The sequence below is a fragment of the Streptomyces sp. NPDC001450 genome (assembly GCF_053597295.1).
Genome location: NZ_JBSFHY010000015.1, coordinates 1 through 54,760, shown reverse-complemented (window position 1 = coordinate 54,760; position 54,760 = coordinate 1). Strand labels below are relative to the sequence as shown.

The 54,760-nt window shown below is 71.7% G+C and carries 57 protein-coding genes (1 of these 57 cut by a window edge); 31 read left to right on the top strand and 26 right to left on the bottom strand.

The window, feature by feature from the left end:
• A protein-coding gene (locus ACWC5O_RS18450; RefSeq protein ID WP_450588357.1) for a nucleopolyhedrovirus P10 family protein crosses the window boundary here: on the bottom strand, positions 1-451 show its 5' portion. The gene continues 275 nt to the left of window position 1, outside the view; only the first 451 of its 726 coding nucleotides appear in the window; its start codon is at positions 449-451; the stop codon falls past the left edge of the window.
• An 87-nt stretch (positions 452-538) separates the two neighbouring features.
• Between ACWC5O_RS18450 and ACWC5O_RS18445 the strand changes: the two genes are divergently transcribed.
• Genes ACWC5O_RS18445 through amaP form a run of 5 tightly spaced genes read left to right on the top strand, consistent with a single transcriptional unit; the run spans position 539 to position 2,871 of the window.
• The gene (locus tag ACWC5O_RS18445) at positions 539-1,012 is read left to right on the top strand and encodes an Asp23/Gls24 family envelope stress response protein (protein ID WP_450588355.1); all 474 of its coding nucleotides are present in this window, start codon (positions 539-541) and stop codon (positions 1,010-1,012) included.
• Between the two features lie 41 nt (positions 1,013-1,053).
• On the top strand, positions 1,054-1,248 hold the full coding sequence (locus ACWC5O_RS18440; RefSeq protein ID WP_450588354.1) for a hypothetical protein: 195 nt from the start codon (positions 1,054-1,056) through the stop codon (positions 1,246-1,248).
• Positions 1,245-1,649, top strand: coding sequence for a hypothetical protein (locus tag ACWC5O_RS18435; RefSeq protein WP_450588352.1), 405 nt, complete (start codon positions 1,245-1,247; stop codon positions 1,647-1,649). The genes ACWC5O_RS18440 and ACWC5O_RS18435 overlap by 4 nt, the downstream gene beginning before the upstream one ends.
• Positions 1,646-2,284 carry a DUF6286 domain-containing protein gene (locus tag ACWC5O_RS18430; protein WP_450588351.1) on the top strand — a complete coding sequence of 213 codons (639 nt, stop codon included), beginning with the start codon at positions 1,646-1,648 and terminating at the stop codon, positions 2,282-2,284. Before ACWC5O_RS18435 ends, ACWC5O_RS18430 begins: the two co-directional genes overlap by 4 nt.
• A 5-nt stretch (positions 2,285-2,289) precedes the next feature.
• Positions 2,290-2,871: an alkaline shock response membrane anchor protein AmaP gene (gene amaP, locus ACWC5O_RS18425; protein WP_450588350.1), complete on the top strand. Its 582-nt coding sequence runs from the start codon at positions 2,290-2,292 to the stop codon at positions 2,869-2,871.
• 12 nt (positions 2,872-2,883) lie between these two features.
• Here amaP and ACWC5O_RS18420 read toward each other — a convergent pair whose 3' ends face one another.
• From ACWC5O_RS18420 to ACWC5O_RS18390, 7 genes are all read right to left on the bottom strand, one after another.
• On the bottom strand, positions 2,884-3,639 hold the full coding sequence (locus ACWC5O_RS18420) for an SDR family oxidoreductase (protein ID WP_450588348.1): 756 nt from the start codon (positions 3,637-3,639) through the stop codon (positions 2,884-2,886).
• Between the two features lie 5 nt (positions 3,640-3,644).
• Positions 3,645-5,450, bottom strand: coding sequence for a glycoside hydrolase family 15 protein (locus ACWC5O_RS18415; protein WP_450588347.1), 1,806 nt, complete (start codon positions 5,448-5,450; stop codon positions 3,645-3,647).
• Between the two features lie 79 nt (positions 5,451-5,529).
• A complete protein-coding gene (locus tag ACWC5O_RS18410) occupies positions 5,530-6,327 on the bottom strand; it encodes an SURF1 family cytochrome oxidase biogenesis protein (RefSeq protein ID WP_450588345.1) in 798 nt (265 codons plus the stop codon).
• 49 nt (positions 6,328-6,376) lie between these two features.
• On the bottom strand, positions 6,377-6,610 hold the full coding sequence (locus ACWC5O_RS18405) for a hypothetical protein (protein WP_066991839.1): 234 nt from the start codon (positions 6,608-6,610) through the stop codon (positions 6,377-6,379).
• Between the two features lie 92 nt (positions 6,611-6,702).
• Positions 6,703-7,689: a DEDDh family exonuclease gene (locus ACWC5O_RS18400; RefSeq protein ID WP_450588344.1), complete on the bottom strand. Its 987-nt coding sequence runs from the start codon at positions 7,687-7,689 to the stop codon at positions 6,703-6,705.
• 151 nt (positions 7,690-7,840) lie between these two features.
• A complete protein-coding gene (locus tag ACWC5O_RS18395) occupies positions 7,841-10,444 on the bottom strand; it encodes an MXAN_6230/SCO0854 family RING domain-containing protein (RefSeq protein ID WP_450588343.1) in 2,604 nt (867 codons plus the stop codon).
• Positions 10,445-10,613: 169 nt separating this feature from the next.
• On the bottom strand, positions 10,614-11,240 hold the full coding sequence (locus ACWC5O_RS18390) for a TetR/AcrR family transcriptional regulator (protein WP_450588341.1): 627 nt from the start codon (positions 11,238-11,240) through the stop codon (positions 10,614-10,616).
• Positions 11,241-11,342: 102 nt separating this feature from the next.
• Between ACWC5O_RS18390 and ACWC5O_RS18385 the strand changes: the two genes are divergently transcribed.
• From ACWC5O_RS18385 to ACWC5O_RS18360, 6 genes are all read left to right on the top strand, one after another.
• The gene (locus tag ACWC5O_RS18385; protein WP_450588339.1) at positions 11,343-12,140 is read left to right on the top strand and encodes an acetoacetate decarboxylase family protein; all 798 of its coding nucleotides are present in this window, start codon (positions 11,343-11,345) and stop codon (positions 12,138-12,140) included.
• On the top strand, positions 12,140-13,024 hold the full coding sequence (locus tag ACWC5O_RS18380) for an SDR family NAD(P)-dependent oxidoreductase (RefSeq protein WP_450588337.1): 885 nt from the start codon (positions 12,140-12,142) through the stop codon (positions 13,022-13,024). Before ACWC5O_RS18385 ends, ACWC5O_RS18380 begins: the two co-directional genes overlap by 1 nt.
• Before the next feature lie 13 nt (positions 13,025-13,037).
• Positions 13,038-14,321: an amidohydrolase family protein gene (locus ACWC5O_RS18375; protein WP_450588335.1), complete on the top strand. Its 1,284-nt coding sequence runs from the start codon at positions 13,038-13,040 to the stop codon at positions 14,319-14,321.
• Entirely contained in the window at positions 14,318-15,544 is a 1,227-nt protein-coding gene (locus tag ACWC5O_RS18370; protein WP_450588333.1) for an amidohydrolase family protein, read from the top strand. The genes ACWC5O_RS18375 and ACWC5O_RS18370 overlap by 4 nt, the downstream gene beginning before the upstream one ends.
• Before the next feature lie 86 nt (positions 15,545-15,630).
• On the top strand, positions 15,631-16,341 hold the full coding sequence (locus tag ACWC5O_RS18365) for a VIT1/CCC1 transporter family protein (RefSeq protein ID WP_450588331.1): 711 nt from the start codon (positions 15,631-15,633) through the stop codon (positions 16,339-16,341).
• A 107-nt stretch (positions 16,342-16,448) separates the two neighbouring features.
• On the top strand, positions 16,449-17,498 hold the full coding sequence (locus ACWC5O_RS18360) for a zinc-dependent alcohol dehydrogenase family protein (protein ID WP_450588329.1): 1,050 nt from the start codon (positions 16,449-16,451) through the stop codon (positions 17,496-17,498).
• A 4-nt stretch (positions 17,499-17,502) separates the two neighbouring features.
• Here ACWC5O_RS18360 and ACWC5O_RS18355 read toward each other — a convergent pair whose 3' ends face one another.
• From ACWC5O_RS18355 to ACWC5O_RS18345, 3 genes are all read right to left on the bottom strand, one after another.
• Positions 17,503-18,513 carry a CopD family protein gene (locus ACWC5O_RS18355; RefSeq protein WP_450588327.1) on the bottom strand — a complete coding sequence of 337 codons (1,011 nt, stop codon included), beginning with the start codon at positions 18,511-18,513 and terminating at the stop codon, positions 17,503-17,505.
• Between the two features lie 100 nt (positions 18,514-18,613).
• Positions 18,614-19,993: a CoA transferase gene (locus ACWC5O_RS18350; RefSeq protein WP_450588326.1), complete on the bottom strand. Its 1,380-nt coding sequence runs from the start codon at positions 19,991-19,993 to the stop codon at positions 18,614-18,616.
• Between the two features lie 110 nt (positions 19,994-20,103).
• The gene (locus ACWC5O_RS18345) at positions 20,104-21,630 is read right to left on the bottom strand and encodes a S8 family peptidase (protein WP_450588324.1); all 1,527 of its coding nucleotides are present in this window, start codon (positions 21,628-21,630) and stop codon (positions 20,104-20,106) included.
• Between the two features lie 285 nt (positions 21,631-21,915).
• On the opposite strand from ACWC5O_RS18345, the gene ACWC5O_RS18340 reads away from it, so the two are divergent.
• The 3 genes from ACWC5O_RS18340 to moaA all read left to right on the top strand — a co-directional run bounded on the left by ACWC5O_RS18340 (position 21,916) and on the right by moaA (position 25,039).
• Positions 21,916-22,272, top strand: a complete 357-nt coding sequence (locus ACWC5O_RS18340) for a DUF485 domain-containing protein (RefSeq protein ID WP_450588322.1) — start codon at positions 21,916-21,918, stop codon at positions 22,270-22,272.
• On the top strand, positions 22,269-23,894 hold the full coding sequence (locus ACWC5O_RS18335; protein ID WP_450588320.1) for a solute symporter family protein: 1,626 nt from the start codon (positions 22,269-22,271) through the stop codon (positions 23,892-23,894). Before ACWC5O_RS18340 ends, ACWC5O_RS18335 begins: the two co-directional genes overlap by 4 nt.
• A gap of 155 nt (positions 23,895-24,049) precedes the next feature.
• The gene (gene moaA, locus ACWC5O_RS18330) at positions 24,050-25,039 is read left to right on the top strand and encodes a GTP 3',8-cyclase MoaA (protein WP_450588318.1); all 990 of its coding nucleotides are present in this window, start codon (positions 24,050-24,052) and stop codon (positions 25,037-25,039) included.
• Here the strand turns inward: moaA and ACWC5O_RS18325 are convergent.
• Both ACWC5O_RS18325 and ACWC5O_RS18320 read right to left on the bottom strand, forming a co-directional pair.
• A complete protein-coding gene (locus tag ACWC5O_RS18325) occupies positions 25,036-25,254 on the bottom strand; it encodes a hypothetical protein (RefSeq protein WP_386573910.1) in 219 nt (72 codons plus the stop codon). The genes moaA and ACWC5O_RS18325 overlap by 4 nt on opposite strands.
• Positions 25,255-25,481: 227 nt before the next feature.
• On the bottom strand, positions 25,482-25,838 hold the full coding sequence (locus tag ACWC5O_RS18320) for a DUF3099 domain-containing protein (RefSeq protein WP_450588317.1): 357 nt from the start codon (positions 25,836-25,838) through the stop codon (positions 25,482-25,484).
• A gap of 242 nt (positions 25,839-26,080) precedes the next feature.
• Between ACWC5O_RS18320 and ACWC5O_RS18315 the strand changes: the two genes are divergently transcribed.
• Positions 26,081-26,359, top strand: coding sequence for a GlsB/YeaQ/YmgE family stress response membrane protein (locus ACWC5O_RS18315; protein ID WP_450588315.1), 279 nt, complete (start codon positions 26,081-26,083; stop codon positions 26,357-26,359).
• A gap of 52 nt (positions 26,360-26,411) precedes the next feature.
• Here ACWC5O_RS18315 and tyrS read toward each other — a convergent pair whose 3' ends face one another.
• Genes tyrS through ACWC5O_RS18300 form a run of 3 tightly spaced genes read right to left on the bottom strand, consistent with a single transcriptional unit; the run spans position 26,412 to position 30,651 of the window.
• Entirely contained in the window at positions 26,412-27,680 is a 1,269-nt protein-coding gene (gene tyrS, locus ACWC5O_RS18310) for a tyrosine--tRNA ligase (RefSeq protein WP_450588314.1), read from the bottom strand.
• A 56-nt stretch (positions 27,681-27,736) separates the two neighbouring features.
• Complete coding sequence (locus tag ACWC5O_RS18305) at positions 27,737-29,131, bottom strand: metallopeptidase TldD-related protein (protein WP_450588312.1); 1,395 nt, start codon at positions 29,129-29,131, stop codon at positions 27,737-27,739.
• Positions 29,128-30,651: a TldD/PmbA family protein gene (locus tag ACWC5O_RS18300; protein WP_450588310.1), complete on the bottom strand. Its 1,524-nt coding sequence runs from the start codon at positions 30,649-30,651 to the stop codon at positions 29,128-29,130. The genes ACWC5O_RS18305 and ACWC5O_RS18300 overlap by 4 nt, the downstream gene beginning before the upstream one ends.
• A gap of 248 nt (positions 30,652-30,899) precedes the next feature.
• Between ACWC5O_RS18300 and fabG the strand changes: the two genes are divergently transcribed.
• The 3 genes from fabG to ACWC5O_RS18285 all read left to right on the top strand — a co-directional run bounded on the left by fabG (position 30,900) and on the right by ACWC5O_RS18285 (position 32,886).
• Complete coding sequence (fabG, locus tag ACWC5O_RS18295; protein ID WP_450588308.1) at positions 30,900-31,604, top strand: 3-oxoacyl-[acyl-carrier-protein] reductase; 705 nt, start codon at positions 30,900-30,902, stop codon at positions 31,602-31,604.
• 5 nt (positions 31,605-31,609) lie between these two features.
• On the top strand, positions 31,610-32,377 hold the full coding sequence (fabI, locus tag ACWC5O_RS18290; protein WP_450588306.1) for an enoyl-ACP reductase FabI: 768 nt from the start codon (positions 31,610-31,612) through the stop codon (positions 32,375-32,377).
• A gap of 158 nt (positions 32,378-32,535) precedes the next feature.
• Positions 32,536-32,886 carry a hypothetical protein gene (locus tag ACWC5O_RS18285; RefSeq protein WP_450588305.1) on the top strand — a complete coding sequence of 117 codons (351 nt, stop codon included), beginning with the start codon at positions 32,536-32,538 and terminating at the stop codon, positions 32,884-32,886.
• Here the strand turns inward: ACWC5O_RS18285 and ACWC5O_RS18280 are convergent.
• The gene (locus tag ACWC5O_RS18280) at positions 32,864-33,556 is read right to left on the bottom strand and encodes a FadR/GntR family transcriptional regulator (RefSeq protein ID WP_450588304.1); all 693 of its coding nucleotides are present in this window, start codon (positions 33,554-33,556) and stop codon (positions 32,864-32,866) included. The genes ACWC5O_RS18285 and ACWC5O_RS18280 overlap by 23 nt on opposite strands.
• Positions 33,557-33,638: 82 nt before the next feature.
• On the opposite strand from ACWC5O_RS18280, the gene ACWC5O_RS18275 reads away from it, so the two are divergent.
• From ACWC5O_RS18275 to ACWC5O_RS18260, 4 genes are all read left to right on the top strand, one after another.
• Positions 33,639-34,967: a CynX/NimT family MFS transporter gene (locus ACWC5O_RS18275; RefSeq protein ID WP_450588303.1), complete on the top strand. Its 1,329-nt coding sequence runs from the start codon at positions 33,639-33,641 to the stop codon at positions 34,965-34,967.
• Between the two features lie 46 nt (positions 34,968-35,013).
• Positions 35,014-35,130: an SGM_5486 family transporter-associated protein gene (locus tag ACWC5O_RS18270; protein WP_450588301.1), complete on the top strand. Its 117-nt coding sequence runs from the start codon at positions 35,014-35,016 to the stop codon at positions 35,128-35,130.
• A 183-nt stretch (positions 35,131-35,313) separates the two neighbouring features.
• Positions 35,314-35,520 (top strand): hypothetical protein, encoded by a 207-nt coding sequence (locus ACWC5O_RS18265; RefSeq protein WP_450588300.1) that lies wholly within the window; start codon positions 35,314-35,316, stop codon positions 35,518-35,520.
• Positions 35,521-35,598: 78 nt separating this feature from the next.
• Entirely contained in the window at positions 35,599-36,117 is a 519-nt protein-coding gene (locus ACWC5O_RS18260; RefSeq protein ID WP_450588299.1) for a SixA phosphatase family protein, read from the top strand.
• A gap of 81 nt (positions 36,118-36,198) precedes the next feature.
• On the opposite strand, the gene serB is transcribed toward ACWC5O_RS18260, so the two are convergent.
• Together serB and ACWC5O_RS18250 are read right to left on the bottom strand one after the other, a co-directional pair.
• A complete protein-coding gene (gene serB, locus ACWC5O_RS18255) occupies positions 36,199-37,407 on the bottom strand; it encodes a phosphoserine phosphatase SerB (RefSeq protein WP_450588298.1) in 1,209 nt (402 codons plus the stop codon).
• 220 nt (positions 37,408-37,627) lie between these two features.
• A complete protein-coding gene (locus ACWC5O_RS18250) occupies positions 37,628-39,388 on the bottom strand; it encodes a streptophobe family protein (RefSeq protein ID WP_450588296.1) in 1,761 nt (586 codons plus the stop codon).
• 241 nt (positions 39,389-39,629) lie between these two features.
• Between ACWC5O_RS18250 and ACWC5O_RS18245 the strand changes: the two genes are divergently transcribed.
• Positions 39,630-42,161 carry an FHA domain-containing protein gene (locus ACWC5O_RS18245; protein ID WP_450588559.1) on the top strand — a complete coding sequence of 844 codons (2,532 nt, stop codon included), beginning with the start codon at positions 39,630-39,632 and terminating at the stop codon, positions 42,159-42,161.
• Between the two features lie 82 nt (positions 42,162-42,243).
• Here ACWC5O_RS18245 and ACWC5O_RS18240 read toward each other — a convergent pair whose 3' ends face one another.
• From ACWC5O_RS18240 to ACWC5O_RS18230, 3 genes are all read right to left on the bottom strand, one after another.
• Positions 42,244-42,987: a transglycosylase SLT domain-containing protein gene (locus ACWC5O_RS18240; protein WP_450588294.1), complete on the bottom strand. Its 744-nt coding sequence runs from the start codon at positions 42,985-42,987 to the stop codon at positions 42,244-42,246.
• A gap of 337 nt (positions 42,988-43,324) precedes the next feature.
• Positions 43,325-44,371 (bottom strand): S-adenosylmethionine:tRNA ribosyltransferase-isomerase, encoded by a 1,047-nt coding sequence (locus ACWC5O_RS18235; protein WP_450588292.1) that lies wholly within the window; start codon positions 44,369-44,371, stop codon positions 43,325-43,327.
• Positions 44,368-45,063 (bottom strand): SDR family NAD(P)-dependent oxidoreductase, encoded by a 696-nt coding sequence (locus tag ACWC5O_RS18230; RefSeq protein WP_450588291.1) that lies wholly within the window; start codon positions 45,061-45,063, stop codon positions 44,368-44,370. Before ACWC5O_RS18230 ends, ACWC5O_RS18235 begins: the two co-directional genes overlap by 4 nt.
• 228 nt (positions 45,064-45,291) lie before the next feature.
• Between ACWC5O_RS18230 and ACWC5O_RS18225 the strand changes: the two genes are divergently transcribed.
• The 4 genes from ACWC5O_RS18225 to ACWC5O_RS18210 all read left to right on the top strand — a co-directional run bounded on the left by ACWC5O_RS18225 (position 45,292) and on the right by ACWC5O_RS18210 (position 47,941).
• Positions 45,292-46,470 carry a GAF domain-containing sensor histidine kinase gene (locus ACWC5O_RS18225; protein ID WP_450588289.1) on the top strand — a complete coding sequence of 393 codons (1,179 nt, stop codon included), beginning with the start codon at positions 45,292-45,294 and terminating at the stop codon, positions 46,468-46,470.
• Complete coding sequence (locus tag ACWC5O_RS18220; RefSeq protein ID WP_450588288.1) at positions 46,463-47,104, top strand: response regulator; 642 nt, start codon at positions 46,463-46,465, stop codon at positions 47,102-47,104. The genes ACWC5O_RS18225 and ACWC5O_RS18220 overlap by 8 nt, the downstream gene beginning before the upstream one ends.
• A gap of 171 nt (positions 47,105-47,275) precedes the next feature.
• Positions 47,276-47,521 carry a chaplin gene (locus ACWC5O_RS18215; RefSeq protein WP_450588286.1) on the top strand — a complete coding sequence of 82 codons (246 nt, stop codon included), beginning with the start codon at positions 47,276-47,278 and terminating at the stop codon, positions 47,519-47,521.
• A gap of 180 nt (positions 47,522-47,701) precedes the next feature.
• Positions 47,702-47,941, top strand: a complete 240-nt coding sequence (locus tag ACWC5O_RS18210) for a chaplin (RefSeq protein ID WP_450588285.1) — start codon at positions 47,702-47,704, stop codon at positions 47,939-47,941.
• A gap of 57 nt (positions 47,942-47,998) precedes the next feature.
• On the opposite strand, the gene ACWC5O_RS18205 is transcribed toward ACWC5O_RS18210, so the two are convergent.
• Complete coding sequence (locus ACWC5O_RS18205; RefSeq protein WP_450588283.1) at positions 47,999-48,790, bottom strand: hypothetical protein; 792 nt, start codon at positions 48,788-48,790, stop codon at positions 47,999-48,001.
• A 151-nt stretch (positions 48,791-48,941) separates the two neighbouring features.
• Between ACWC5O_RS18205 and ACWC5O_RS18200 the strand changes: the two genes are divergently transcribed.
• The 3 genes from ACWC5O_RS18200 (at position 48,942) to ACWC5O_RS18190 (ending at position 51,299) form a co-directional block, all read left to right on the top strand.
• On the top strand, positions 48,942-49,733 hold the full coding sequence (locus ACWC5O_RS18200) for an ABC transporter ATP-binding protein (RefSeq protein WP_450588281.1): 792 nt from the start codon (positions 48,942-48,944) through the stop codon (positions 49,731-49,733).
• Positions 49,734-49,794: 61 nt separating this feature from the next.
• Positions 49,795-50,226, top strand: a complete 432-nt coding sequence (locus tag ACWC5O_RS18195) for an NfeD family protein (protein ID WP_450588280.1) — start codon at positions 49,795-49,797, stop codon at positions 50,224-50,226.
• Positions 50,227-50,336: 110 nt separating this feature from the next.
• Positions 50,337-51,299, top strand: coding sequence for an SPFH domain-containing protein (locus ACWC5O_RS18190; protein ID WP_450588279.1), 963 nt, complete (start codon positions 50,337-50,339; stop codon positions 51,297-51,299).
• Between the two features lie 54 nt (positions 51,300-51,353).
• Here the strand turns inward: ACWC5O_RS18190 and ACWC5O_RS18185 are convergent, their stop codons facing one another.
• The 3 genes from ACWC5O_RS18185 to ACWC5O_RS18175 form a co-directional block, all read right to left on the bottom strand.
• Entirely contained in the window at positions 51,354-51,860 is a 507-nt protein-coding gene (locus ACWC5O_RS18185) for an HNH endonuclease (RefSeq protein WP_450588277.1), read from the bottom strand.
• Positions 51,861-52,028: 168 nt separating this feature from the next.
• Positions 52,029-52,568: a YbhB/YbcL family Raf kinase inhibitor-like protein gene (locus tag ACWC5O_RS18180; RefSeq protein WP_450588275.1), complete on the bottom strand. Its 540-nt coding sequence runs from the start codon at positions 52,566-52,568 to the stop codon at positions 52,029-52,031.
• Positions 52,569-52,608: 40 nt separating this feature from the next.
• Positions 52,609-53,391: a sporulation protein gene (locus tag ACWC5O_RS18175; RefSeq protein ID WP_450588273.1), complete on the bottom strand. Its 783-nt coding sequence runs from the start codon at positions 53,389-53,391 to the stop codon at positions 52,609-52,611.
• Between the two features lie 138 nt (positions 53,392-53,529).
• Between ACWC5O_RS18175 and ACWC5O_RS18170 the strand changes: the two genes are divergently transcribed.
• A complete protein-coding gene (locus tag ACWC5O_RS18170; RefSeq protein WP_450588271.1) occupies positions 53,530-54,180 on the top strand; it encodes a DNA-3-methyladenine glycosylase in 651 nt (216 codons plus the stop codon).
• Positions 54,181-54,760: the final 580 nt, after the last annotated feature.

Genomic DNA, 54,760 nt, shown 5'->3' with positions numbered 1-54,760 from the left:
CGCGGGCAGAAGGCGGCTGCGGTGCGGTCACCGCGGCCGCCTGCCCGTCTGCTGCTTCGAGAAGGTCCGTCACCCGGAGGTCGACCTCCGTGACCGCGAGGCCCAGGCGGTCCGTCGCGGCCGTCGCCAGGGCCAGCCGCAGACGGGACGCCGTCGTCGGCAGGGGCTCCGTGGCCGTGGCCGCGAAGTCCGCCGTCACCCGCAGCGCGCCCGGGGGCAGGGCGCTCGGCGGAGACGGTACGACGGGCTCGTGGACGTCCTGCGGATCGGCGAGCGCGATCCGCAGGGTGCCGAGGCGCACGTCCGGCACCTCCGTCGCCGCCGCGCGCGCCAGCACCGCTGCGGCCGCCCCTTCGGCGATCCACGCCCCGTCGTGCGGGCCGCCGAGCGGCAGCAGCCTGCCCAGCGCCAGCTGATGCCTGACTTCCTGCGCCCACCGGTCCGCCGTCATTCCTCCAGCCTGCCGTATCCCTGGCGCGCAACCGAGCATCCTTGCTTACGGTGGTCGCAGGACGACGACCGAAAGGGACGTACGGCGATGACCGAAATGACGACGACCCCAGAAGGTGACAACGAGCCGCAGGTGTCGACCCGTAAGGCGACCAGGCGCGGCGGTGGTGACCCGGCGACCCGGGGGCGCACCACCATCGCCGACGGTGTCGTTGAGAAGATCGCCGGACTGGCCGCCCGGGAGGTGATGGGTGTCCATGCCATGGGCAGCGGGCTGGCCCGCACCTTCGGGGCCGTGCGCGACCGGGTGCCGGGCGGTGCGAAGTCGGTGACCCGGGGTGTGAAGGCCGAGGTCGGCGAGGTGCAGACGGCGCTCGACCTGGAGATCGTCGTGGACTACGGCGTGTCCATCATCGATGTCTCCCGCGCGGTACGGGAGAACGTGATCGCCTCCGTGGAACGGATGGCCGGACTCGAGGTCGTCGAGGTCAACATCGCGGTGAGCGACGTCAAGCTCCCCGAGGAAGAGGAAGAGGAGCCCGCGCCGCCCCGGATCCAGTGAGGCACCGGGCCCCGCACACCTGACGAGCTGAGGAGTGCTGCATGAGCATGGCCGTGGTCGGCATGATCGCCGGAATGGCGCTGGGATTCGCCGGGTACTTCGGCGGGTTCGGAGCCTTCCTGCTGGTGGCGGCGCTGGGCGTCGTCGGCTTCATCGTCGGCCGGTTCCTGGAGGGTGACCTGGAGCCCGGTGACTTCTTCCGCACCCGCGGCGACCGGCGCGACCGCGGCCGGTGACCGCCGTGAGCGCGGAGACCGGCACGGTCCGCGAGCCCCTGGACCTCGCGCCGCCCGGCGAGCGGGGTGCCACCCGGATCGCCGACCGGGTCGTCGCGAAGATCGCCGCCCAGGCCGCACGCGAGGCGCTCGCCCCGCTGCCCGCGGACGCCGCGCCCCCGCACGCCACCGTCGTCGTACGCCCGCACTCCGGGGGGACCCCCATCGGGACGGCTCGCGTCCGCGTCGTCCTCGAACTCGGCTACCCCTGCGACGTCGGCGCCCGCTGTGCCGCCGTGCGTCGCCAAGTCGTGGAGCGGGTAGGTGCGTTGGTGAGCATGGAGGTGCCGGAGGTCGCCGTCCAGGTCGAGCGGCTGCACCGGACACCGGCACCCGGCGCACCCCACGGGAGGACGCCATGAGCGAGCCCCGGCCACCCGAGAGTCCCCCACAGCGACTGCCCGTCCTCGACATCGACAAGACCCCCGACGCCCCACCGGCCCTGCTCCCCGAGGGCAGTGGCCGCTTCTGGTCGGCCCGCCGCGTCCCGGCGGGCATCGTCGCCCTGTGCCTCCTGGCCGGCGCGGCCGTGTTCCTGTACGACATCGCCGCCGTCCGCGCCCACCGTCCGGCGATGCACTGGCGCCGCGCGCTGGCTCGGCAACTCGCCGGGCGGCCCCTGGACGACCCATGGGTGCTGGCCGGGGCGGGCATCGTCGCCGCCCTCGGCCTGTGGCTGATCGTGCTCGCCCTCACGCCCGGCCTGCGGGATCTGCTGCCCATGCGGCGCCCGCACCCCGACGTCCGCGCCGGACTCCGGTGCGAGGCGGCCGCCCAGGTGCTGCGCGACCGGGCCATCGAGGTCTCGGGCGTGCGAGCGGTACGGGTGCGGATGCGGCGCAAGCGGGCCGACGTCCGCGTGGTCTCGCACTTCCGCGGCCTGGACGACGTAAGAGCCGACCTGGACGCCGTACTCACCGACGCGGTCCGGGGACTCGGACTGTCCCGCCCGCCCGCGCTGTCGGTGCACGTCCGACGCCCCGGACGGAAGGGGTGAGGCGGATGCGCAGGGGTACCGTCAACCGTGTCCTGCTCGGGCTCGTGGGTCTGCTGCTGCTCGCCCTGGGCGGCGCGGTGCTGGCCGTGGGCCTGGGCGCACCGCCACCGCACTGGTGGCTCCACACCGGCCCGCACGACGTCCTGCTCAGCAACGCCGAGCGCACCCGCTGGCGGCAGGCCGGCTGGTGGTGGCCGACGGTCATCGCCGCCCTGGCCGTCCTCGTGCTGCTCGCCCTGTGGTGGCTCACCGCGATCCTGCGCCGGCGCCGCCTGACCGAGGTCCTGGTCGACACCGGCGACGGCGAGGGCGCCCTGCTGCGCGGCAAGGCCCTGGAATCCGCCCTCGCCGCGGACGCGGCCCGCCAGCAGGGCGTGTCCCACACCGGAACCCTGCTGACGGGCCGCCGTACGACCCCCGCGGTGCGCGCGTGGCTCCAGCTGGAACCTGAAGTGGACCCCGGGGCGGCACTGATCGACTTCACGGCCCAGGCGCTGACGCACGCACGCGAGTCGGCGGGCTTGGCGTCACTTCCGGCGGAAGTACAACTGAGGGCGGTGAAACACCGTGCAGAGAGGGTGACCTGATACCGCGCACCCTCAGAAGCCGTGCCTCATGCCCCCGTCCACAGGCACCATGATCCCCGTCAGATAGGAAGCCGCCGGAGACAGCACGAACGCGGACACCCGCCCGAACTCCTCGGGCGTCCCGTACCGCCGCAGCGGAATCCGGGCCTCGTTCGCCGCCCGAGTGGCCTCAGGATCAGCGGACAACGCATCGAGCTCGCGCACGCGATCCGTGTCGATACGCGCCGGCAGCAACCCCACGACCCGGATCCCCCGCGGCCCCAACTCGTCCGCGATGGACTTGGCGAACCCGGCGAGCCCGGGCCGCAGCCCGTTGGAGATCGTCAGCGCGGGAATCGGCTCGTGCACCGACCCGGACAGCACGAACCCGATGACCCCGCCCGGCTCCAGCTCGGCCGCCGCCGCGCGGGCGAACCGGACCGCGCCGAGGAACACCGACTCGAACGCGTTCCGCCACTGCTCGTCCGTGTTGTCCGCGACGAACCCGGGCGGCGGCCCGCCGACGCTCACCAGGACGCCGTGGAAGCCGCCGAAGTGCTCCCGGGCGGCCGCGATCAGCCGCTCGGGAGCCCCCGCGTCGGAGTTGTCGACGGCCACGCCGACCGCGTTCTGGCCCAGTTCGGCGGCCGCGTCGGCCACCCGCTGCTCGTCACGGCCGGTGATGACCACCTTCGCCCCGTCGGCGACCAGCTCCCGCGCGGCGGCGTTGCCCAGCCCGCGCGTGGCGCCGGTGACGATGTACACCCGGTCCTTCAGTCCAAGATCCATGGTGCCTATCCTGCCCCGTGCCCGGTCTCCCGGTCCCCTCCGTCCCCGAACAGCGTGAGGGCGGTGTTCACCAGCGCGATGTGGCTGAACGCCTGCGGGTAGTTGCCCACCTGGCGGCCCAGCTCCGGGTCGTACTCCTCCGCCAGCAGTCCCACGTCGTTGGCGAGGTCCACCAGCCGCTCGAACAGATCCCTGGCCTCGTCCGTGCGGCCCGTCAGGTGCAGGGCGTCGGCGAGCCAGAACGAGCAGGCGAGGAAGGCGCCCTCACCGCCCGGCATCCCGTCGACGCCGACGGCGTCCGTGTCGTAACGGCGCACGAAGCCGCCGTGGCCCAGGTCCTCGCGGATCGCGTCGACCGTGCCGGTCACACGGGGGTCGTCGGCGGGCAGGAAGCCGACCCGCGGGATCAGCAGCAGGGAGGCGTCCAGCTCGCGCGAGCCGTAGTACTGGGTGAAGGTGTTGCGCCGACGGTCGAAGCCCTGCTCGCACACCTCGCGGTGCACCTCGTCGCGCATGGCCCGCCAGCCGTCCAGGTCGCCCGTCAGCTCCTGGCGCTTCTCCAGGGTCTGTACGGCACGGTCGGCGGCCACCCACACCATCACCTTGGAGTGCACGAACTGGCGCCGGCCGCCGCGCACCTCCCACAGGCCCTCGTCGGGCTGCCGCCACGCCGACTCCAGGAAGTCCATCAGCGAGCACTGGATCGACCACATGTGCGGCCTGGTGGGCAGGCCCGCCGTACGGGCGAGCGAGAGCGAGTCCATGACCTCGCCGTACACGTCCAGCTGGAGCTGGCCGACCGCGCCGTTGCCGATGCGTACGGGCGCTGAGTCGGCGAAGCCGGACAGCCAGGGCAGCTCGAACTCCGCCAGCCGTCGCTCGCCCGCCAGGCCGTACATGATCTGCAGGTCGGCCGGGTCGCCCGCGACCGCGCGCAACAGCCAGTCGCGCCAGTGCTCGGCCTCCTTGTGGTAGCCCGCCGACAGCAGGGCGCCAAGGGTGAGGGTGGAGTCGCGCAGCCAGCAGTAACGGTAGTCCCAGTTGCGCACACCGCCCAGCTCCTCGGGCAGCGAGGTGGTGGCCGCTGCGACGATCCCGCCCGTCGGGGCGTAGGTGAGGGCCTTGAGCGTGATCAGGGACCGCACGACGGCGTCCCGGTGCGGCCCGTCGTAGCGGCAGCGGGCCGTCCAGCGCCGCCAGTCCCGGACGCTGGTGCTCAGCGCCTGATAGGGGTCGATGAGCGGGGGGCGCGGCTCGTGCGAGGGGTGCCAGGTGAGCACGAACGCGACCCGCTCGCCCTCGGCGAGGGTGAACTCCGCGTGGGTGCCGAAGTCCTCGCCCCAGATGTGCACATGGGGCTCGGTGCGCAGCCACACCGAGTCCGGTCCGGCGACGGCCACCCGATGCCCGTCGGAGCGGCGCATCCACGGGACGATGGACCCGTAGTCGAAGCGCAGGCGGAGCGTGCTGTGCACGGTGACGCGCCCGCTGACGCCCTCCACGATGCGCACGACGTCGGGGGCCCGGTCGCGCTGCGGCATCAGATCGGTGACGCGCACCGTGCCCTCGGGGGTTTCCCACTCGGTGTCGAGGACGAGGGTGTCGGGCCGGTAGGCCCGGCGGGTGCAGGTGCCCGCGCCCTTCGGCGCGATCCGCCAGTGGCCGTTGTCCTCGTCGCCCAGCAGCCGGGCGAAACAGGCGCCGGAGTCGAAGCGGGGCAGGCACAGCCAGTCGATCGAGCCGTCCCTGCCGACCAGCGCCGCGGTCTGCTCGTCGCCGATGAGGGCGTAGTCCTCGATGCGCGCGTTCACGGGATGCGGGTTCCCGGAGGACCCCGGGGCCAATCCGGCGGTGCGCCGGGGGAGTGACGTCTGCCCGGGACGCCGGGGATCAGACGGCGGCCGGTTCCGCCTCCTCGGGCGTCTGCTCGGCCGTGGCCTCCTCGCGGTCGCGGATCTCGCGCCGGACCAGGAACCACCAGCCCACCGGGACACCCGCGGCGAACAGCCACCACTGGATCATGTACGCGTAGTTCAGCGGGGCGTCCTCGCTGCCGGGGTCGGAGATCTGCTCCGGGGAGCCGCCCTTGGGCTCGGGTGCCGTCTGCTCGACGTAACCGCCGAGCACCTTCGCGCCGAGCCGCCGCGCCTCCTCTGCGCTGTTGATCAGCATGATCTGCCGGTCCGGCAGGCCCTTGACGTTCTTGATGCCGCTCGCCGCGGTGGTCTCGTCGGCCTTGAGCCGCCCGGTGATGGTGGTCCGGCCGGCGGGCGGCGCGGGGATCTCGGGGAAGGCGGTCTGCACGCCGTTCGCGGGAATCCAGCCGCGGTTGACCAGCAGCACCTTGCCGTCCGTCAGGACGAACGGGGTCAGGACGTGGAAGCCGACCTCGTCGTCGGAGTTGGTCCGGCGCCGGACCACGACCTCCCGGGACGGGTCGAAGGTGCCGGTCGCGGTCACCGTGCGGTACTTCTCCGTGCGGGTCACGGCGTGCCCGGGGGAGGTGAGCCGCTCCACGGGGACCGGCTTGGCGTGCAGCGCCTGGGAGACCAGGTCGTTGCGGGCGGTGCGCTCCTCGTACCGGTGCTGCTGCCAGAAGCCGAGCCTGATCATCGTCGGGATCAGCGCGATCGCGACGAGGGTGAGGATCACCCACTGGAGGGTCAGCAGGAAGCGGTAGCGGTGCACCCCACGACGGTACAACTCGGTCGTGGGGTGCGATCGGGCGGGTACCGGGTCACACGCGGTCGACGATCCCCACCTTCCCCTCGGCGCGGGCACAGTGGGCGCCGCAGTAGAAGCTGCCGTCCGCCTCGACGCCCTGGCCGATGATCGAGACCTTGCAGTGCTCGCAGACCGGGGCCATGCGGTGGATCGCACAGGAGAAGCAGTCGAACACGTGTACAGCACCCTGTGCGTGGACCTCGAAGGTCATCCCGTAGTCATTGCCGCAGACTTCGCAATTCGCCATGCGCCACAGGGTGAGCCGTCGCCCTCGCCGTGGGGCGACGGACGACGGGCGAGTCGCTGCGAATCACCCGTCCGTACGGGTCCCGCGTCCGCTCACCCGTCGGCGGGCTCGACGTCCCTCAGCAGCTGTCCGAAAGCGGCCTCGTCGACGACCGGGGTGCCGAACTGGCGCGCCTTGACCACCTTCGACGTGCCCGAGTCGGGGTCGTTGGTGACCAGCAGACTGGTCAGCCGGGACAGGCTCGTCGCCACGTGCAGCCCGGCCTCGGTCGCCCGGTCCTCCAGCAGCTCCCGCTCGGTGGAGGTGTCACCGGAGAACGCCACCCGCATGCCCTGTTTGAGTCGTTTGCCGTCTTCGTACCGGCCCGGGTTGGGGTAGGGGCAGGCGGGCCGCTTCCGGGACGGGCGCCAACTGGACGGCTGGTAGCCGCCGTATCCCCCGCTCGCCTGCCGGCCGATCCGGGGCGTGTCCGACCACTCCGTCAGCGGCCGGCACTCCAGCAGCGGCAGCCGTACGCCGCCCGCCGCCGCGGCCCGCAGACTGGGCCGGAACGCCTCGGCGAGCACGCGCGCGTCGTCCAGCGCGTGGTGCGCCCGCTGTTGGACGACACCGAAGTGCGCCGCCAGCGACTCCAGCTTGAAGTTGGGCAGCGGCAGCCCCAGCTCCTTGGACAGCGCGATGGTGCACAGCCGCTGTCGCACCGGCGCCTCGCGCTCAGCGCGCGCGTACTCGCGCGCGATCATCTGCCAGTCGAAGACCGCGTTGTGCGCGACCAGCACCCGGCCGTCCAGCCGGGCGGCGAACTCCTCGGCGACGTCCGCGAACAGCGGCGCCCCTTCGAGCACCTCGCTCGTCAGGCCGTGTATCCACACGGGGCCCGGATCGCGCTCCGGGTTGACCAGGGTGTACCAGTGGTCCTCGACCTCGGCGCGCGCGTCCAGCCGGTAGACGGCGGCGGAGATGATCCGGTCGTCCCGGGCCAGGCCGGTGGTCTCCACGTCAACGACCGCGTATCCCTTCGGATACGCGGCCGGCCACTGGGTGGGGGAGGACACTGCGGTCGCACGGTCTTCGAGCATGGTCATTGAGGATACGGGCCACGACTGACAGCGCTGTCCCGCAGGGGCCGAACCCGCCCCCGCGCGCTCGCTCTCCCGCTCGGCCGCCGCACGCGCGTGCGTGCCCGCAACGCGACGGACCCGCGGGACAGTTCCGGGTGGCCGGCCGGCGTCAGCCCAGCGCGGCCACCAGATCCCCGGCCGTCAGCGGCTCCAGACCGCAGCCGTCGGCCGGGCCGGGCAGCAGCCGGTACACCTCGCCGGTCGCGCCCTCCGGCGCCACCCCGCCGTGCACCAGCGCGAGCAACACGTGCTTCTTCGCGGCCGCTTCACCCGCACGCGTGTCGGCGTCCGCCGCGTCCGTCGCGGGCTCCCGCCGCTCCGGCGGCTCCAGGGCGCGCACCCGGGCGGCGAACGCGGTGTCCGGCTCTCCGTCGTGGCGCCGGTAGTGCCACAGCTCGTCGACGGAGCGCCGGTCGGGCGCGCGCCGGACGACCAGCACCTCGTCACCGCGCGCCGTCGCGTGCCACACCGCGAGGTCCCACAGCGTCGTACGACCGGACGCGAAGTACTGGAACAGGTCCCGGCCGATACGGCCCAGGTCCTCGCCGTGCCGGTACACGTTGTGGAAGCCGTCGTCCGACGGCAGATGGAGGTCCGTCCACAGGAATGTGCGGTGGCGCAGGTCGACCAGCATCGGCACATGGATGCGCGAGTCACCCACCAGGTCGTAGCGCTGGCGCACCGTGCGCGGGTGGTACCCGGCGCCGCGCGCCTCCTCGGCCGCCGACGGCAGCGCCATGAAGCCCGCGAAGGCGTCGAGCAGTTCCTCGAACGGGATGTTGTTGAAGCTGAAGACGACCGGCACCGCGTACCGCACCCCCAGCTCGCCGAGCGCCGCGAGGTCCAGGTCGACGTACTCGGTCGCGCCGTCCGGTGCGGGTGCCGACGTCAGGTCACCGGAGTGGACGGCCCACCGCTCGCCGTACACCAGGTTCGTGTAGTCGCACAGGCCCGCGAACTCCCAGTCCTCGTCGTACAGGGCCACCGACAGGTCCAGGTCCACGCGTGTCTTCACGGGCTGCATCCAGTGCAGGAAGAGCCGCAGCACCGCACCCTCGGGCAGCGGCTGGGTGCTGCCGCGCGGCACCGACACCAGCGCCTTCGCGGCGGTCCGCTCGGCGGCGGGCACCGCGAGCCCGGCGAGCGCCGAGTCGAGCACGGCCAGGTCGAACCGTGGCCGGTCGGACAGGCGGCGCAGCGCCTCGGCCTCCAGCAGCGCGCACACGCGCGTGGTGACCGCCTCGGCGAGCGGTGCCCGCGTGTCGTCGGTCGTGAACGCGTGCGTCACCTGCCCGCGCGGGAAGAACACCCGCCGCTCTCCGGGCAGATGACGGATCCGCATCCGGCCCAGCGCGGCGAGCAGCGGCCCGGGGCCCGCCTTGGGCAGGACGCGGCGCAGCACGTCGGCGAACTCGTCGGGCAGCGCGTCGAGTTGGCGCAGCCGCAGCAGGTGGTCGAGACGGCGCAGCAGCTCGCCGGGCCGCTGCGCGAGGAGGGCCAGGGCGGCCGGTGCGTCCCGCTCGTACAGCGCCTGCTCCACCCGCGCGCCCCAGGTGGCCGCCCGGATGCGGTCGCCGGCGACCCGTACGGCCGCCGGATGCTCGGCTGCCGTACGCAGCAGGGCCGAGCCCAGGGCGGTGCCGGCGGTGTCGGTGCCGCGCAGGACGGCGAAGGCGAGGGCGGCCCGCGGGTGGCGGGCGTGGTGCTCGAAGGGGTGCAGGATCTCGGCGGCCCGCTTCCACGGGCCCGGGTGCCGCAGCACGTCCTCCACGAGCGACGGCACCGCCAGAGCGTCGAGCACGCTGAGCAGCCGGCCGCGCAGCGCGCGGGGCAGCGAGCGCAGCCGCGGCGGCTCCAGCAGATCCCCCGCGCCGCCCGCCCACACACACAGCAGGCGCAGGACGTCCGTCGCGGTCGTCAGATACGTGGCGAGCAGCTCGGTGACGGCCACGCGCGTGTGCCGGTCGGCCAGCAGCGTGCCCAGGACGAACGCCTTGGTCTCGCGGACAGGGATCTCCTCGGGCAGCCAGTCCAGGTCCGCGGGCGCGTGGTCCAGCAGCACCCTCAGGTCGGCGCGGTCCTGCGGCGGCAGGGGAGTACGGCGGGCCAGCAGGGTCCGCAGCGCGTGCACCGTGTCCGCCGCGCGGTCCGTACCGAGCGCGAGCAGCTTCAGCGGACCGGCCGACACATCGTGCGGGCGGCGCGGCTCGCCCGGCACCAGGAAGGGATCGGCGGGGTCGATCCGGCGGCGGCAGAGCGGGCACCCCGTGTAGTCCGCGCCGTCCCAGCAGGCGCGGCACACGAGGTGCGCGCACGGCGCCACCGGGTGCACGCTGCCCACCGTGCCGCACAGCACGCAGGGCTGCGCGGGCCACTGCAGCAGCAGGGCGAAGACCCGGTCGACGTACAGCTGGAACGTGTCGTCGGGGACGGAGACCGGGAAGCTGCGGAACAGCGGCATGTGGGTGCGGTCAGCGCCCAGCTCGGCGTCGATGTGCCGGATCAGCTGCCGGCCCGCGTCCCCGAGCCCCGCGGGGCCCAGCCAGGCCAGTGCCGCACGCAGCTGTGCCGTCGGTGCGAAACCCCGGTCGAGCAGTTCGCCCTCCAGGGCGACGAGTCCCCCGGCCGTCGACGGATCGCCCGGGCGTGGTCCGGCCTGGTCGACGTAGACGGTACGGAGGCGGCGGAGCAGCACGGACGACAGTTCGGACAAGCGGAATCCCCCGGCGGAAGAAAGGCGGCAGAAGGCCGAAAGAGAGTGGTCGAGGCGGAGGCGGAGAGTGAGCGCGCTGCAGATTCCAGGAAAGGGAGAGAAGGAAGCACGCTTGCGGAGCCGCCCCCGCGATCAGGAACATTAGGGGGAGCAGGAGTTGGGGCGCCAGTTATTTTTCGCGCGGTGCGAGCAGCGCCCCCACCAGCGCCCGTACGGCGGTGACGAACAGCCGCTCCGTGTCCACGGGCCGGGCCAGCGCACGGGCCAGGGCCGGGTCGTCACCGGTGGCCTCCGCGCTCCACAGCTCCTCCTCGCCGGGCCGCTGCACCGGGGCACGCTCGCGGTTGCGCTCGACCAGCACATGGCCGACGACCTGGAACTGCACCGCCCGCACGAACTCGGCGGCCGGGGCGCCGCGCAGCCCCGCCGCGTGGGCCTCGCGCACCAGGGCCTGCTGGGCAGGCAGGAACATCCGCTCGGTCAGCCCGCGCTCGTGCACCAGAGCCACCAGGTGCGGATGGTCGCGCAGCTGCCGGCGCAGGGCGCGCGCCACGGAGACGACCCGCTGTTCGGGCGTACGCCCGGCAGGCCGGATCTCGCCGAGACCGGCCACGGTCCGCTCCACCAGCGCCTCCAGCAGGGCCTCGCGACCCCCGACGTGCCAGTAGATCGAGGTGACGGCGGTGCCCAGCTCGGCTGCCAGCTTGCGCATGGTGAGCGCGTCGGGGCCGTGCTGCCGCACCAGCTCGGCGGCGGCCTCCAGGACCTCCTCCCGGCTGAGCGCCGATCTCGCCATGATCCCCCCAACTCCGGTCCGTGCACGCGTATTTACCCCGCGTCCGGACTGCTGTAACTGTGTTACAGATGACGGCCCGTCAGACGAAGGGCGGTACGGCGTATGGCACGCGTACGGTACGGAGCACGGACCGAGCGGGAGATCGCCGCCACGCGCACCGCGAGCGCGCGGCTCCCCGACATCTGGTCCACCGGAGTGGTGGCCGTCTGGGAGACCGACCCGGACGCGGTCGCGGCGGTGCTGCCACCACCCCTGAAACCCACGGGCAGCCCACTCGTCCGGGTGAACATCAGCAAGGTCGACCTGCCCGGGTACCCGCTCGGCGCGGGCTCCTTCGCGGTCGCCGCCGCGCACGGCGAGGTCGAGGGCTGGTACCCGCTGGTGATGCCGATGACCCACGAACGCGCCCTCACCGGCGGCCGTGAGGTCTTCGGGGAGCCCAAGAAGCTCGGCGAGGTGACCGTCGAGCGCGACGGCCTCGCCGTACGGGCGGCGCTGGCCCGGCACGGCATCGCCTTCGTGGAGGTGCGCGGCGCGGTGCGCGGCGAACTGCCCCTCCCGGAGCCCTCGTGCAAGACCGACTTCTACTTCAAGTTCCTACCCGCCGTGGACGGTTCGGGCTTCGACGGGGACCCCGTGCTGGTGCACTGCGTCCGGCACGAGAAGGTGCGCCGACTGGAGCGCGTCACCGGGGACGTGGTGCTGCGCGAGTCCCTGTACGACCCCGTCGCCGACCTCCCGGTGCTGCGCCTGCGGGAGATCACCGTCGGCGAGAAGACCAGCGACCAGAGCGGCCGGGTGGTCGAACGGGTCGACGCGCAGGCCCTGTTGCCGTACGTCCACCAGCGCTACGACGACCCGCTCCAGGTCCATGACGCACCGCCGGAAGGGAGTCGGTGATGGACCTGCGAGCAGGACAGGTCGCCGTCGTCACCGGAGCGGCGAGCGGGATCGGGCACGCGATGGCACGGCGGTTCGCGGCCGAGGGGCTGAAGGTCGTCCTCGCCGACGTCGAGGAGACGGCGCTCGACAAGGCCGCCGCCGACCTGCGCGCGAAGGGCGCCGACGTGCACGCGCGCGTGGTCGACGTCGGCGTACGCGAACAGGTCCTGGAGCTGGCCGAGTCGGCGTACGAGGCCTACGGGGCCGTACACGTCCTGTGCAACAACGCGGGGGTCGGCTCGGGCGCCGAGGGGCGCATGTGGGAGCACGAGCCGAACGACTGGCAGTGGGCCTTCGCCGTCAATGTGTGGGGCGTCTTCCACGGCATCCAGGCGTTCCTGCCACGGATGATCAGGTCCGGTCAACCTGGTCATGTCGTCAACACGTCCTCCGGTGACGGCGGCATCGCGCCCCTGCCGACCGCCTCCGTGTACGCGGTCACCAAGGCGGCCGTCGTCACCATGACCGAGTCCCTGTACGCCCACTTGAAGGCGGAGCACGCGCGCGTGGGTGCCTCCGTGCTCTTCCCCGGCCCGCACATGCTGCGCACCGGCCTGTGGGAGTCGCACCGCAACCGTCCCGCCCGCTACGCCAAACAGCGCCCCAGGAAGACGCCGTACCGCAGCCTCGACCAGTGGGAGTCGGCGATGCGCGAGGCCGGCCGGGAGGTGCGCTTCACGCCCGTCGAGGAGGTCGCCGAGCTGGTCGTGGACGGCATCCGCGCCGACCGCTTCTGGCTGCTCCCGGCGAGCGAGCACAGCGACGCCCAGATCCGCGCGCGGGCGCACTCGATGCTGGACCGCGCGAACCCGTCGTACCTCGAAAGCTTCATACTCGATTGACCGGGAGGCTGTTGTGACCAGCCAGGACCCGTACCTGATCATCTCCTCCGACTGCCACGCCGGGCTGCCCACCGAGCGGTACCGGCCCTACCTGGAGTCCCGATTCCACCGGGACTTCGACGAGTTCCTCGCGGGCCGCGACCGGCGCCGCGAGGAGATGACCCGGCTCGGCATCCGCAACGAGGCGTTCGCGACCAAGTGGTTCCAGGACAACGAGGAGGGCCTGCGCGGGGGCTGGGACACCGCGCAGCGACTGAAGGAACTCGACGGGGACGGGGTGGCGGCGGAGGTGGTCTTCCCGGACGCCGACGCCGTGGACAGCCAGACCGCCGCGCCCTTCGGGGTGGGCCTCGGCCTGTCCGGCGACCACGACCCGGAGCTGGGCATGGCGGGCGCCCGGGCGCACAACCGCTGGCTCGCGGACTTCGTGTCCGAGAACCCCGAACGGCACTGCGGCGTGGCCCTGTTGCCGGTCACGGCCGAGGTGCCGAAGGTGGTCGCCGAGATCCGCCGCGCCAGGGAGTCCGGGCTCGGCGCCCTGATGATCCCCGCCCTGTGGGGCGACAAGGAGCCCTACCACGACCGCCGGTACGACCCCGTGTGGGCGGCGGCCGCCGACTGCGGGATGCCGGTGCTGACGCACTCCGGGGCGGCGCCGCGCCACGAGTACGGCGACCACCTGGGGATCTTCGTCAGCGAGGTGACCTGGTGGCCGGCCCGGCCGCTGTGGTTCCTGCTCTGGTCCGGTGTCTTCGAACGCCACCCCGGACTGCGGTTCGGGGTCGCGGAGTCGGGCTGCTGGTGGCTGCCGAACCTGCTGTGGTTCATGGACCGCCTCTACCTCGGCGCCCACGGCGGCAAGAAGCTCTCCCCGTTCCAGGAGCTGAAACGCCCGCCGCACGAGTACCTCGACCGGCAGATCTTCGTCTGCGCCACCAACACCAAGCGCCGCGAACTGGCCCAGCGCTACGAGATCGGCGTCGACAACATCCTCTGGGGCAGCGACTTCCCGCACCCCGAGGGCACCTGGCCCGACACGCGCGCGTGGCTGCGGCGCACCTTCCACGACATCCCGGTGAGCGAGACGCGCCGGATGCTGGGCCTCGCGGCGGCGGAGGTCTTCGGCTTCGACGTGCGCAGGCTGACCCCGCTCGCCGAGCGCATCGGCCCCACCCCCGCGGACCTCGGCCAGCCGGCCGGCCAGGAGGCCGTGGAGGCGTCCTGGGCGCGCTCGCGCGAAGTGGGCAGGCACTGGCTGACCGACCACGACTTCCCGACGCTGGGGGTGACGCAGTGAGCGACCGGTACACGGTGATCTCCGCCGACTGCCATGCGGGAGCCGATCTCCTGGACTACAAGCCGTACCTGGACAAGCGCTACCACGACGACTTCGACGTCTGGGCGGCCACCTACGTCAACCCCTACGAGGACCTGCTCGCCGACTCGGCCGACCGGAACTGGAACTCCGAGCGGCGCCTGGCGGAGCTGGAGGCCGACGGGATCGTCGCGGAGGTGATCTTCCCGAACACCATCCCGCCGTTCTTCCCGTCCGGCTCCCTGATGGCCCCGCCCCCGAGCGCCGAGGACTTCGAGCGGCGCTGGGCCGGTCTGCGCGCCCACAACCGCTGGCTCGCGGACTTCTGCGCGGCCGCGCCCGGCCGCAGGGCCGGTGTCTTCCAGATCCTCCTGGGCGACGTCGAGGAGGCCGTCAAGGAGATCAGGTGGGCCGCCTCGGCGGGCCTCAAGGGCGGCCTGATGCTGCCCGGCACCCCGCCGGGCTCCGGCCTGCCCGAGCTGTACTCGCGCGCGTACGACCCGATCTGGGCCGTCTGCTCGGAACTCGGCGTCCCCGTCAACCACCACGCGGGCTCCGCCTCCCCGCCCCTGGGCGACGAACCGGCCGCCCGCGCGGTCTTCATGGTCGAGACGACCTGGTTCTCCCACCGCGCGCTGTGGCACCTGGTCTTCGGCGGCGCCTTCCGCCGTCACCCCGGGCTGCGGCTGGTGCTGACCGAGCAGGGCTCCGGCTGGATCCCCGGGGTCCTCGACATGCTGGACTACTACCACGGCCGCCTGGTCGCGGCCGCCTCGAAGGCCGACACCGCCGAGGCCAAGTTCGGCGCCGGTCTGGCCGAGAGCATGGGCGAGGCACCGTCCCGGGTCTGGCACGACCACTGCTTCGTCGGCGCCAGCTTCATGCGCCCGCACGAGGTGCCGCTGCGCGACCGCATCGGCGTCGACAAGATCATGTGGGGCAGCGACTACCCGCACGACGAGGGCACCTACCCGTACACCCGAGAGGGTCTGCGGTTCGCCTGCCCGGGCGTCCCGCGCGCGGAGCTGGCGGCCATGCTCGGCGGCAACGCGGCCCGCGTCTACGGCTTCGACCTGGACCTCCTGGACCCCATCGCGGCGAAGGTCGGCCCGACGGTGGCCGAGCTGGCCGAACCGCTGCAGGAGCCGCCGGCGGACGCGACCAGCCCGGTGTTCGCGCGGGGAGCGAGGGTGCGGGTGTGGTGAGGCGCGGGGGCCGGGTGCGCGGCCGGTGACCCCGGGGCGAGCGTCGGTGTGCGTCCGGCGGCGCCTGGGGTGCGATCCTCCGTCATGTGATGGAACCGACCCACGACGAGCCCCATGGCGACGCCCTCGGCTCTCGGCTGAACTGGCTGCGCGCGGCTGTGCTGGGCGCGAACGACGGCATCGTCTCCACCGCGGGACTCGTCGTGGGCGTGGCCGGCGCGACCCAGGACCGGGCGGCCCTGCTCACAGCCGGCCTGGCCGGGCTGCTCGCCGGATCTATGTCCATGGCGGCGGGGGAGTACGTCTCCGTCTCCACCCAGCGCGACTCCGAGGTGGCCGCGCTGACCGTGGAGAAACAGGAGCTGAAGGAGCAGCCCGAGGCCGAACTGGAGGAGCTGACCGGTCTCCTCCGGCAGCGCGGGCTGTCCCAGGAGGTCGCCCGCGAAGCCGCCGAGCAGCTCACCGCGCGGGACGCGTTGAGAGCACACGCGCGCGTGGAGCTGGGCATCGACCCGGACCAGCTGACCAACCCCTGGCACGCGGCCTGGGCGAGCTTCCTGGCCTTCACCGTGGGCGCGCTGCTGCCGCTCCTGGCGATCGTCCTCCCCCCGGCCGGCTGGCGGCTCCCGGTCACCGTGGTCTGCGTGCTGGCCGCGCTCGTCCTCACCGGGTGGAGCAGCGCCCGGCTTGGAGCGGCCGACCCGAAGCGCGCGGTGCTGCGGAACATGGCGGGCGGGGCGCTCGCCATGGGGGTGACGTACGCGGCGGGGACGCTGCTGGGCGCGGCGGGGGTGTAGTCCCGCACCCTGGCCGCGCGGCCGCCCGAGGCCACGGCGTACGGTGAAGTGCGCTCGACCACCCCCTGGGCGCCCTGCACGAAACCCGCACGAGAAGGACCCTCGCCATGCGCGCCACCACCATCCACGCCCCGTACGACATGCGCGTGGAGAACGTCCCCGAGCCCGTGGTGCAGCTGCCCACCGACGCCGTGGTGCGGGTGCTGCGCGCCTGCATCTGCGGCAGCGACCTGTGGGCGTACCGGGGCGAGGCGGCCCGGCAGCCGGGACAGCGCATCGGGCACGAGTTCCTCGGCGTCGTCGAGGAGGCCGGCTCCGAGGTGAGCACCGTCCGGCGCGGTGACCTGGTGGTCGCGCCCTTCATGTGGTCCGACGGCGTCTGCGACTACTGCCGTGAGGGTCTGACGACCTCCTGCGAGCACGGCGGGTTCTGGGGCTCCGTCGGCTACGACGGCGGCCAGGGCGAGGCGGTCCGCGTGCCGTTCGCCGACGGCACCCTCGTCCAGCTGCCCAAGGAGGCGGCCTCCGACGACCATCTGCTGTCCGCGCTGCTGACCCTCTCCGACGTCCTCGGCACCGGTCACCACGCCGCCCTCGGCGCGGGCGCCCGCCCGGGCGCCACGGTCGCCGTGGTCGGCGACGGGGCGGTGGGTCTGTGCGCGGTGCTGGCCGCCAAGCGGCTGGGCGCCGAGCGGATCATCGCGCTGGGCCGGCACGAGGTCCGTACCGACATCGCGCGCCGCTTCGGCGCCACCGACGTCGTCGCCGAGCGCGGGGACGCGGCCGTCGAGGCCGTCCGGGAACTCACCCGCGGCCAGGGCGCGCACGCCGTCGTCGAGGCCGTCGGCACCGAGCAGTCCATGCGGACTGCCGTGAACATCACCCGCGACGGCGGTGCGATCGGCTTCGTGGGCGTCCCCCACGGCAGCGGCACCGGCCTGGACCTCGGCGTCATGTTCGACCGCAACATCGCCCTGCGCGGCGGTGTCGCGCCGGTCCGCGCCTACATCCCCGACCTGCTGCCCGACGTCCTCGACGGCACGATCGACCCCTCGCCGGTCTTCGACATGACCGTCGGCATCGAGGGCGTGCCGGACGGCTACAAGGCGATGGACGAGCGCACCGCCCTCAAGGTGCTCGTCATCAACGACCTGTGACCGGCTAGGACCAGCGGATCGGCAGCGGCAGCGCCGTGAGCAGGCCCGAGACCACGACCACCGCGCCCAGGGCGACCACCTCGGCCCGCGCGGGCACGTAGGCGGTCAGCGGGTCGGCCGCCCGGCTCAGCCGGATCCGCGCCCACACGGCGAGCACGGCGACGACGGCGACCAGGATCACCTTGGCCAGCAGGGTGCGTCCGTACGCCGTCGTCGTCAGCTGGTCCAGGATCGTGGCCGCCGGCATGCGCCGCAGCGAACTCCACACGCCCGTCGCCGTGAGGGCCGCGAGCAGAAGGGCGGCCACGCGCGCGTAGCGCCCCAGCAGCGCGGCCCCGGCCGCGTCGCCGCGCCAGAGCCTGAGCGTCCGCAGCGCGTGCGCCAGGCCGCCCGCCCACAGCGCCGCGCAGGTCAGATGCGCCAGCGTCAGACCCGAGCCGACCAGCGGGCCGTGCTCGGTCGTGGGGTGGGCGCGCAGCGCCTCCGCGACCACCACCGCGGCCAGCGGCCACACCTGGGCCGCCGGGCGTCGCGAGCGCGCGCACAGCGCCGCCAGCAGGAAGGCGTTGACCTCCAGCAGCGCCAGCCTGCCGTCGCGGGAGTCGTACAGCCCGCCGACGTCGATCTGGCCGAGACTGTGCGGGACCAGATTGCCGGTGGAGACGACCGAGGCGAGGGCCAGCGCGGCCAGGAACCCGGCGCCGGTCGCCAACGGGGCCCAGCTGCACGGGCGTTCGGCCGGGGCATCGGGCAGGCGCCGGGCGAGGCGGAGCACGAGCAGCTCGCCCGGCGGGACGCTCAGGGCGGCGAACAGCACCCCGCGCAGCAGCGCGATGCCGCCCACGCCGGGAGCGGCGGCCTCCCCGGTGCCGTGCAGCGCGGCGGACGGGCCCAACAGCGGGACCAGGGCGGCCAGGGCCACCAGGACCAGGGCGGCGACGGCCCGGCCGGTGCCGGAGCGTCGCGCCGGTTCGTTCGCGTCGGCCGCTTCGGCACCCGGTCGTATCAAGGTCACCCCGTGATCTTCGCCAGCCGTCACAGAACCGGGCAAGTCCCGGAAAACAACTGGGGCTACGGCATTCCACCCATACGTACGTTTCCGGCCGCCCGCGTACTCATCTCCAGGCGGCCGGGTCCGAACCCCACGGCACCGGAGGCCGCGCCCAGTCGGCGGGGCCGCCCGCGAAGGACACCGGCGGCAGGGCGTGCCGCAGTCGGCCGAGCGGGCTGTCCGTCTCGGCCAGCCAGGCGTCCGGGCCCTCGTACACGGGGCCGTCCGTGGCCGGGTCGGGCCGGATTCCGTCCGTCAGCCAGCGCGCGGTCCGGGCGAGCGCCAGCCGGACGAGCCGGCTGCCTCCGTCGTACGACTGCTCGGTCACCGCGCGCAGCACGGCCGCCGCCAGCAGATGGCCGGTGCCGTGGTCCAGGGCCTGCGCGGGCAGCGCACCGGGCCGCTCTGCCGAGCCCTCGGTCACCGCGATGCCGGTCGCGACCTGCACCAGGCTGTCGAAGCCGCGCCGCCCGCCCCAGGGCCCGTACGCGCCCCATGCCGACACCTGCGCCACGACCAGCCCGGGGCGCCGCTCGGCCAGCGCCCGCGGGGAGAGCCCGAACCGGTCCAGGGCGCCCGGCCGGTAGCCGGTGACCACGACGTCCGCCGAGGCCAGCAGCTCCTCGAAGGTGTCCCGGTCGGCGGCGAGGTCGAGCGTCGCCGACCGCTTCCCGAAGCCCGTGTCGGCGTGCTGGTCGGCGAGTTCGGGCAGCCGCGGGGCGTCCACGCGCAGCACGTCCGCGCCGAGCAGGGCCAGGGTGCGTGTGGCGACCGGCCCGGCCAGCACCCGGGTCAGGTCGAGAACGCGGAGCCCGGCGGCGGGCAGCAGGGGAGCGGTGGCCGCATCGAGTGCGGGGAGCACGCGCGCGTGCGCCGAGTCCAGCCGCTCCCGCTCGACCAGGGGTCGTGCGGCCACCTCGGCGGCCTGCTCGTGCGCCGCCCACTCCTTCGGGGTGCGCAGCGCCACGGCGAGACCGCCGGCGTCGTACACCGTCTCCTCCGCCTCCAGGACGGGAAGTCCGGCGAGCCGGCCGGCCACGTTCTCCACCGAGGCGTCCGTCGGCAGGCCCAGCGCGCGGAGCAACCGAGCCCGGTGGTGCGGGTAGTTGGCGTGGGTGCGCACCCAGCCGTCGGCCGTCCGCCAGAACCGTGACAGCGGCGCGAAGGCGACCGGAGCCCGCCCGTCGACCTGCAGCAGCCGCTCACTGTGGAACGCGGCGGCGACCGCACCGTCGTCCACCCGGACCTCCGGCACCTCGGCGAGCCCCGCCCGCCGCGCCCCAAGCTCGGCGGCGGCCAGCGCAGACGCCCCCACACAGGCACGCGCCAACTCCCGCACGGGCAGTTTCGCTTCGAGCACTCCCTGACGCACGACACCTGTCACGCGCGACCCGAGAGCGGGATCGCCGCCCACCGCGTCCCAGGCATCCTTGATTTCAGTCATGACTGCACTATGCATCATTGATTCAATCAATGATTGCCTGGCCTCACGCCAACAGGTCCCGCTGGAGAGACTCCAGCGGGACCCGTCCGTCAGTGGTGGCAGACGGCGCGTCAGTCGACCGCGCGCAGCGCGTTGACGACCCCGAAGCCGTAGAAGCCGTTGACGCGCTTGCCGCCGACGCAGGTCGCGTCCACGACGCCGTCGCCGTTCCCGTCGTACGGGTCGGCCGGGCAGCCGGGGTTGTCCGCCTGGGCCTTCAGGAGGGCCTGCAGCTGGGCGGGGGTGGCGTACGGGTGGGCCGACTTCAGCAGCGCGGCCACGGCGGCCACGTGCGGAGAGGCCATCGACGTGCCCTGGAGGAAGCCGTACTGGTCGTTCGGCAGCGTGGACAGGATGCGGCCGTTCTTCGACGGCGTGTCCGGGATCTGGTACTTGTCGCCGCCCGGCCCCGCCACGTCGACGACGCCCTGGCCGTAGCTGGAGTAGTACGACTTGGTGCCCTTGACGCCCACCGCGCTCACGGTGACGACACCTGGCAGCTGGGTCGGCACGTCGAAGCACTCGTGCGGGTCGATCGTCCGGGACGTGGCGGTGGAGTCGTCGGGGCTGGAGGTGTCCACGATCGAGTCCGCGTCGAGGTCGTGGTTGGAGTTGCCGGCCGACGCCACGTTGAGCGTGCCCTTGTGCTGCGCGTACAGCTGGGCCCTGTTGACCGCGTCAACGATGGCACGTTGATCGGGGTCGTCCATGCAGTTGTACAGCCACGGGTCAACGTAGTAGCTGTTGTTGGTGATCTCGATGCCGTGGTCCGCGGCGAACACGAAGGCGCAGACCACGCTTTCGGGATAGAACAGCGAGGTCGCGTCCGGCTGGGCCACGGTGATGCTCGCGACCTTCACCCCGGGCGCCACACCCGCCACGCCTATGCCGTTGCGGGCCGCGGCTATCTCGCCCGCCACATGCGTGCCGTGGTAGTGGTCGGCGTCCACCGGCCGCCAGGAGCCGTACGTCGTGTCCGCCTTGCCGCTCACGCAGTTCGCCGACTGGGACGCGGAGAAGTTCGGGGCGATGTCCGGGTGGGTGTCGTCGACGCCGGTGTCGATCACACCGACGGTCACGTTCCTGCTGCCCGGGTTGATCGTCGCGGCCTTGTCGGCGCCGATCGCCCGCAGATCCCACTGATCGGCCTCGAGGGGCTCCTGGCCGGCCGCCGCGCCCTCGGTGAGCTTCGCGGCCTCCGCCTTCGACAGGACCTGCACCGCGCCCTCGTCCGTCGTGCCCGCCGCGGTCAGCGGAGCGGTCCGCGTGGCACCCGCCGACTGCACTCCGCGCACGGCGCGCATCTGCGGGCCGAAGTCGGGGTTCGCGGAGTGGGCGACGATCACGCCGATCCGGTCGTAACTCTCCACGATGGTGCCACCGTTGCGGGTGATGGCCTGCCGCACCGACTCGATCGTGTGGCGGTCCGTGCCGGTGTTGACCACGTAGGCGAGGTTGGGTCCGTCCGCCGCCCGCGCCGCCGGGGCCGCGGGGGTCGCCGCCGAGGCCGCCGTCGGCAGGAAACCGAGCGAGGCGGTCAGCGACAGAACGACCGGCACGGCGAGCGCGAGCCGGCGTCTGGAGCGCAGATGAGCCATGGGATCTCCACATCATCCGGATACAAAACCGCCCGAGACACAGGTGGTGCTCGGGCAGGTACATGACGGGTGGTGCAGGGCGAAGCTATCTCCCGAGACTGATCTCCGAAAGGGTCAGGCGGACTTGAACCGCTCCGCGCGTGGCGCCGTGACCGTGGACGGAGGGCCCAGCAGGATCGTGCCCCCCGCCGGTATCACTCAGGGGAGTCAGCTAGTGACTCCCTGTAACGTGATCCACGTCCCTGTGAGGTCAGAAAGCGCATGTCCGTGACGCGAGGAGACTCCGTGGCTACCGAGACACCGCCCCCTGCGAAACCCCAAGCCCACCTTCCCTCCACCGAGGAGTTCGCCGAGGTGCAGCAGAGCGCGGAGTTCGGTGAACTGCGCCGCTCCCACCGCTCCTTCGCCTTCCCCCTGACCATCGCCTTCATCGCCTGGTACCTGCTGTACGTCCTGCTCTCCAACTACGCGGGCGACTTCATGGGCACCAAGGTGGCCGGCAACGTCAACGTGGCCCTCGTCCTGGGCCTCGCCCAGTTCCTCACCACGTTCCTCATCGCCTGGTGGTACGCGCGGCACGCCGCGGCCAGGCTCGACCCCAAGGCCGAGGCCATGAAGTCCCGGATGGAGGGCGGCGCATGAGCCCCGCACAGCACACCCTGCTGGCCGCCGGCGAGGCGAGCGAGCACCGTCCGCTGATCATCACCCTGTTCGCGGTGTTCGTCGCCGCGACCCTCGTCATCACCGTCTGGGCCGGCCGGCAGACCAAGGACGCCGCCGACTTCTACGCCGGCGGCCGCCAGTTCACCGGCTTCCAGAACGGCCTCGCCGTCTCCGGCGACTACATGTCCGCCGCGTCCTTCCTCGGCATCGCCGGCGCCATCGCCCTCTTCGGCTACGACGGCTTCCTCTACTCCATCGGCTTCCTCGTCGCCTGGCTCGTCGCCCTGCTCCTGGTCGCCGAACCGCTGCGCAACTCAGGCCGCTACACGATGGGCGACGTACTGGCCTACCGGATGCGCCAGCGGCCCGTCCGGACCGCCGCCGGCACCTCCACGATCGTCGTCTCGATCTTCTACCTGCTCGCCCAGATGGCCGGCGCCGGCGTCCTGGTCTCGCTGCTCCTGGGCATCACCAGCGACGGCGGCAAGATCGGCATCGTCGCCCTGGTCGGCGTCCTGATGATCGTGTACGTCACCATCGGCGGCATGAAGGGGACCACCTGGGTCCAGATGGTCAAGGCGGTGCTGCTGATCGCGGGCGCCCTGCTGCTGACCTTCCTGGTCCTGCTGAAGTTCCACTTCAACATCTCGGACCTGCTCGGCAAGGCCGCCGACAACAGCGGCAAGGGCTCCGCGTTCCTGGAGCCCGGCCTGAAGTACGGCGCCACCGGCACCACCAAGCTGGACTTCATCTCCCTCGGCATCGCCCTGGTCCTCGGCACCGCGGGCCTGCCGCACATCCTGATCCGTTTCTACACGGTCCCGACGGCCAAGGCCGCCCGCAAGTCCGTGATCTGGGCGATCGGCCTGATCGGCGCCTTCTACCTGATGACCCTCGCCCTCGGCTTCGGCGCGGCCGCGCTGATCAAACCGGACGAGATCATCGCCTCCAACAAGGCGGGCAACACCGCGGCACCCCTGCTCGCCCTCCACCTCGGCGGAGTGGACTCCAGCTGGGGCGCGATCCTGCTGGCCACCATCTCCGCGGTCGCCTTCGCGACGATCCTCGCGGTCGTCGCCGGCCTGACCCTGGCCTCGTCCTCCTCCTTCGCCCACGACATCTACGCCAACGTCATCAAGAAGGGGCAGGCCACCGAGAAGCAGGAGATCAACGCGGCCCGCTACGCGACCGTCGGCATCGGCGCCGTCTCGATCGTCCTGGGCGCCCTCTCCCGCGACCTCAACGTCGCCGGCCTGGTGGCCCTCGCCTTCGCGGTCGCCGCCTCCGCCAACCTGCCGACCATCCTCTACAGCCTGTTCTGGAAGCGGTTCACCACCGCGGGCGCCCTGTGGTCGATCTACGGCGGCCTGGTCACCGCGGTCGGCCTGGTGCTGTTCTCGCCGGTGGTGTCCGGCAAGCCGACCTCGATGTTCCCCGACGTGGACTTCCACTGGTTCCCGCTGGAGAACCCCGGCATCATCTCGATCCCCGTCGGCTTCCTGCTGGGCGCCGTGGGCACCCTGCTGTCGAAGGAGGTCCCGGACGCCGGCAAGTACGCGGAGCTGGAGGTGCGGTCCCTGACCGGGACCGGAGCGCACTGAACTTCGTACGGACGGCCGCGTCGTCCGGGACTGTACGGTCCTACGACGCGGCCGCGTCGTACCTCGTAAGATCAGGCTGCTGTCGATGTCAGTCGTGTCACGTAGGCTCGCAGGTGACGGAAAATAAGTGCTCCGGATCGAGGGAGGGGGCCCACGTGCTCATCGACACCTACGGCCGAGTGGCCACCGACCTGAGGGTCTCGCTGACCGACCGGTGCAATCTGCGCTGTACCTACTGCATGCCCGAGGAAGGCCTGCAGTGGCTCGCCAAGCCCGACCTGCTCACGGACGACGAGATCGTCCGCCTCATCGACATCGCGGTCCGCCTGCTCGGCATCGAGGAGGTCCGCTTCACCGGCGGCGAGCCCCTGCTGCGCCCCGGGCTGGTCGGCATCGTCGAGCGCGTCGCGGCCCTCGCACCCCGCCCCCAGATGTCCCTCACGACGAACGGCATCGGCCTCAAGCGCACCGCTGTCGCCCTGAAGGCGGCGGGCCTGGACCGGGTCAACGTCTCCCTGGACACCCTGCGCCCCGAGATCTTCAAGATCCTCACCCGCCGCGACCGCCACAAGGACGTCATAGAGGGCCTCGAAGCCGCCCGCGAGGCCGGCCTCACCCCGGTCAAGGTCAACACGGTCCTGATGCCGGGCCTGAACGAGGACGAGGCCCCGGACCTGCTGGCCTGGGCGCTGGAGCACGAGTACGAGCTGCGCTTCATCGAGCAGATGCCGCTCGACGCCCAGCACGGCTGGAAGCGCGAGAGCATGGTCACCGCCGGGGACATCCTGGCCTCCCTGCGCACCCGCTTCGACCTCACCCCCGAGGGCGCGGACGAGCGTGGCGCGGCACCGGCGGAGCGCTGGCTGGTGAGCGGCGGCCCGCAGCGGGTCGGCGTGATCGCCTCGGTCACCCGTCCGTTCTGCGCGGCCTGCGACCGGACCCGCCTCACCGCCGACGGCCAGATACGCACCTGCCTGTTCGCCACGGAGGAGACCGACCTCCGAGCGGCCCTGCGCTCCGACGCCCCGGACGAGGAGATCGCCCGCATCTGGCGCCTGGCGATGTGGGGAAAGAAGGCGGGAGCGGGCCTGGACGACCCGACGTTCGTGCAGCCGGACCGACCGATGTCCGCGATCGGCGGCTAGGACTCTTCGGGCGCTTCCCAGTCCTCGAACTTCACCACGTCCTTGAGGAACCCCCGAACCCCGAGGAACTGCGAAAGATGCTCGCGGTGCTCCTCGCAGGCGAGCCACGTCTTGCGCCGCTCCGGTGTGTGAATCTTCGGGTTGTTCCACGCCAGCACCCACACGGCATCGGCACGGCAGCCCTTGGCGGAGCAGATGGGGGTCTCGTCACTCACAGGTTCGTCACTGGTTCCGTCTCACAGAGCCCCCGCAAACAAGGCGACGCCGAGCAGCCACGGGGGGAGCTGCCCGGCGTCGGTCCGTCGCTCCGACGGGGGATGCGGAGCGCGTACGCAGTATGTCATGGGTCACCCGGCGCACGGCACTGGAACTGCACGATTGATCTGAGCTTTTCTTGAGCTTGGCACAGAGTTGCCGGCCGCGTCCGCCACGTCCGGCGTGCTCACGCGCTTTCGGGCCGTTCGGAATCCGCCCGTGCCGTCTCCTCCTCCGCGCGCGGCGGCGTGATCATCGGCCGCGTCGGTGCGGTGATGAAGGTCGACGGAAGATTGGGCGGCCGCTCCCGGCCCGCGTTCGCGATCACCACGGCGACATAGGGGAGGAGCGCACCGAGCACCAGCGCCACGACGGCGACGTACCGCTCGACGTTCCACAGCGTGGCCGCGAGGATCACGGAGGCGGTGCGGATCGTCATCGAGATGACGTACCGCCGCTGCCGGCCCCGCACATCCTCGGCCAGCCCGGTCCGGGCGCCGGTGATCCGGAACACCTGGACGCTGCCACCGTGCTGCTTGCGCATCACACTCCACCATCCGCCCGCAGACTCTTCCCGGCCCGCACCTGCGTCCACGACCGGCGGGGAACCGGACCAGGACACCTCCACGTTACGCCGCGGCCGCACGGCCGACGAGACCGGGTCGCTTCCCTGCCTGCGTGAACGTCCTCGGCAGTGCCGCCTACGGGTGTACCCGACATGCGCCGTACGGCCCACGGACCCAGACTGACCGTAGTGCTCACGTCGAGCCGTACGAGGAGGCAGCCATGGGCTGGTTGTGGGCGATCATCGTGGGATTCGTGCTGGGCCTCATCGCGAAGGCGATCATCCCGGGCAAGCAGCACAGCCCCCTCTGGCTGACCACCATCTGCGGCATCCTCGGCGCCATCGCCGGCAACGCGCTCGCCGCCGCGCTGGGCGTCGCGGAGACCCGCGGCATCGACTGGAGCCGGCACGCCTTCCAGCTCATCGCCGCGATCATCATCGTCTTCGCCGTGGACAGGCTCTACATGGCGACGCTGGGCAAGAGGAAGCAGCAGGCCTGACGGCGGACACAGCGAAGGGCGGCCCCGCTTCGGGGCCGCCCTTCGGTCTGTCCTAGGCGCCGGTGACCTCCACAGCGGCAAGATTCCTCTTGCCTCGCCGCAGCACCAGCCACCGCCCGTGCAGCAGGTCCTCCTTGGCGGCCACGGCGTCCTCCGCGGTGACCTTCACGTTGTTCACGTAGGCCCCGCCCTCCTTGACGGTCCGCCGCGCGGCGGACTTGCTGGCCACCAGGCCGACCCCCGCGAACAGGTCGACCACCTGGCCCAGCTCGGCGACCTGGACGTGCGGCACCTCGGACAGCGCCGCCGCCAGCGTCCGCTCGTCCAGCTCCGTCAGCTCGCCCTGGCCGAACAGGGCCTTGGACGCGGCGATCACGGCGGCCGTCTGGTCGGCGCCGTGCACCAGCGTCGTCAGCTCCTCGGCCAGCGCGCGCTGCGCGGCACGGGCCTGCGGACGCTCCTCGGTCTGCTGCTCCAGCTCCTCCAGCTCCTCGCGGGACTTGAAGGACAGGATCCGCATGTACTTCGAGATGTCACGGTCGTCCACGTTCAGCCAGAACTGGTAGAACGCGTACGGCGTCGTCATCTCCGGGTCGAGCCAGACGGCGCCGCCCTCGGTCTTGCCGAACTTGGTGCCGTCCGCCTTGGTCATCAGCGGGGTGGCCAGTGCGTGCGCCTCGGCGTCCGGCTCCAGCCGGTGGATCAGGTCGAGACCGGCCGTGAGGTTGCCCCACTGGTCGCTGCCGCCCTGCTGGAGCGTGCAGCCGTACCGCCGGTACAGCTGCAGGAAGTCCATGCCCTGCAGGATCTGGTAGCTGAACTCGGTGTAGCTGATGCCCTGGTCGGACTCCAGGCGGCGGGCCACGGAGTCCTTCGTCAGCATCTTGTTGACGCGGAAGTGCTTGCCGATGTCCCGCAGGAACTCGATCGCGGAGAGGTTCGCGGTCCAGTCGAGGTTGTTCACCATGACCGCCGCGTTCTCGCCCTCGAAGGACAGGAAAGGCTCGATCTGGGCGCGCAGCCTGCCTACCCAGCTCGCCACCGTCTCCGGGTCGTTCAGCGTGCGCTCCGCGGTGGGGCGCGGGTCACCGATCAGGCCCGTCGCGCCGCCGACCAGAGCGAGCGGCCGGTGCCCGGCCTGCTGGAGCCGGCGCACGGTGAGCACCTGCACCAGATGCCCCACGTGCAGTGACGGCGCTGTCGGGTCGAAACCGCAATAGAACGTGACGGGACCGTCCGCGAGCGCCTTGCGCAAAGCGTCCTCGTCGGTGGACAGGGCGAACAGCCCACGCCACTTCAGCTCGTCGACGATGTCCGTCACGGTTCTCGTGTCTCCTCGATGATCCAGGGGCAGTCGGGTGACAGCCGACTACGAGGTTATACGCCCTGACTGACAGAGCTCATATTGAAATCGGGGATCCGCAGGGCGGGCATCGCGGCCCGGGTGAAGTAGTCGCCCCACTCCCGCGGCAGCGTCTTCTCCGTGCGCCCCGCCTCCGCGGCCCGGCCGAGCAGGCCCACCGGCGACTCGTTGAACCGGAAGTTGTTCACCTGCCCGGTCACCTCGCCGTTCTCCACGAGGTAGACGCCGTCCCGGGTCAGACCCGTGAGCAGCAGCGTCGCCGGGTCGACCTCGCGGATGTACCACAGGCAGGTCAGCAGCAACCCGCGCTCGGTGGCCGCGACCATCTCCTCCAGGGAGCGGTCCTGTCCGCCGTCCAGGATCAGGTTCCCGATCGCCGGGGCGACCGGCAGCCCGGTCAGGCCCGCGCTGTGCCGGGTGGTGATCAGGTGCTTGAGCACGCCCTCGCCGATCCACTCGGTGGGGTGCACCGGCAGCCCGTTGTCGAACACGGACTGGTCGCCGCCGGAGGAGTGGGCGACCACGAAGGGCGCGCACTCCAGGCCCGGCTCGTTCGGGTCGCTGCGCAGGGTCAGCGGCAGTTCGCTCAGCTTCTCGTCGACACGGGTGCCGCCGCCCGGCTTGGAGAACACCGTCCGGCCCTCGGCCGCGTCCCGGCCCGAGGCCGACCACAGCTGGTAGATCAGCAGGTCCGCGACCGCGGTCGGCGGCAGCAGCGTCTCGTACCGGCCCGCGGGCAGCTCCACCCGCCGCTCGGCCCAGCCGAGGCGTACGGCCAGCTCGGCGTCCAGGGCGCCCGGGTCCACGTCCTTGAAGTCCCGCGTGGAGCGGCCCGCCCACGCCGAGCGGGTCCGGTCCGGGGACTTGGCGTTCAGCTCCAGCGTGCCGTTCGGCTGGTCGTGCCGCAGCCGCAGCCCCGTGGACGTGCCCACGTACGTCGACACCATCTCGTGGTTGGCGAAGCCGTACAGCTCGCGGCCGCCGGCCCGCGCCCGCGCGAAGGCCTCGCCGAGCGCGGGGGCGAACTCCGCGAAGACGGCCGAGGAGGTCTCGGCGGGTGCGTCCGTGAAGTCCGGGGACTCCTGGACTCCGGTGATCAGCGGCTGGGCGTCCTCGGCGGGCCCGGCCCCGCGCGCCGCCGCCTCGGCGGCCCGCACCAGCGGCTCCAGCTCCTCGGCGGTCACCGCCGACCGCGACACGACACCGGAGGCCGTGCCCTCCTTGCCGTCCACGGTCGCGATCACCGTGAGGGTACGGCCGCGGGTCACACCGTTGGTGGTGAGTGCGTTGCCGGCCCAGCGCAGGTTGGCGGTCGACTCCTCGTCGGCGATGACGACACAGCCGTCGGCCCGGGACAGCGCGAGGGCCTGCTCGACGACCTCGTGCGGCTTGTTGGTACGGGCGCTCATCGACCGGCCTCCTGCGTGGTGTTCAGAATGTTGACGCCCTTGAAGAGGGCGGAGGGGCACCCGTGGGACACGGCGGCGACCTGGCCCGGCTGGGCCTTGCCGCAGTTGAAGGCGCCGCCCAGGACGTAGGTCTGCGGGCCGCCCACGGCCGCCATGGACCCCCAGAAGTCGGTGGTCGTGGCCTGGTAGGCGACGTCCTTCAGCTGTCCGGTGATCCGCCCGTTCTCGATCCGGAAGAAGCGCTGCCCGGTGAACTGGAAGTTGTACCGCTGCATGTCGATCGACCAGGACCGGTCGCCGACGACGTAGATGCCCCGGTCGACGCCCCCGATCAGGTCCTCGGTGGACAGCCCGGCGGGATCCGGCTGCAGGGACACGTTGGCCATGCGCTGCACCGGCACATGCCCGGGGGAGTCGGCGAACGCACAGCCGTTGGACCGCTCGAAACCGGTCAGCTTCGCGATCCTGCGGTCCAGCTGGTAGCCGACGAGCGTGCCGTCCTTCACCAGGTCCCAGGACTGCCCTTCGACGCCCTCGTCGTCGTAGCCGACGGTCGCGAGGCCGTGCTCGGCGGTGCGGTCACCGGTGACGTTCATCAGCTCGGAGCCGTACCTCAGCTTGCCGAGCTGGTCGAAGGTGGCGAAGGAGGTGCCGGCGTAGGCGGCCTCGTAGCCGAGCGCGCGGTCCAGCTCGGTGGCGTGCCCGATGGACTCGTGGATGGTCAGCCACAAGTTGGACGGGTCGACCACGAGGTCGTACACGCCCGACTCCACGCTCGGCGCGCGCATCTTCTCGGCGAGCAGCTCGGGGATCTGCTCCAGCTCGGCGTCCCAGTCCCAGCCGGTCCCGGTCAGGTACTCCCAGCCGCGCCCGACGGGCGGCGCGATCGTCCGCATCGAGTCGAACTCGCCGCTCGACTCGTCGACCGACACGGCCGTCAGCTGCGGATGCAGCCGCACCCGCTGCTGGGTGGTCACGGTGCCCGCGGTGTCGGCATAGAACTTGTTCTCGTGCACGGTGAGCAGCGAGGCGTCCACGTGGTTCACGCCCCTGGCCGCCAGCAGCCGGCGGCTCCACTCCGCCAGCAGCGCGGCCTTCTCCTCGTCGGGCACCGAGAAGGGATCGATCTCGTACGAGGAGACCCACGTCTTCTCGGCGTGCACCGGCTCGTCCGCCAGCTCCACCCGCTCGTCCGACCCCGCGGCCCTGATCACCTGCGCGGAGAGCTTCGCCATCGCCACCGCCTGCGAGGCGACCTTGGCGGCCGCGTCCAGGGTCAGGTCCACCCCGGACGCGAAGCCCCACGTACCGCCGTGCACGACCCGGACCGCGTACCCGAGGTCGGTGGTGTCCGACGATCCCGCGGGCTTGGCGTCCCTGAGCCGCCAGGACGCGCTGCGCACCCGCTCGAACCGGAAGTCCGCATGCTCGGCCCCCAGCGCACGCGCGCGTGCGAGCGCGGCGTCGGCCAGGGCCCTTAGCGGAAGCGCCGTGAAGGCTTCGTCGATGGAATGAGGCACGGAGGTCTCCCTGCTGTCGTGGCCTGTCGGCTCCGATCATGTCGCGGGAGCGGCCCGGCGGACCACATGTTTCGGTCCAAGGCGGGGCCATTCTGTAGGGACCCGACAGCGTCGCACTCGCGCCACTGTCGGTGCCCGCTTGCCCACGGAAGCGGCGCTACCGATAGGTTTTCGATGAAGCCGCCTGCCATCCAGCTGTTCGGGCGGGCTGTCCGACCGCATCAGACCGCAAACGAAAGGGTGATCCGTTGAGCCGCTCGGTTCTCGTCACCGGAGGCAACCGGGGCATCGGCCTCGCCATCGCCCGCGCTTTCGCCGACGCCGGCGACAAGGTCGCGATCACGTACCGCTCGGGTGAGCCGCCGGCCGGCTTCCTCGCCGTCAGGTGCGACATCACCGACGCCGAGCAGGTGGAGCAGGCCTACAAGGAGATCGAGGAACAGCACGGTCCGGTCGAGGTCCTCGTCGCCAACGCCGGCGTCACCAAGGACCAGCTCCTGATGCGCATGACCGAGGAGGACTTCACCTCGGTCATCGACACCAACCTCACGGGCACCTTCCGCGTCGTCAAGCGCGCCAACCGCGGCATGCTGCGCGCCAAGAAGGGCCGCGTCATACTGATCTCCTCCGTGGTCGGCCTGCTCGGCCAGGCGGGTCAGGCGAACTACGCCGCCTCCAAGGCCGCCATGGTCGGCTTCGCGCGTTCCCTCGCCCGTGAGCTGGGCTCGCGCAACATCACCTTCAACGTCGTCGCGCCCGGCTTCGTCGACACCGACATGACCAAGGCGCTCACCGAGCAGCAGCGCGAGAGCGTCCTGTCGCAGGTGCCGCTCGGCCGTTACGCGCAGCCGCAGGAGATCGCCGCGACGGTGCGGTTCCTCGCCTCGGACGACGCTTCGTACATCACTGGAGCCGTCATCCCCGTTGACGGCGGACTGGGAATGGGTCACTGATCACCATGAGCGGAATCCTCGAGGGCAAGCGCATCCTGATCACGGGTGTGCTGATGGAGTCCTCCATCGCCTTCCACGTCGCCAAGCTCGCCCAGGAGCAGGGCGCCGAGATCATCCTGACCGCCTTCCCGCGGCCCACGCTGACCGAGCGCATCGCCAAGAAGCTGCCGAAGCCGACCAAGGTCATCGAGCTGGACGTCACCAACGACGAGCACCTCGCCCGCCTGGCCGACGTGGTCGGCGAGGAGCTGGGCGGCCTCGACGGCGTCGTCCACTCCATCGGCTTCGCCCCGCAGGACGCGCTCGGCGGCAACTTCCTCAACACGCCGTTCGAGTCGGTCTCCACCGCCATGCACGTCTCGGCGTTCTCCCTGAAGTCGCTGACGATGGCCTGCCTGCCGCTGATGCAGAACGGCGGCTCGGTCGTCGGCCTCACCTTCGACGCGTCCTTCGCCTGGCCGCAGTACGACTGGATGGGCCCGGCCAAGGCCGCCCTGGAGGCCACCAGCCGCTACCTCGCCCGCGACCTGGGCAAGCAGAACATCCGCTGCAACCTCATCTCCGCCGGCCCGCTCGGCTCGATGGCCGCCAAGTCCATCCCGGGCTTCGGCGAGCTGGCCTCCGTGTGGGACACCCGCTCCCCGCTGGAGTGGGACCTCAAGGACCCGGAGCCGGCCGGCAAGGGTGTCGTCGCGCTGCTGAGCGACTGGTTCCCGAAGACCACCGGCGAGATCATCCACGTGGACGGCGGTCTGCACGCCATCGGCGCGTGACCCTCGTCTGACGTCGACGCCCCGTTCCCCGCGCTCCGCGGGGGCGGGGCGTCACTCGTTCGGCGTACCCGGCCGGGCGGGGACCGGGGTCAACGGCGCACTCTGGATTACGGGTTCACCCCGCGCATCCTCCGCAGCCCGGCCGAGGAGGTCCCCTTGTGCGCCTGTCCCGCAGCCTGGCCCCGCTGACCGTGGCCGTAGCTCTCGTACTCTCCCTGCCGTACGACGCGCTGCCCCACGCGCGCGCGGGCCACGGCAAGCCGTCCGCGCCGAGCCTGTTCGGCGCCGCGTGCCGTACGACCGTCACCGGCTCGCACGTGGTGGCGTACTGCCACAACCCCTACGTCGACACCGACCGGGTGCGGCTGCACATCGAATGCGCCCGCTGGTGGGACATCGACACCGACAGCGCCCCGGTGGACACCGCGGCCGCCATGACCGTACGGCTGACCGGCCGGTGCTGGAAGGAAGTCCGCTCGGTGTGGATCAGCCACCAGAAGGCGCGCTGAACCGGCCCGGACGGCACAGGAACGGATAGCTCGCCGCCTCCTCGGCGGCGGTCTCGGCGTCGCCGGTCCGGATCGCGTCCACCAGCCGGGTGTGATCCATGTACGTCTCGGGCGTCAGCTCGGCGCCGACGTCCGCGCGCAGCCAGTCCCGCAGCACCTCTCCCAGGTCGGCGTACATCGCCGTCATGACGTCGTTGTGGGAGGCGGCCACCACGGCCAGGTGGAAGGTGGCGTCGGCGCTCACGAACGCCTCGGCCTCGCCGGTCTCCCAGGCCTCCTCCCGCCGGGCCAGGAGCGCGTCCAGCTGCTTGAGGTCCTTCTCGGTGCGCCGCTCGGCGGCCAGCTTGGCCGCCGCCGACTCCAGCGTGGAGCGCAGCTCGGCGATGTGCCGGGGGTCGGCGTCCGCGAACCGGCGGTGCATCACGCCGGCCAGCTCGCTCGTCGCCGCGACGTACGTGCCCGAGCCCTGGCGGATGTCCAGCAGGCCGTTGTGCGCGAGCGCGCGGACGGCCTCGCGGACCGTGTTGCGGGCGACGCCGAGCTGCTCGACCAGCTCCGGCTCGGTCGGGATGCGCGAGCCGACCGGCCACTCGCCGGAGGCGATCTGATTGCGCAGCTCGGCGATGACCTGCTCGGACAGCGCCGAACGACGCGGGTGGCTCAGGGGCATGGCACACCTTCGCACGCGAGGCCCGGGCGGCTGCGTCCCGGGGATGGACAACCAATCATCCCATGATTCTATGATGGACGGCATGGCTGGTGAGGAAACCCGGACCGCGGAAGACCCGACCGCGGCAACCCGTACGCAGCGGTCGTCGGCCGAACGCGGTACGACGGCCGCGGCGGCCACCCGTCGCACACCCCCCACGCGCGCGTGGGCGACACGGCTGGTCGTCGTCGGCATCGTGCTGTCCGCGCTGAACCTCCGGCCGGCCATCACGAGCCTCGGCGCCCTCCTGGAGGAGGTCCGCGACGGCCTCGGCATGAGCGGCGGCGTGGCCGGGCTGCTCACCTCCGTGCCTCCGCTCTGCTTCGCCGCCTTCGGCGTCACCGCACCCCGGCTGGCCCGCCGCTTCGGACCGGCCGCGGTGGTGTGCGCGGGCATGGCCGCCATCACCGCGGGCCTGCTGATACGGCCCTACGCCGGCGGCACGGCCGGCTTCCTGGCCGCCAGCGCACTCACCCTCATGGGCATCGCCGTCAGCAACGTGCTGATGCCGGTCATCGTCAAGCGCTGGTTCCCCGACCGGGTCGGCTCCATGACCGGCCTGTACTCCATGGCCCTCGCCCTCGGCACCTCCGTCGCCGCCGCGGTGACCGTGCCCCTGACCGACGCCATGGGCGGCAGCTGGCAGTCCGGACTCGCCGTGTGGGCGGCGCTCGCGGCAGCCGCCGTACTGCCCTGGCTGCCGCTGGTGCGGGAGCGGGGCGCCGCGCCCGCACCCGACCGCGCCCACGAACCGGTGCGCGCGGCGCGGGACCAGCAGGCCCCGCTGCGCATCACCCGCAGCCCTACCGCCTGGGCGCTCGCCGTCTTCTTCGGGCTCCAGGCCACCGCCGCGTACATCACGATGGGCTGGATGGCCCAGATCTTCCGCGACTCCGGCGTCCCCGCGGGCACGGCGGGCCTGCTCCTCGCCGTCACCATGGTGATGGGCGTGCCCCTGGCCTTCGTCATCCCGCGGGTCGCCACCCGGCTGCCCCACCAGGGACCGATCGTGCTGCTCCTGGGCGTCTGCGGCCTCGCCGGATACGCCGGCCTGTACTTCGCGCCGGCCGCCGGCGCCTGGGCCTGGGCCGTGCTGCTCGGCGTCTCCAACTGCGCGTTCCCGCTGGCGCTGACGATGGTCGGCATGCGGGCCAGGACAGGCCCGGGCGTGGCCCAGCTGTCCGCGTTCGCCCAGAGCACCGGATACCTGATCTCCGTCCCCGGCCCGCTGCTGGTCGGCGTGCTCTACCAGCACAGCGGCGGCTGGGGCGTGCCGATCGCCCTCATGGCGGGACTGATGCTGCCCCAGATGGCGGTGGGCTTCCTGGCGGGCCGCGACCGCATCGTGGAGGACGAGGCGGCGGCGCGCTGACCACCCCGACGCGAGGGACGCGCACGAAGGGTGCGAGACTGGCGGCATGCCAGTGCTCGACCCGAACCCGCAGAACGGCCAGAAGAAGATGCTGATCGTCTTCGGCGCGTTCTTCGCCATCTTCGCGATCATCGCCGTCATCGCGACGATCGCCTCACCCTGATCCGGCCCCCCGCCCGACCCGCGACGCGCCCCGATGGTGGGGCTGGCCCCACCATCCCCTAGGGGGCCAGTGTCAGGGTCAAGTGGGTGGATCACCGGATGGGTTGAGGGCCCCGGACTCCGTAGCTTCGAGATGTGACCGCGTCAGGCGGCCAGGACCACTCGAGGACCCACGGAGGCGACCATGCCGGCCCGCACGCGCACCCGGCCCCACCCGGCGACCACGGGCGGCGTCGACATCCGGCTGCCCTGGTGGGCGCTCGCCCTGCCCACGCTCGCCTTCGTCGCGCTGCTGACGCTGATACTGAACCCGTCGGACGCCCACGCGGCAACCGGTGATCCGGCGATCACGCAGCTCTTCGAGCGCGTGCAGCAGCTCCTCGCGCGCTGACGCGGAGCCTGCGTACGCGGTGAATCCGCATGTCAACTCCCTGCGCCACATGGCCTGTTTCATGCGAAGCTGGGTCACATGAGCGTCGCAGAACCCCGCAGGATCGCCCTCTTCCGGCATGCGAAAGCCGACTGGCCCCAGGTGTCCGACCACGACCGCCCGCTCGCCGAGCGGGGCCGCAAGGACGCCGCAGTCGCCGGGCGCAGGCTGGCCGACACCGGCATCACCTTCGACCTGGCCCTGTGCTCCACCGCGGTCCGGACCCGCGAGACCTGGAAGCTCGCCGTCCACGAACTCGCGCACCGGCCGAAAACCACCTATGAGGAGCGTCTCTACGAGGCCTCGCCCGGCGAGCTGATCGCCGTGCTCAACGAGATCCCGGACGACGTGCAGAACGTGATCCTGATCGGCCACAACCCGGGTGTGCACGGCCTGGCCGACATCCTCGCGGGCGACTCCGAGGGTGACGCCCGCGAGCGGATGAACCGCCGCGGCTTCCCCGCCGCGGGCTTCGCGCTGCTGTCCTACGACGGCGCGTGGAAGAGCCTGGAGCCGGCCGTGGCCACGCTGACGGAGTACTGGGCCCCGTCCGAGTGACGGCGCCCACGGCAGGAGGGCCCGGCACCGTGGTGGTGCCGGGCCCTCCTCGCATCCGGTGCGCGATCCGTCCGGGGCGGTTCAGCCCTCGTCGTGGGTGTCGGCCGCCTCGACCTCTTCGCGGGTGACACCCAGCAGATACAGGACCGTGTCGAGGAAGGGGAAGTTCACCGCCGTGTGCGCGGCCTCGCGGACCACCGGCTTGGCGTTGAAGGCGACCCCGAGACCGGCCGCGTTCAGCATGTCCAGGTCGTTGGCGCCGTCACCGATCGCCACCGTCTGCGACAGCGGCACCCCGGCCTCCGCGGCGAATCGGCGCAGCAGCCGCGCCTTGCCCGCGCGGTCCACGATCTCGCCGGTGACCCGCCCGGTCAGCTTCCCGTCGACGATCTCCAGCGTGTTGGCCTGCGCGAAGTCCAGCCCCAGCCGCTCCTTCAGGTCGTCCGTGACCTGGGTGAACCCACCGGATACGACCCCGACTTGGTAGCCGAGGCGCTTCAGGGTGCGGATGAGCGTGCGCGCGCCCGGTGTCAGCCGTACCTCGTTGCGCACCTTCTCCACCACCGAGGCGTCCAGCCCCTTCAGCAGCGCGACCCGCGCGTGCAGCGACTGCTCGAAGTCCAGCTCCCCGCGCATCGCGGCGGCCGTCACCTCGGCGACCTGGTCCTCGCACCCGGCGTGCGCGGCGAACAGCTCGATGACCTCGTCCTGGATGAGGGTGGAGTCCACGTCCATGACCACCAGCCGCTGGGCGCGCCGGTGCAGGCCCGCCGAGACGACGGCGATGTCGACACCCAGTGCCGCCGCGTCGGACGCCAGGGCCGTGCGCAGCGGCTCGGTCTCCACACCGGAGACGGCGAACTCCACCGCGGTCACCGGGTACTTGGCGAGGCGGAAGATGCGGTCGATGTTGCCGCCGGCCTTGGCGATCCGGGCGGCGATGGCGGCTGTCGACTCGGCGGTGAGGGGGTGACCGAGGACGGTCACCAGGGAGCGCCCGTGACCACGAGGACGGTTGTCGCCGTGTCCCGAGATGATCTCCGCCTGCATCTTCATCGACTCGGCCCAGCTGTGCACGGTGGCCCTCAGGTCGCCCTCCAGGCCCGCCGGCGGCTGGGTGACCAGCGCGCACAGCACCAGGCGACCCCGGGTGACGACCTGCTCGATGTCGACCACGTCGACGAGGTAGGCGGCAAGGGTGTCGAAGAGGCCGGCCGTGATGCCCGGCCTGTCCTTGCCGAAGATCTTGACGAGGAGAGTGGGGACCTCGGAGGTCTGCGAAGCGCTCATGGTGTCACCACCGTATCCGGCACCCAGTGCCTTCCGCCTGTGAGGTCCGCCTGACGGACACGGAACAATGGGTGTCGGGCCGATGTAGAGAATCTTGACGCTGGACGACGGCGCGCCCGCTGCGCCACCGGCGTACGGCTCGGGCTCTACCACGACTGTGACACGCCTGCGCTCGCCACGGGCAGCACCAGGGCGTCCGCTCCGCACGGCCGCCCCTGGCTCACCTCCTGGGCCTGCCGGGCGGAGACGGCGGCAGCGGCGGAGGGGGCGGCGGCCCCTCGTCCGGAGTATCCGGCGCGCGATCACGTGGACGCGCGCCGGGACGGCCTCGGGGCGCGGGGGGCAGCGGGCCGAGGGGCCGGGCCACGGTGGGGGCGCCGTACACGTCGTCCCCGTTCGAGGGCGGCCGCACGTCCTCGGGCTCCGCCCGGAACTGCTCCGGCACCTGGAGGTAGGGGTTCGTCTCCGGGTTCGGGGGCCGGTACGGCCTGCTCGGCACGTACGGTCCGGCCCGGCCCCCACGGCCGTACGCGGCGCGCCCGGACTCACCGCCGTACCCCGGAACCGCACCCCGCACCCCACCCGGCACGCCACCCCGCCCCGGCCCCACCGCCCGAGCCCCCGCGGCCCCCGCCACCCAGGCGAGCAGCGCGCCCGCCGCCCCGGCCCCCGCACCCCACAGGGCGCCCAGGAGCAGCGCCATGCCCAGGTGGCCGTGCAGCTCGATGCCCGCGCCGAAGGCGTCGAAGCCCAGCACGGACAGTGAGGCGTCCACCGAGACGTCGGCCAACCAGGCGAGGGAGGGCAGAGTGAGCGCGGTCGCGATCCCGAGCCGCAGGGCGCAGCGGCCCGCGAAACCCGCCGCACCACCCTGTCCCGGCAGCGGCGTCCGTACCGCCGCCAGCACCCCGGCCAACAGCATCATCAGCGCCGTCGCCACCACGAGCAGCCACACCCGCCCGTCCAGCTCGGCCAGCCGGCCCACCGTGACGGGCTGGTCGGAGTGCGCGCTCAGGAGCTGGTCGAGAGGGTGGGGCAGCACGGTGCCCAGTGCGCCGGTGGCCTTGCCGTCCCAGGGAACGAACAGGCCGATCGGGACGCCGAGCCACACCCCGTTCGGGGCGCCCAGCAGGGCCGCGCCCGCGATCCGGCGCGGATGGTCGTCGCCGATCGCCGCGTACGCCGCTGCCGCGAGCCCGGTGGCCACGGCCACCAGCAGCACGGTGACGAGCGCCGACACGGCCGGCCGCACGACCCGGTGCACGGCGTCCCAGCCGGGCGGCAGGGGAGTGCGCCGGGAGGCGAGCAGGGCGATCAGCAGGACTCCGGCGGACCAGCAGAGGCCGCCGAGGAGGGTGGGCGCGGTGTCCACGGTGAAACCGACGGCGGCCTTCGCGTGGATCAGATCGCCGATCCGGTCCGGCAGCAGCCCGCCGACGTCCCCCAGACCGGGGATGTCCAGGCCGCCCCCCTTGCCGCCCCCGCCGGGCAGCTTGTCCAGACCGAGCGAGCCGCCGTCGATCGTGATGACGTCGTGCCCGGCCCACGCCAGCCCGCCCAGCGTGGCCACGAAGAGGGCGACCACCGCGCCCGCGCGCGCGAGGAGTTCGGACGGCGCGATCACAACTCCGGCCGTGCGCAGGGACCGTAGGAAGAACCACGACAGCAGCAGGGCGCCGACCAGGCTCACCCCCAGTGGCGTGATCTCGACGGCTGTGTGGGCCTCGGCACCCTTCAGCCCGAAAGCGGTCACATCGCCCGACGGCGAGACCGAACCACCCGCCCCGAGCGCCACAACGGCCGCCGTCATGGGGCCCAGTGAGCCCGCCGCGTCCGCCTGCAGCAGATGCAGACCGAGCGCGGCCGTGCCCGCCATCCCTATCAACGCCCAGCTGACGGCGGCGATCGCGGACAGCAGGATGTCCGTCCACGGCAGCGAGGTGCCGTGCCGTGTGGTCTCGACGCCCGTGGCAGCGCTCATGGCAGACCCCCCGATCCGCGGCGCGGCACCGCAGCCGCGCTTGTCCCCCTCGCGGGGGATTACCACTCTCCGGCCCGGTTTCAACCCCGTCAACGGGGCGAGTTGAAGCGCGTGCGGGCGCCCTCCACAAGGCCCGACTTTCGGTCACGGGGCCGCGCCTGAAATAGTTCCCCACGATGTTCGACATCCCTAGACTCCCTGTGATGGGGGTAACTCGGGGGACAACTCAGTGGGGCATGGAGTGCCGGAACTCGTACTGGAAACAAACGGACAGACCTGGACGCTCGACCCGTCCAGGCCTTACACCCTCGGACGTGATCCGCAGGGTGACATCGTCTTCGACGACGCCAGGGTCTCCTGGCGTCACGCCACGGTCAGCTTCAACGGCCGCAGTTGGGTCATCGAGGACCACGGCAGCACCAACGGCACCTTCGTGCAGGGCCAGCGGATCGGCCAGACCGAGATCGGCCCGGGCTCGGCGGTGCACCTCGGCAACGCGACCGACGGACCGCGCCTGAACCTGTCCGGCGCCGTCGCCGTTCAGCCTCAGCAGCAGGCCGCGCCGTACGCGGCCCAGGGCGCGGGGGCCGGCTGGGCGCAGCAGGCTCCGCAGCAGCAGGCTCCGCAGGCCGGCTGGCAGCAGCCGCAACCGGTCGCGCCGATCCCGCAGCAGCAGGGCGCCCCGGCCGAGCAGTACGCGCAGAAGGGGCCCGGTGGTGGCGCGGGGGCGCCGCCGGTCCACGGCGACCGCAGCCCCACGACCTTCCACCAGTTCGCCATCGGCAACGTGATGCGCATCGGTCGTGCCCTGGAGAACGAGCTGGTCGTCTCCGACCTGCAGGTCTCCCGGCACCACGCCGAGTTCCACTCGGTGCCCGGCGGCCGTTTCGAGATCCGCGACCTGGGCTCGCACAACGGCACCTACGTCAACGGTCAGCCGATCGCCAAGGGCGGCTCGGTACAGCTCGGCCCGAACGACATCGTCGGTGTCGGCCACTCGACCTTCCGCATCGTCGGCGACCGCCTCGAGGAGTTCGTCGACACCGGTGAGGTCTCCTTCTCCGCGCGCCACCTGACCGTCACGGTCGACGGCGGCAAGCAGATCCTGAAGGACGTCTCCTTCGGCGTCCCGGAGAAGTCGCTGATCGCGGTCATCGGCCCGTCCGGTTCCGGCAAGTCGACCCTGCTGAAGGCGCTCACCGGCTACCGGCCCGCCAACCAGGGCGAGGTGCTGTACGACAACCGCAACCTCTACAAGCAGTTCGCCGAGCTGCGCCAGCGCATCGGTCTGGTCCCGCAGGACGACATCCTGCACAAGGAGCTGACCGTCAAGAAGGCCCTCAAGTACGCGGCCAAGCTGCGCTTCCCCGCCGACACCACGGCCCAGGAGCGCGACGCCCGCATCGACGAGGTGCTGCGCGAGCTGAAGCTCGACATCCACAAGGACAAGAAGGTCACCTCCCTCTCCGGTGGCCAGCGCAAGCGTGTCTCGGTGGCCCTGGAGCTGCTCACCAAGCCGTCGCTGATCTTCCTGGACGAGCCGACCTCGGGCCTCGACCCGGGCATGGACCGCGACGTCATGCAGCTGCTGCGGGGCCTGGCCGACGACGGCCGCACGGTCCTCGTGGTCACCCACTCCGTGGCCGAGCTGGCGATCTGCGACAAGCTCCTGGTGATGGCCCCGGGCGGCGCGGTCGCCTACTTCGGCCCGCCGGAGGAGGCGCTGAACTTCTTCGGCTACGACACCTGGGCCGACGTCTTCTCCGCCTTCGAGAACTACCGTGAGTACGACTGGGCGGGCCGCTGGAAGGGCTCGCAGCACTACCAGATGTACGCCGCGGACATCGACGCCGTCGCCCCGCAGTCCGTACACATGCCTCCGCCGCAGGCGATGAAGCCGCCCAAGCCGCAGGGCTGGGGTTCGCAGCTGATGACCCTGATCCGGCGGTACGTGGCGGTCATCGCCTCCGACAAGGGATTCCTGGCGCTGACGGTGATCCTGCCGGCGGTGCTCGGCGCGGTCAGCCTGCTGATCGACCACAACCGGGGCCTGCTGGTCAACGAGGCGGTCAACCCGCGCACCGGCGCGCACGTCCCGAACGGTACGGCCACCACGGTGCTGCTGATCCTCGCGGTCGGCGCGTGCTTCGCCGGTGCGGCCAACTCGGTGCGTGAGCTGATCAAGGAACGGGTCATCTACGAGCGGGAGCGCGCGACCGGCCTGTCCCGGTCGGCCTACCTGATGTCGAAGGTGGTCGTCCTGGGCGCGGTCACCGTGCTACAGGGCCTGATGGTCGGCGTGATCGGCTTCTCCAGCCGGGAGATCCCGGACGAGGGGCTCGTCCTCGGCAAGTCGACGCTGTTCGAGCTGTGCCTGCCGATCATGGCGCTCGGCTTCACCTCGATGATGTTCGGCCTGGTGATCTCCTCGCTGGTGAAGACCGCCGAGAAGACCATGCCGCTGCTGGTGATGTTCGCGATCATCCAGGTCGTCTTCACCGGCTGCCTCTTCACCCTGCACGGCACCCTCGGCGTCAACGAGTTCTCGTACCTGATGCCGTCGCGCTGGGCGGTGGCCGCCGCGGGCACCACGCTGGACTTCAACAACATCGCGCCGAACACCGACGACCCGAGCAGCACGGATCCGCTGTGGAACCACGAGGCCTCGGCCTGGGGCCTGGACATGTTCGCGCTGATCGTCCTCGGTGTGGTCTGCGGCTTCTTCGTCGCCCGCTTCCTGCGCCGGCACGAGCCTGAGGTCATGCGGAAGTAACCGCGCCTGTACGACGCGAAGGGCGGCACCCCCTCACGGGGTGCCGCCCTTCGGCGTTGCGTCGTCAGAGGTCCGCGCTGCCTCAGTACGCGCTGTTGACGTTGTCGATCGAGCCGTACTTGTCGGCCGCGTAGTTGGCGGCGGCGGTGATGTTGGCGACCGGGTTGTAGATGTTCCACGAGGTGCCGGCGACGTGGTACGCGTTGAAGGTCGGCGGGATGACCTGCAGCAGGCCCTTCGAGGGGATGCCGTTGATCGCGTTGATGTCCCAGTTGTTGATAGCCATGGGGTTGCCGGACGACTCCCGCATGATGTTCTTGTGCAGGCCGTTGTAGCTGCCCGGGATGCCCTTGGCCTTCATGATGTCCAGGGCCTGGCGGATCCAGCCGTCGAGGTTGTTCGCGTAGGTCTTCGCGGCGACCAGCTGGATCTGGGGGCGCTGCGCGGAACGGCTCGCGGCCTCCTTGGCGGCGCGCTCCTGGGCGGCCTTCTTGACGGCCTCGGCGGCGGCCTTCTGCTTCGCCGCGGTCTCGGCCTTCGCCTTGGCGGCGGCGTCGACCGCGGCCTTCTGCTTGGCGGCGAAGGCGTCGAGCTTGACGGTCTCCGTGGCGAGCTGGCTGGTGAGCGTGCCCTTGACGTCCTTGGCCGGCTGGGCGGCCACCTGCGGCGCCTGGGCCGGGGCACCGGCGGAGATGGTCTCGGCGCTGCTGGGGACGGCCGAGAAGGCGAGAGCGGCGGCGCCGAGGACGCCGACACCGGCGATCGCGATCTTGTGCTGCTTGGTCAGCGAGCGACTATGACCACGGGTGAGGATGTTCTTGGGCATGCTGATGGACCTCTTCGGATAGCGCGGAGGTCGCTCTGCGTCCGCGGGAGGAATCCGGTCCTCCTGCACGAACGCCGCGGGGGGAACCCCGCAGCGCTGAGCGACGGGAGCAATTCTTAGCGGCCGCAAAATCCCGTGGCAAAGGTGTGACGTACGATCCTCGATAGTGGATCAGGGAAGGGCAAAACGGGACAGACTGGAACGTCTGCCCCGTTCGTGCCGGGAGGGTATATCTCCTATGTCCGTTCGTACGTGATGTGTGCCCTATGTGCGGGCTCACATCGGAGGCGTGACGGTCTCACCAGGAGTTGCCGTCGCAACGCTCTGCGTGAGGGTTCTACTCCGGGAGGATGAGGTGGACGTCCCCGAACTCGTGCCACAGATAGAGCCCGCGCAGCGCCTCCTCGTACGCGCGGTCGACCGCGGCCCGCCCCGCGACCGCCTCCAGCATCAGCAGATGCGAGGCCTCCGGCTCGTGCAGCCCGGTCAGCAGCCCGTCGACCACGCGCACCCCCCGCTCGGGCGTGACCACCAGGTCGGTCCACCCGTCGGCCGCCCGCACCGCCCCGTCCGGCCCGGTCGCCGACTCCACGGCCCGCACGGCCGTCGTCCCGACCGCGATCACCCGCCCGTCACCCGCCCTCACGGCGTTGATCAGCCGAGCCGACGCCGCCGGCACCGCGAACCGCTCCGGGTACGGCGGCTCGTGCGCCTCCGCCGACGCCACCCCCGTGTGCAGCGTGATCGGCGCGAACTGCACCCCACGGCTCACCAGCTCCGCCACCAGCCGCGCGGTGAAGGGCCGTGCCGCACTCGGCATCTCCGCGCTGCCCGCCCCGTCCGGCGAGGGCAGCGCGAACACCGTCTGGTACACGGACAGCGGCTGGTCCCGCTCCGTATAGGAGTAGCGGATGGGCCGCCCGTGCTCCCGCAGCACCCGAAGGACCTCCGCCCCGGACACCCGAGCCCACCACAGCCGCTCACCCCGCCCGCTCAGCGGCTCCTCCAGCACCAGCCGGGCCCCGCCCGGCAGCCACACCTCTCTCCCCGCAGGCCTGCCCGCACGCGCGCGCGTGGTACCTCTCCCGTCCGGATCCCGCAGCTCGACCGCCCACCGCCCGTCGTCCCCGCGCGTCGAGAAGTGCACCACCACGCGCGCGTGCCCGATCCGCCCGTCCACCGCGGCGGCCAGCGTGGGCGAGGTGTTCACCACCAGCAGGTCCCCCGCCCGCAGCAGCCGCGGCAACTCGGCGAACGCGTGGTGCGTCGCCTCCGTGCCGCGCGACACCAGCAGCCGTACGTCGTCCCGGTCCAGACCGGGACCGCGCTGCTCGGCCGGCACCCGCGCCGACAGCTCCTCCGGCACCTTCACCGCGATGGTCATCGCCCCTCCGTCAGGGCCGGCGCCGCATACCGCCCGCTCGCCGGCCGCTCCTCCAGCAGCCGCAGGAACGCCGGTACGACGCTGCCGGGCGCCGGACGCGGATCGTCGTCGTCCGGTACGGCCGCCACGTACAGGTCCGTGGCCATGTCCCCGGGGTCCACCGCCCACACCCGGAGCCCCGGCTCCTCCGCGCCGAGCACCGCGGCGAGCTGGTCAAGGGCCGCCTTCGAGGCGCCGTAGCCACCCCACGTCTCGTACGCCTCCACCGCCGCGTCCGAGCTGACCGCGACGACCGCGCCCGCCGGCGACTCCCGCAGCAGTGGCAGCGCCTCCTGGACCAGGCCCAGCGCCGCCACCACGTTCACCTCCAGCGCCCGCCGCAGCCCCGTGAGGGGCAGCTCCGCCAGCCGCACCAGCGGCTCGGCACCCAGCGCGCTCGCGTTGCTCACCACCAGGTCGACGCCGCCCAGCTTCCGCGCGGCGGCCACCAGCTCGGCCCGGTGCCCGGCGTCCGTGACGTCCCCGGGCAGCGCCTCCACCCGCGCACCGCGCCCGGCGACCGCCTGCGCGGCCTCCCCCAGGGGCCCCGCGCCGCGGGCGTCGAGGACCAGGTCCCAGCCCCGCGCGGCCAGCGCCTCGGCGAGCGCCCGCCCCAGGCCCTTGGAGGCCCCCGTGATGATCGCTACCGGCATGACAACCGTCCCCTCGTCGCTTGCCGCTCCGTCGGAGCGGTGATCACAACGTAGGAACGGCACCCCCCGCACCGCCTCGGACGCGGGCCGCAATGCGGCGGGGCCCTTCGACGTACGCCGCACGTCGCCGGGCCGGAGACCTACCTCACCGGACCTAGGTCCATCGGACCGGACCCGGCCGTCACCGGTCCGATCCGTACTGTCACACCCCGCCGGTACCGTGAGGACATGAGTCAAGGCCCCCGGTCCGGCCTCGCCGCGGTGAGTTCCGCGCTGCTGGCCATGAGCAGGCATCTGGAGGTGCGCGACGTCCTCAAGACGATCGTCGCCTCCGCCCGCGAGCTGCTCGACGCGCAGTACGCCGCCCTCGGCGTCCCCGACGACCACGGCGGCTTCGCCCAGTTCGTCGTCGACGGCGTCAGCGACGCCCAGTGGAAGGCCATCGGCCCGCTGCCCCGCCAGCACGGCATCCTCGCCGCGATGCTGCAGGAGGCCCGGCCCGAGCGCCTCGCCGACGTGCGCAAGGACCCGCGCTTCGAGGGCTGGCCGTCCGCCCACCCGGAGATGTCCGACTTCCTGGGCCTGCCGATCAGGGACGGCGACGAGGTCATCGGCGCCCTCTTCCTGGCCAACAAGCTGCGCTCTGTGGGGGGAGACCCCCCACACCCCCCGTGCCCCAAACCGGAAGGCAGTTGCGGTTTCACCGAGGAGGACGAGGAGCTGCTCTCCATCCTCGCCCAGCACGCCGCGATCGCCCTCACCAACGCCCGTCTCTACGAGCGCAGCCGCGAGCTGACCATCGCCGAGGAGCGTTCCCGCCTCGCCCACGAGCTGCACGACGCGGTCAGCCAGAAGCTCTTCTCCCTGCGCCTGACCGCCCAGGCCGCGGCCGCGCTGATCGCCCGCGACCCCGCCCGCGCCAAGGGCGAGCTGCACCAGGTCGCCGCGCTCGCCGCCGAGGCTGCCGACGAACTGCGCGCCGCCGTGGTGGAGCTGCGTCCCGCCGCCCTGGACGAGGACGGCCTGATCGCCACCCTGCGCACCCAGACACAGGTCCTCGACCGCGCCCACACCGCGCGCGTCACCTTCGCCAGCAACGGCTTCCGCGCCCTGCCGGCCGCCCAGGAGGAGGCCCTGCTCAGGGTCGCCCAGGAAGCCCTGCACAACGCCCTGCGCCACTCCGGTGCCGAGCACGTCGACGTGACCGTGGACCGGCGCGGCGGCGGAGCCGTGCTGCGCGTCAGCGACGACGGCAGCGGCTTCGACCCGCGGTCGGTCCGCCGTGCCGGACGCCACCTGGGCCTGGTCTCGATGCGGGACCGGGCGAGCGGCGTCGGCGGCACGCTGACCGTGGAATCGGCGCCCGGCAAGGGCACCACGATCGAGATGGAGGTCCCCGGTGGCTGACGCGATCAAGGTGCTGCTCGTCGACGACCACCAGGTCGTCCGCCGGGGCCTGCGCACCTTCCTGGAGGTGCAGGACGACATCGAGGTCGTCGGCGAGGCCGCCGACGGCGCCGAGGGAGTCGCCCGTGCCGAGGAGCTGCGGCCCGACGTCGTCCTCATGGACGTCAAGATGCCGGGCATGGACGGCATCGACGCCCTGCGCAGACTCCGTGAACTGGACAACCCCGCGCGCGTGCTGATCGTCACCAGCTTCACCGAGCAGCGCACGGTCGTCCCGGCCCTGCGCGCGGGCGCCGCCGGGTACGTCTACAAGGACGTGGACCCCGACGCGCTGGCCGGCGCCATCCGCTCCGTGCACGCCGGGCACATCCTGCTCCAGCCCGAGGTCGCCGGCGCCCTGCTCTCCCAGGAGGAGGCCAACTCGGGGCAGGGACGAGCGGGGTCGCTCACCGAACGGGAGCGCGAGGTGCTCGGCCTGATCGCCGACGGCCGCTCCAACCGGGAGATCGCCCGTGCCCTCGTGCTGTCCGAGAAGACCGTCAAGACGCACGTCTCCAACATCCTGATGAAACTGGACCTCGCCGACCGCACCCAGGCCGCCCTGTGGGCCGTACGCCATGGCGTGACCGGCTGAAACGCCCTCCCCAACGCCTCACGCACGGCAACTCGGAAGGTTCCGTTCCGGACTGAGATTCATACCGTCGTGGGAATGTCACCCGGATGGCGCATCCTCCGGTGATCTCCGCCGTTCTCCAGTGCGTGCCGCGGTGAACCGCCGCGGCGAACGCCAAGGAGGGCTCAGACAGTGAAGAACCTGAAGAAGGCAGCGGCCGTGACGATGGTGGCCGGTGGTCTGGTGGCCGCCGGTGCGGGGATGGCCTCCGCCACGGACGGAGCCTGGGCCGGCGGTGCGGCCCACGGCTCTCCGGGTGTCGGCTCGGGCAACGTCGTCCAGGCCCCGGTGCACGTCCCGGTGAACGTGTCCGGCAACAGCGTGAACGTCATCGGTGTGCTGAACCCGGCCTTCGGCAACCTCGGCCTCAACCGGTGAGGCACGGCCACTGACGACCTCAGGCCTCCCGGGCCCACCGGGAGGCCTGTCCGGTTTTCATCCGAGTGGCCTGAACGGGGGCTCGACGTGCGGACCCCGCACCCCGGCGAGGACTCCGGCGTTGATCAGCGCACGACCCACGGCCGGGTCGGACCCGCACACGCAGGAGGAACCCGTTCCATGAACATCGCCAAGAAGGCCGCCCTCGCCCTGACCGTCGCCGGCATCGCCGCAGGCGCCTCCGCCGGAGCCGCCATCGCCGACTCGACCGCGAGCGGCGCGGCCACGACGTCCCCGGGTGTCGGCTCGGGCAACGTCGCCCAGGTCCCGGTCCACGTCCCGGTCAACGTCACCGGCGTGACCGCCAACGTGATCGGCGCCCTGAACCCGGCCTTCGGCAATACGACGGCCAACGGCTGAGGCGGCAAGCAGCCGAGAGAGCTCCCCGACCGACCGACTCGGGGAGCCTCTGCCTGCTCAGCGACCCCGCTCCCGCTCCCGCTCCTCCACGATGGAGTTGTAGGCCGCCACCTGCGCCCGCCGGGCCGTTCGCTCGACCGGCCGCAGCGCCGCGGACCGCGCCGCCATCTCGGTGGAGCTGACCGCACCCCCGTGCCCGTTGCCGTAGGCCAGGGACACCAGCAGCCCCACCCGCTGGGCCAGCTCCAACACCCGCACCGCACGCGGCGGGTACCCGGGCGCCAGCACCTCCCGCCCCCGCTCGGACCGCGCCCGGTACGCGTCGATCGCCGCCTCCGCCACCGGACCCGACCCGGCGACATCCAGCTTCGACAGCACGTCGGTCGCGTCCCGCAAGGCCTCCGCCAGCTCCCGCTCCGCCTCGCCCAGCGACGGCACGTCGGCGGGCGGCGCCTCCCGCACCGGCAGCACATGCCAGACCACCTCGACATGCACATCACCCTCGGGCCCGGCCGCGTACACCTCCGGAACCAGCCCGAAGGCGGCGCCGAAGCAGACCACCGCCTCCTCGGCCTCCAGCGCCCGCGCATTGAACTCCGGGGGCCCGCTCAGCCCCAGCGGATGACCGGGCGCGGGGAGCGCGATCCGCAGGCCGGTCACCCCCAGCGTCCGCAGCCGCCCGAGCGCGAGCGTGAGCCCGACCGGCGCCGGCTCACCCGGCAGCCCCTCGACCCGGTGCACCACGTCCTCGCCCACGATGGCGAGTACGGCGTCATCCGGAGAGACAAGTCCGGCCAAAAGGGCATTTCCCCAAGCGGCAAGGCGTCCTGAACGCGGTTCCGAGAGCATGCCTCCACCCTAAGGACCGGACCGATGGAATGGAGCGGCGCACTCGTGGCGTAGATTTCATGGGGGGCTGCGCCCACCGGCGCGGCGGACCGAGCCCACAGGCGTACGCGACAGCCGAGACCGGCACACTGCAAGGGGAGACAACGCGCTCATGAGCGATGTTCTGGAGCTTCAGGACGTATCCGTGGTCCGCGAGGGCCGGGCTCTGGTGGACCAGGTCTCCTGGTCGGTCAAGGAGGGTGAGCGCTGGGTCATCCTCGGCCCCAACGGCGCCGGCAAGACCACCCTCCTGAACGTCGCCTCCAGCTACCTCTACCCCAGCAAGGGCACCGCCACCATCCTCGGCGACACCCTCGGCAAGGTCGACGTCTTCGACCTGCGCCCGCGCATCGGCATCGCCGGCATCGCCATGGCCGACAAGCTCCCCAAGCGCCAGACCGTCCTCGAGACCGTGCTGACCGCCGCGTACGGCATGACGGCCCACTGGCAGGAGGAGTACGACGAGGTCGACGAGCAGCGCGCCCGCGCCTTCCTCGACCGCCTCGGCATGAGCGACTACCTCGAGCGCCGGTTCGGCACCCTCTCCGAGGGCGAGCGCAAGCGCACCCTCATCGCCCGCGCCCTGATGACCGACCCCGAGCTGCTCCTGCTCGACGAGCCCGCCGCCGGCCTCGACCTCGGCGGCCGCGAGGACCTGGTCCGCCGCCTCGGCCGGCTCGCCCGCGACCCCATCGCCCCCTCGATGATCATGGTCACCCACCACGTCGAGGAGATCGCCCCCGGCTTCACCCACGTCCTGATGATCCGCCAGGGCAAGGTTCTCGCCGCGGGCCCGATCGAGCTGGAACTGACGTCCCGTAACCTCTCCGTCTGCTTCGGCCTGCCGCTCGTCGTCGAGCAGGTCGGTGACCGCTGGACCGCTCAGGGCCTGCCGCTGTCCTGACGCCGCCCCGCTCCTTGTTCGCGCCCTGTCCGCCGCCCGACCGCGGTCCTACCATGACCATGTGAACGACATCTCCGCATGGGTGTGGTGGCTCGTCGGCGCGGCGGCGCTCGGAATCCCGCTCGTGGTCACCGCGATGCCGGAGTTCGGCATGCTCGCGGTGGGAGCCGTCGCGGCCGCGGTCGTCGCCGGCCTGGGTTTCGACGCCGTGGTCCAGGTGCTCGCCTTCGTCGTCGTCTCGGTCGCCCTCATCGCCGTCGTCCGCCCCATCGCGGCCCGGCACGGCAGACAGCTGCCCCAACTCGCCACCGGCGTCGATGCCTTGAAAGGCAAGCAGGCAGTCGTCCTGGAGCGCGTCGATGGCTCCGGCGGCCGGATCAAGCTCGCCGGAGAGATCTGGTCGGCCCGCGCACTGGACACCGGCCGCGTCTACGAAGTCGGCCAGGAAGTGGACGTCGTGGACATCGAGGGGGCCACCGCGATCGTCATCTGAGTCATCTGACCCACGAGTTGGGCGACGGTCTGCCAGACTCGACGAGCAAGATCTTCAACAACCACAAGATCTGCCACGGTGCCGAGGCGGAGAGGGGTACGGGGAACACGATGGAACCGGTCATCATCGTCCTGGTCATTCTGGTGGTGTTGGTCTTCATCGCCCTGATCAAGACCATCCAGGTCATCCCACAGGCCAGCGCCGCCATCGTCGAGCGCTTCGGCCGCTACACGCGGACACTCAACGCGGGCCTCAACATCGTGGTCCCGTTCATCGACACCATCCGCAACCGCATCGACCTGCGCGAACAGGTCGTACCGTTCCCGCCCCAGCCGGTGATCACCCAGGACAACCTGGTCGTGAACATCGACACGGTCATCTACTACCAGGTCACGGACGCGAGGGCGGCCACCTACGAGGTCGCCAGCTACATCCAGGCCATCGAGCAGCTCACGGTCACCACGCTCCGCAACATCATCGGCGGCATGGACCTCGAACGCACCCTGACCTCCCGCGAGGAGATCAACGCGGCCCTGCGCGGCGTGCTCGACGAGGCCACCGGCAAGTGGGGCATCCGCGTCAACCGCGTCGAGCTGAAGGCCATCGAGCCGCCCACCTCCATCCAGGACTCGATGGAGAAGCAGATGCGCGCCGACCGTGACAAGCGCGCGGCGATCCTCACCGCGGAAGGTACGCGCCAGGCAGCCATCCTCACCGCCGAGGGTGAGAAGCAGTCCCAGATCCTACGCGCCGAGGGTGAGGCCAAGGCCGCCGCCCTGCGCGCCGAGGGCGAGGCCCAGGCCGTCCGTACGGTCTTCGAGGCGATCCACGCCGGCGACCCGGACCAGAAGCTGCTCAGCTACCAGTACCTGCAGATGCTGCCGAAGATCGCCGAGGGGGACGCCAACAAGCTCTGGATCGTCCCCAGCGAGATCGGCGACGCCCTCAAGGGCCTCTCAGGCGCCATGGGCAATTTCGGTCCCCTGGGCGGCGGCCTGGGCGGCGGCAACACCGTCCCGCCCCAGAACAACGGCCCCAGCTCGGAGCGCCGCGAGAAGCCGAGCATCGACTGACAGTTCTTCACGTCGCCGGTTCCTGACGCGCCCCTGCAGGGGCGCGTCAGACGACTAGGCCGCGTCCCGAGCGAGCCACTCAGGAAGCGCGGCGAACTCCTCCTGCCCCAGGGCCAAGAGCATCGCATCCGCGGGAGTCGGCTCGAACGGCTCCCGAAGCAAGGCCATCCCGGCCTCCTCCGGAGTCCGATTGGCCTTCCGGTGATTGTCCTCCGCACACGCGGCGACCGTATTCAGCCACGTGTCCTGCCCACCCTGCGACCGCGGCAGCACATGGTCCACGGTCGTCGCCCTGCGTCCGCAGTACGCGCACCGGTGCCGGTCCCGGACCAGCACCCCCCGCCTCGACCACGGAGCTTGTCTTCGGAACGGCACCCGTACGTACCTGCACAGTCTGATCACCTGGGGCGCGGGTATGTCCACATCGGCACCGCGCATGCGCAGTTCGGGGTGGGCCTGCTCGACGACGGCCTTGTCCTGCAGGACCAGGACGACCGCTCGGTTCAGAGTCACCGTCGACAGCGGCTCGAAGCTCGCGTTCAGGACCAACGTGTCACGCATCCAGCCCACCTCCCGTGTGCACCTGCCCACCCCCCGGCGGGCTTGGATCAACTCTGGACGGGCGCGCCGAGATGGACAACGCAATAAAAAAATGCCCGCCTCCGATCACTTCCAAGACCGGAGGCGGGCAAACGTTCCATGAACGCTTGGCTGAATCAGTGCGCTGCGTCAGCCCTTGGCGGGGTTCTCGTACTCGCCGATGAGCTGGGCACGCGCGAGCGCGTGGAAGCGCAGATTGAAGCCGACGACGGCCGGAGAGACGTCCGCGTTCGGGCCGAGCTTCTCCTGGTCCACGGCGTACACCGTGAACACGTACCGGTGCGGGCCGTCCCCGGGCGGCGGAGCGGCACCGCCGAAGTCCTTCGACCCGTAGTCGTTGCGCACGTGCACCGCGCCCTCGGGCAGGCCCTCGAACTTGCCGCCGCCCGCACCGGCCGGCAGCTCCGTCACCGAGGCGGGGATGTCGAACAGGACCCAGTGCCAGAACCCGCTGCCGGTCGGCGCGTCAGGGTCGTAGCAGGTCACGGCGAAGCTCTTGGTCTCCGCGGGGAAGCCCTCCCACCGCAGCTGCGGCGAGGTGTTCCCCTCGGCGTAGACCTGAGCGCTCCCCAGCGTCGCGCCCTCCTCGATGTCCTCACTCGTCACCGTGAACGACGGCACGGGCGGATGGAAGTCGTGGGGGAGCGGCCGCCGCTTGAGCTCGGTCACCTCGGTACCTCCTGATCGTTCTCGTTCAGTAGGTCAGAGCCTAGAACCAGTTGCGCTTGCTGCCGACCTCGGACAGCCACTGGTTGAGGTAAGCCGCCCAGTCGGTCCCGTGGAAGTCGTTCAGACCCACCTGGAAGGAGCGGAAGGTGTCCGAGCCCTCGCTGAACAGACCCGGCTTCTTGTCCATCTCCAGGACGACGTCCATGGCGTGCTCGTCGGCCACGAAGCTCAGCTCGACCTGGTTCAGGCCCCGGTACTGCGACGGCGGGTAGAACTCGATCTCCTGGTAGAACGGCAGCCGCTGCCGCGTACCCCGGATGTGGCCGCGCTCCATGTCCGCGTTCTTGAAGCGGAAGCCCAGCTGGATGAAGGCGTCCAGGATCGCCTTCTGCGCCGGCAGCGGGTGCACGTTGACCGGGTCCAGGTCGGAGGAGTCCACGGCACGGGCGATCGCCAGTTCGGTGGTCACCCCGATGTGCATCCCGCGCAGGGCCTGCCCGTCGATCATCGTGACCGGCGTCTCCCAGGGGATCTCCAGGCCGAACGGCACCGCGTGCACGGCCCCCGCCTGCAGCTCGAAGGCACCACCGAGCCGCACCTTGGTGAACTCGATGTCCTGCTTGTACTCCTGGTCGCCGCTCTCGACCTCGACCCGCGCCTGCAGCCCGACCGACAGACCCTCGATGTCCTGGTTCACGGACCCGCCCTGGATCCGCACCTCGCCCTGGACCACACCGCCCGGTACGACGTTGGTCTCGGTCAGCACCGTCTCGACCGAGGCCCCGCCGGCCCCGAGGCTCGCGAGCAGCTTCTTGAACGCCATGACTCTCCCTTTACGAATGGACCCTCGACCCGTACAAACGCGATCCGGTCACGACCGGTTCCGAGGCCACACCCTGGCAAGGGGAGCGAACCTTGACCACCCCTTGGGCCGGAACCCTCTGGACTACGCTCGGACGGCATGATCGCGCCCCCGGACCGTACGCCACTGCGCCGAGAGTTCTTCGACCGCCCCGTCCTGGACGTCGCCCCCGACCTCCTCGGCCGCATCCTGGTCCGCACGACCCCCGACGGCCCGATCGCCGTGCGCCTCACGGAAGTGGAGGCGTACGACGGCCCGAACGACCCCGGCTCCCATGCCTACCGTGGCCGCACCGCCCGCAACGAAGTGATGTTCGGTCCCCCCGGACACGTGTACGTCTACTTCACCTACGGCATGTGGCATTGCATGAACCTGGTCTGCGGACCCGAGGGCAGGGCGAGCGCCGTTCTGCTCCGGGCCGGTGAAGTCATCGAGGGCACCGAACTGGCTCGCAAACGTCGACTTTCGGCCCGGAGCGACAAGGAACTGGCCAAGGGCCCGGCTCGCCTGGCCATGGCTCTGGGGGTCGACCGCGCCCTGGACGGCACGGACGCGTGCGCATCCGGTGAGACACCACTGAGGATGCTGACCGGCACTCCTGTGGCCCCTGACCAGGTACGCAGCGGTCCGCGCACCGGAGTCGCCGGCGACGGCGGCAACGGCGAGGTCCACCCCTGGCGTTTCTGGGTGGACAACGACCCGACGGTGAGCCCCTATCGGGCCCATGCGCCAAGGCGCCGCTCAAGTTGACGCGCCCTTGCAAGGTGCGTAATGTAGCCCGAGCCGCTGAACCGGGTACGGCGATCGCCTGCAGCCGGAGCGGCCAACCCACTACTCAGCTACAACCCCTCAACGGGGTCGATTCTGGCGCGCCCGCGTGCCCGAATTCGAACCCGAGACTCGATTATGAGTTGCCGAGGGAATCGGCTAGCGTAGTGAATGTCGAAAGGCCGACGAGCGAAAGCTCGAAAACCCAAGACAAACCCGCCGACCGGGAATCGGGCGCCGAAAGGGTCTGATAGAGTCGGAACCGCCGGAAAGGAAACCGCGAGAGCGGAAACCTGGAAAGCACCGAGGAAATCGGATCGAGAAAAGATCTGATAGAGTCGGAAACACCGAAGGGAAGCCCGGAGGAAAGCCCGAGAGGGTGAGTACAAAGGAAGCGACCGTTCCTTGAGAACTCAACAGCGTGCCAAAAATCAACGCCAGATATGTTGATACCCCGTCTCCGGCCATCACGGCTGGGACGAGGTTCCTTTGAAATAACACAGCGAGGACGCTGTGTGCGAGAGGACTATTCCTCCTCTCGCACCGCTCTCGTGTGTGCTCA

Bases quoted from the DNA above. Each gene is read 5' to 3' on its own strand.
- fabI (WP_450588306.1), top strand. From the start codon at position 31,610: ATGAGCGGAATCCTCGAGGGCAAGCGCATCCTGATCACGGGTGTGCTG.
- ACWC5O_RS18200 (WP_450588281.1), top strand. From the start codon at position 48,942: ATGAGCGATGTTCTGGAGCTTCAGGACGTATCCGTGGTCCGCGAGGGC.
- ACWC5O_RS18270 (WP_450588301.1), top strand. From the start codon at position 35,014: ATGCCAGTGCTCGACCCGAACCCGCAGAACGGCCAGAAGAAGATGCTG.
- ACWC5O_RS18400 (WP_450588344.1), bottom strand. From the start codon at position 7,689: ATGCTCGAAGACCGTGCGACCGCAGTGTCCTCCCCCACCCAGTGGCCG.
- ACWC5O_RS18235 (WP_450588292.1), bottom strand. From the start codon at position 44,371: ATGACCATCGCGGTGAAGGTGCCGGAGGAGCTGTCGGCGCGGGTGCCG.
- ACWC5O_RS18205 (WP_450588283.1), bottom strand. From the start codon at position 48,790: ATGCTCTCGGAACCGCGTTCAGGACGCCTTGCCGCTTGGGGAAATGCC.
- ACWC5O_RS18170 (WP_450588271.1), top strand. From the start codon at position 53,530: ATGATCGCGCCCCCGGACCGTACGCCACTGCGCCGAGAGTTCTTCGAC.
- ACWC5O_RS18240 (WP_450588294.1), bottom strand. From the start codon at position 42,987: ATGCCCAAGAACATCCTCACCCGTGGTCATAGTCGCTCGCTGACCAAG.
- ACWC5O_RS18175 (WP_450588273.1), bottom strand. From the start codon at position 53,391: ATGGCGTTCAAGAAGCTGCTCGCGAGCCTCGGGGCCGGCGGGGCCTCG.
- ACWC5O_RS18225 (WP_450588289.1), top strand. From the start codon at position 45,292: ATGAGTCAAGGCCCCCGGTCCGGCCTCGCCGCGGTGAGTTCCGCGCTG.
- ACWC5O_RS18315 (WP_450588315.1), top strand. From the start codon at position 26,081: ATGGGCTGGTTGTGGGCGATCATCGTGGGATTCGTGCTGGGCCTCATC.
- ACWC5O_RS18360 (WP_450588329.1), top strand. From the start codon at position 16,449: ATGCGCGCCACCACCATCCACGCCCCGTACGACATGCGCGTGGAGAAC.
- ACWC5O_RS18420 (WP_450588348.1), bottom strand. From the start codon at position 3,639: ATGGATCTTGGACTGAAGGACCGGGTGTACATCGTCACCGGCGCCACG.
- amaP (WP_450588350.1), top strand. From the start codon at position 2,290: ATGCGCAGGGGTACCGTCAACCGTGTCCTGCTCGGGCTCGTGGGTCTG.
- ACWC5O_RS18350 (WP_450588326.1), bottom strand. From the start codon at position 19,993: ATGACTGAAATCAAGGATGCCTGGGACGCGGTGGGCGGCGATCCCGCT.
- ACWC5O_RS18320 (WP_450588317.1), bottom strand. From the start codon at position 25,838: ATGCGCAAGCAGCACGGTGGCAGCGTCCAGGTGTTCCGGATCACCGGC.
- ACWC5O_RS18445 (WP_450588355.1), top strand. From the start codon at position 539: ATGACCGAAATGACGACGACCCCAGAAGGTGACAACGAGCCGCAGGTG.
- ACWC5O_RS18230 (WP_450588291.1), bottom strand. From the start codon at position 45,063: ATGCCGGTAGCGATCATCACGGGGGCCTCCAAGGGCCTGGGGCGGGCG.
- ACWC5O_RS18280 (WP_450588304.1), bottom strand. From the start codon at position 33,556: ATGCCCCTGAGCCACCCGCGTCGTTCGGCGCTGTCCGAGCAGGTCATC.
- ACWC5O_RS18305 (WP_450588312.1), bottom strand. From the start codon at position 29,131: ATGAGCGCCCGTACCAACAAGCCGCACGAGGTCGTCGAGCAGGCCCTC.
- ACWC5O_RS18210 (WP_450588285.1), top strand. From the start codon at position 47,702: ATGAACATCGCCAAGAAGGCCGCCCTCGCCCTGACCGTCGCCGGCATC.
- ACWC5O_RS18265 (WP_450588300.1), top strand. From the start codon at position 35,314: ATGCCGGCCCGCACGCGCACCCGGCCCCACCCGGCGACCACGGGCGGC.
- ACWC5O_RS18190 (WP_450588279.1), top strand. From the start codon at position 50,337: ATGGAACCGGTCATCATCGTCCTGGTCATTCTGGTGGTGTTGGTCTTC.
- ACWC5O_RS18275 (WP_450588303.1), top strand. From the start codon at position 33,639: ATGGCTGGTGAGGAAACCCGGACCGCGGAAGACCCGACCGCGGCAACC.
- ACWC5O_RS18260 (WP_450588299.1), top strand. From the start codon at position 35,599: ATGAGCGTCGCAGAACCCCGCAGGATCGCCCTCTTCCGGCATGCGAAA.
- serB (WP_450588298.1), bottom strand. From the start codon at position 37,407: ATGAGCGCTTCGCAGACCTCCGAGGTCCCCACTCTCCTCGTCAAGATC.
- ACWC5O_RS18185 (WP_450588277.1), bottom strand. From the start codon at position 51,860: ATGCGTGACACGTTGGTCCTGAACGCGAGCTTCGAGCCGCTGTCGACG.
- ACWC5O_RS18385 (WP_450588339.1), top strand. From the start codon at position 11,343: ATGGCACGCGTACGGTACGGAGCACGGACCGAGCGGGAGATCGCCGCC.
- ACWC5O_RS18440 (WP_450588354.1), top strand. From the start codon at position 1,054: ATGAGCATGGCCGTGGTCGGCATGATCGCCGGAATGGCGCTGGGATTC.
- ACWC5O_RS18390 (WP_450588341.1), bottom strand. From the start codon at position 11,240: ATGGCGAGATCGGCGCTCAGCCGGGAGGAGGTCCTGGAGGCCGCCGCC.
- ACWC5O_RS18250 (WP_450588296.1), bottom strand. From the start codon at position 39,388: ATGAGCGCTGCCACGGGCGTCGAGACCACACGGCACGGCACCTCGCTG.
- ACWC5O_RS18405 (WP_066991839.1), bottom strand. From the start codon at position 6,610: ATGGCGAATTGCGAAGTCTGCGGCAATGACTACGGGATGACCTTCGAG.
- ACWC5O_RS18430 (WP_450588351.1), top strand. From the start codon at position 1,646: ATGAGCGAGCCCCGGCCACCCGAGAGTCCCCCACAGCGACTGCCCGTC.
- ACWC5O_RS18380 (WP_450588337.1), top strand. From the start codon at position 12,140: ATGGACCTGCGAGCAGGACAGGTCGCCGTCGTCACCGGAGCGGCGAGC.
- ACWC5O_RS18335 (WP_450588320.1), top strand. From the start codon at position 22,269: ATGAGCCCCGCACAGCACACCCTGCTGGCCGCCGGCGAGGCGAGCGAG.
- ACWC5O_RS18345 (WP_450588324.1), bottom strand. From the start codon at position 21,630: ATGGCTCATCTGCGCTCCAGACGCCGGCTCGCGCTCGCCGTGCCGGTC.